Here is a 41,785-nt window from a genome sequence, read left to right on the forward strand (position 1 = left end):
AAAGCCTAGGGGTAGTTGCGTTCAAGCGAATGATTTGATCAACAACGCCGCTTCAAAGTGCAATCCTTGTGGCGTGTTATGCCGTTCATTGTCGCCAAAGGGTAATAGTTCAGGTGTTTTTATCCAGTATCCCTGCCCGTATCTGCCGTTGAATACTGCTATAGTCTGAGTCCTCCAGGATTTTGGTTATTCCAGCGCGAATAGGGTTCAGGTCAACATAAACCATGCAGGCTAATAGGTTACATTACCCAGCATTAAAAAGGTGATTGAAGAACAATTGTTGTGGTGGTTGACTGGTGGGTTATGAGCTGGTAATGGTGGTGCTAACAAGGAGGTGTAAAGTGAAAAAAATATTTCTCTTACTGGTGGGGATTCTACCATTTTCATCAATGGCTACTCAGAACTATTTGTGCTCAAGTTGTACAAATGATGCTAGTGCACGACAGTTTGCTGTTAAAAATTTTACGCCACGTCTAAATTGTTACCCGGAAGACAGAACTCAACCCATGACACCAGATAATATGATTTGTGGCTCAACGAGAAATAACATAGTCCTGGTCAACCCCAATTCCGGTGTTGTTTATAGTTTCAGTGTAGGGCATGGGTTTGATGGGACAGCTTATAAAGCGACGACTTGGTCTTTTTCTATAACATCAGAAAAAAAGTCTCTTTTGTCAGATGCCGGGCTAGCCTATGGAGCCTTAAAAAAATCAGTTGTAGAACAAAATAAAATTCGTCGAGACGAGATTGGTATTATCTCAGCTGGAATTAATCAAGTTGGATTATATGATAGTAAGCAGGATAGCAGTTCTGGTGTTTCAAGCGAGTGCTCCATAGACACAGCACTCGCTGTTATAGTTGACCCAAATAAATTAACGGATATAGAAAATAAATTAAAGTCAGATATAGTTAGCGGTACTCGTCTTTTGGAGGATATTCATGCTGTATTGAGTAAGAATGGTTCGTCAATCGATATAAATGATGTACAAGTAACTCTAAGTAATCGGCTGGGAACAGTAGGTCTTAACTATACAAGTAAAGATCCATCCTTATCACTTCAGTTCGGTTTTAGGCAGTCTGAGGGCGGTGGGCTTATGACAGATTATCTTCTATTTGACTTAAGTGTTACTAAAAATGACAACATCGCAGCTACACCAATAATTGATTTAACATTGAATGATCTTTCAGTCGTCGCTGGAGGCTATACTTTAGCACAGTTGAAGGGGAAAAATGGCCCTCTCGTTTTTACTGAACCCTGCATTCTTAGCAAGTTAAAAACACTAGGTGAAAGCGGTGACTTTAAAAACTCATCAGGTGGTCCCTCCAACTTCAGCAATGTTGGTGAAAATACCGGCGAATCTAGTGACGGCGGGTACCAAACTTGTACGGTTTATTTCTATCAGGTAGGTGCTCTAAAATACGTATTTAGAGTTCCAGTTAATGAATGTTAAATCTGATTTTTTATTTAGGCTGGCTTTTATTGCTCATAAGAGCCAGCTATCCCTATCATATTGCTTTAAAAGCTTGGGCTGCTTCTTGTCCATTGAAATAGATGATTTTTACGGAAACTCTCGTTTTCTCCATAACCGCTCCCAGCGTACCATCCGACCCTTTGAACAACCGACTAAGGCCCTTGGTTAAGCTCGCCATTGATGGAGTGTTTAAGCAGTTCAATATGGCCGCGCTTGTCATCGCAGGCACCCGGTAGAATCTGTAGAACGCAGGGGCAGGATTGATGATGTTGTTAGAGTTCAAATTTCCGCTAAGAAAGCATTGCAGAAGGCTGCTTGTAACATTTATCCTGAACCTTACTCAAATGATATCAATGCTTTACATAGCTAAGTATTGAGCAAGGTTTTATACAAGGAACAAGATAAATGGAAACAGATGTGCTGGAGATTTTGCAGAACTTCCACTCTGATGGGCTTTTTGTTGCTCCCAACATACCCAGTAAGAAAGCTAAAAATGCCAGTGCATGTTATGGCATGCCTGCGTCAGTCAATATTTATGCCATAGTCGATTCTACGGTTTTTGGTTCTGCAAAAAATGGTCTGGCATTTACATCTGAAGGATTGTTTTGGAAAAATGACTGGACTACAACTTCTGCAAAAAACCAAATGTCGTGGGAAGAGTTGATAAACACCAGTCAAGAGCATGCCGTTGACGGTTCCGAGCTGTTGTTGGGGCAAGGCTGTGCTTTTGGTATGGCGGGTTCCGGGATGAAGCCCGCAGTTTTATTGACACTATTGGAAAGACTGACCCAAAAGATACAAGGCAATACAGGGACGACAGAAACTGCTGAAGTTTCGAATGTGGCACAAGCCAAGGTTACTCCGGCAGCAGATGCAAATAGTGACGCTTCTGTCTGCAATACAGCTTCGGCGAGCGCTACTACTGAAAATCTTTCCTCTGAAGGCGTTACAACCGAGAGTGTTACTCCGGCAGCAGATGCAAATGGTGGCGCTTCTATCACTAATACAGCGCCGGCGAGCGTCAGTGCTGAAAGCGCTGCACCGGCAAGCCTTACGCCTGAAAAGCCGCAGCAGGAATCCAGTTCCAAGCCTGCTTTTGAAGGTAGCTATCAGCGGGAATACTTGGATATAGTTAACGCTGTGGCCAAGAGGCATCGTCTATCCCAGCAAATCCAAATCGCGCCGGCTATCAAAGTCCACAAAGTCAGAAAAGTCATTGAGATATCAGAGGGTAAAATTGAACCTTACGATATCCTGATGATTGTGGATAACACCTTTATGCAAACAACCAAAGATTTTCTGGTTGTGACTCCTCACGCCATTTGGGCTAAAGGTACGCTAAGAAAGGTAGAGAGCTTTTCCTTAAGTGAAATTCGTAGTATTCGCTGTGATAAAAAAACTCTGTTTATCAATGATTATGACTTCCAGTACTTGGATCAGTTTTCTGAAAACGAAGTTTTGATATTGACGAATATGCTCGAAGAGCTAGTGGTCGCATTGCGTAAGTCTGACTCCGTATCGGATACTGACGAGCAGCTTGAATTACCTGCTGCTTTGGATACTTTGTTATCCAACATATACGAAGTGGTATTGGATGATGTTGTTTCCGGCTTGAGGGACAAGGGATACCCCGAAAACAAACAGTTGGTTACTTCGATGGCGGAATGTTGTTTTAGTACCTTTTTCATTGTTGACTCCCACTTAAAATATCGGCATCAAGATACAGCTGAATTGGTGGGGCAATACTTACTCGCTCAAACATTGTCTGGCTTATTTGCGTTAATGAGCGTAGAGCGGTTATGGCGCCGTACAGAAGTGAAATCCACCTATGTGATGATGCAATGTTCTGTGATCATTCGAACATGCCAGTACTTTGAAAGACAAGGAATAGCGTTACGGCCGAACCAAAACTGGTATTTGCAGCTTTTTCAAACTGTGATGGACGCCAATACCCTGGAACAAGGTGCAGAGTTAATTGACCAGGAGATGGGTAACCTCAGTGCCGATAGACAATTAGCCATTGATTGTGCCTTCAAGAGTGGTAAGGGGGTTAGGGAAATGTTGTGTGATGCTCTTTGACCGGTTTCAGCTGTTCTCAATAGGTGTGAGTCAAGCCTATATTAAAGTATGAAGCAGTGCATTTCAGTTTTATCCTAATGCGAAAAAGTGGTTACCAGTTAGGCGGTGGATTATTCGCCTCTTAACTGGTAGCACAGTATAAATAGACATGCCTATGTATAGCGTCGAGTTAAAGGTGGCGTCACTGCCAACAATAAAATGACGCATCCATTACTGAATGAGTCAAGACTCTAGCTGCCAGGGTACTCAATGCTAGATGCTTTTAATGATGAGTCATTGGCATCTAAGTCGATTTGGGCTCGTTCAGGTGATAAATGAATACAAAATTTAAAATTTCAGGCAGGGTAGGGCTATAAAAATGATAGTTGCCTATGTGGTATTTCTATTTGCCTGTTTTTCAAAAGTTTTTATGCTTTATTTTCCCCATTCCAAGGATTTAGCCAGCTAGGCCTCCTTCTGGAAATATTTGCCATTTCTCTCACAACAACTTGAATCCAATGCCAAAGCTGACTAGCTTTGTGTGATGCAATGGAAGGCGGGATAGTCTGGCTCGCCGGTATGCGGTAACAGATAGGGAGAGGCTGTTTATGTTCAATCGAGTGTTGAGTAGGGTGGGCTTGGAAGCGAGTTACTTTGGCGATAAGGCGGCCGTTAGTGCCAAGGGGGGTTGGGCTTATCTGCCTATCTACGCGTCTATCTTGGTCTCTGTGAGTGTGCTTAGCGCCTGCAATTCGGATTCGCAAGAGGTGGTGCTCAATCCTGTCGACACGGCCAAGATGCAGCAGACGGTGGAACAACTGGCCAAGGAGATGCTGGTGCCTGGCGCTGTGGTCATTCTGCGAACGCCCAGGGGCGATTTTAAAACCGCCTATGGGGTAACCCGTTATGGCGGCGGTGAAGCGACCGACTTTGATCAGCATGTCAGGGTGGGCTCCAATACCAAGACATGGGTCGGTACCGTGATTTTGCAGATGGTGCAACAAGGGCGATTGCAACTGAATGACACTGTCTCTATGTTTCTCAACAATGTGCCAAACGGTGAGTCGATCACTATAGAGCATTTGCTTACGATGCGCAGCGGCCTGTTCAATTACACCACAACGCTCGAGTTGAATCAGACGCTTGATGAGCAGCCAACCAAGGTGTGGACTCAGAATGAGCTACTGGCAATGAGTTTTGCCCATAGGCCAGGTTTTGCCCCCGGCAGCGCATTTGAATACTCCAATACCAATACCGTCTTGCTGGGACTGATTGCCGAGCAAATCGATGCCAAGCCGCTGGCGGCTGTGATGCAGCAGAGGTTGTTTGCTCCCTTGGGGCTTGAGCGGACTCTGTTTCCCGATATCCATTCGAATACTCTTCCCACGCCCTTGGCGCGGGGCTATATGTATGGCACCAATGTGTTGACTATGGATCCACCCTATATGCTGCCGGAAAAGATGCAACAAGAAGCCCGAGAGGGCATTCTGGCACCCATAGATCAAACCGAGGCCAATCCTTCCTGGGGCTGGGCGGCCGGCGCCGGGATCTCCACTGCCAATGAGTTGGCAACCTGGGTAGAGGCTTTGGTTGCCGGAGAACTGCTGAATGCCGATTGGCAGCGAAGGCGTCTGGATAGTGTCAGGCCGATAGATCCCGAGAATCCCAACACTGCCTATTACGGCTTGGGGATCGCCAAGTTTGGCAACCTCTATGGGCATACAGGTGAGCTGCCCGGCTATAACTCTTTTATGGGGCATGATCCTGTTAACAAGGTGACTCTGGTGGTTTGGACTAACCTGGCACCGGCTGTGGATGGCAAAGATCCGGCTACCACCATAGCGGCGGCCCTAATTAACATGCTCTATATTCCCTGAATATTGCTTATCTGCATAATGCACTGATAAGCAACCTGTAGCAGCATAGTGGTTATGATTACCTATCTGTCGGCATTGACTGAGGAAACTCTTATATCTTTTAAGGGAAATAGAGTCTGGCAAGATATTTCAAAAGGATTCGAAAATGTCCCTTGTGTATTCTTCTTTTTATTTTTCGGTGACTAATATCGTTCCTGGTAAATTGTGTTGAGCTTTTAAAAATATGCGCGAAGTCAGCATTGGCTGTAATTATCCGCCGAAGCTGGATGTTTTTTGCTGATTTTAACTTTATGTCTTATCAATATTTTGAATTTAAAGATATTTTTCGTAAGGATACTGTGTTGTTGTTTTTCGCCAACTCAAGCGTATTATGGTTTTTAAATAATTAAATCAGTATTTTAAGTGTTTTTGTGTGCAGGGCTTATGTGCCGTGCATAGGTTGTTCATTCAATGGGAACGTTGAACTTTCTGGTTGAAGCATGCTGAACTATTGTTTGCTTTTCAAACTTAAGTTTCATTTTTCTCGTTAAATCTTTATTTGGTTAATAAATATTTAGTTTAAAATTAAGTTTCAATTAATGTTCGTGTGTTGGTGGGTTGTTTTTAATGTTGATTGTATTTACTTTATTTGTCTAAATTGTGATCTTATTTACAAAGTAAATTTTTTATTTTCCTATTCTAATATTTGGTACTCATTTCGTAGTACCTCTTACGCATTAGGGGAAAATAATGAGAAAAATAAAGAAATACCAGATGGTGATGATAATTGCTGCAGCATTAGGCGTGTCGGCCTGTGGCAGTGACGGTAAGGATGGAAAACCGGGTGAGCCCGGAACCCCAGGTATTCCCGGTACGCCTGGAGAGCCGCCAGTAGTGACTACATCTGCGGTTGCCAAGGTGCTGGACTGGCACTTTGGTGATGGTCTGGTCAATGTCGAGTTTACCGTTGAAAATCAAGATGGTGTACCCGTTGAAGATTTAGACAAGGTCGAATTGTTGTCTACTGTAACCAATGCGCAGGGCTTCCTTGCCGATACAGTAACAATGACTTATTTTGCCGGAGAGTCTAATTCCAAGGGGACTTTGACTCACGAAGGTGACGGGGTTTATACCTTGTCTATGCCCCGTGAAGGCGTGACATCTGAATCAGTGGGTATAGGTTATATTCGTCCGGGTAATGGTAATAATGGTATGCCGCGTACTAAGCGGGTAATGCTGACTCAAACAGATCAATATGCCCAGGTCAGCACTACAGAAGATGCCAAATGTGTGGCGTGTCATGGTGAGTTTACTGCAGCGACAGGCAATTCCACTTGGGGATGGCACCAACACCATCACGCCTTAAATAATGATCAAGAAGTAGTAATTGTTGAAGCTTGTTTGAGTTGCCATACCCAGACAGAGAAAAAAGATGGTGGCTATGCGTTAAATACCTTGGCAATGATAGGTCACGGGAAAATGTCTGATGGCGAGGGAGGTAAGGTTTCCAAAGGTCATGCGGCTTTATGGGGGAATTACTCCATGAACATGAAGCGTTGTTCTACCTGTCATGCCGATGATGTTCAGTTCACAGCCTCCATTAATGGCTGCGTGACTTGTCACACCGGCCTGTTTGATGCCGATCGAGTTGGTAATGTTAATCATACCGGCTTTACCGATGCTTCATGCCAGACCTGTCATGGACCCGATGGTTACATGTATGCTCATAATAATGGTGCGGCGCGGGATGAAGCCCTTAACCGTTACCAATTTGAGCTAATCTCAGTACAGCGTTCTGCCGATAAGAGTCAAATTGAAGTCACGGTAAAAGCGACTGATGCCGATGGTAAATCCGTGGATATTGCTGCTATCAGCGATGCGACTCCCCGTGGTTGGGCAACTATTGTCAAACATGGTGAAGCTGTACTGCCTGGTCGTGATGAAGGCCATGTGGCACGTTCTACAGCAGGGGTAACCAACGAGGATGGTTCGTATACCTATACTATTGAACATGCCGCACCATACGAAGAGGGTGAAGTTCTGGTGGGCGGTGTCGACGGTCGAATCGCCTATGCCGATGGTAATGCACCTATTACTGTGTCCAATATCAAAGAGGTGCGTCGTACCAGCTCTGATGGCATGAAGTGCCTTAACTGCCATACCGAAGGTTTGCAGGGGCATGGTGGGCAGCGGGGGGGCTTTGATCTCGGCGGCGATGCCTGTACCCAGTGCCACAGCGCTTACAACTGGGCTCCGGGTAAACAGGGTGAAGACTATCCTATGGCTTGGGGACCTTTGGTGCACAACATGCACTTTGGTGATTACAAGGTTAAACGTGGCGTGAATGATATGCCTACTACAGACAAGAACAAGAAGGTGGAATGTGTGGCTTGTCATACCGGTGAGATCAATCTGGAAAAGGTTGCGCCGGCAGTCGTGCTCAACGGGCTTGATGAAAACAGTGTCTATGGTATTACCGCCATTTCTGCGAACTGCGCGGCATGTCATAGCACTCCGGCCGCCAAGGCTCATATGAGTACCCAAGGTGGTGACTTTAATGTAGCCGTCACGCCATCAGCCGTTCATCAAGGCGAAAGCGCCGAATTCAATGTATTCGATCCGGCTCCGATCGTTGAATCTTGCTCCGTGTGTCATACCCCTGCGAGGATGGCTGAGGCCCATCAGTATTAACTGGTAGGATAGAGGCTAATAGGCCCGGGACAGCATCCGGAATTTTCAACTTTCCGATGACGCTGAACCGGGCCTTTTATTACTGTGACTTTTTGATCGATGTTTGAACTGTTGAAGTAATCTTGACCGTTAGAGTCAGCTACAGGTGTTTGCAGCATATGCTGAAAAAAGATAACACCGGATTTGAGCATCTTGGCGGCGTTTTCCAAACAGTTTTTTACCTTAAAGTATTGGCCGGGATTACTGTGTCGGCAATCATCTGCCTGAGCCATTTGTGGGCCGAATCCTGGTTGAAATGTTTGTGCCACAACAACACGTATGCGCCTGGCACCAGATCTATCGGCACTTCCAGCGTCGCCAGCTCAACATGTTGCAGCGCCTGGGCCGCATATTTGGCAGGTGCGCATAGTAGCAATTCGCTGTGACGGCACAGCTCAATTGCAGTAGGAAAGTCAGTGATGTTAGCGCGGATCCGTCGGGTCTTGTGATTGAGTGCCAGTACATCATCCAGCAGCCAATGTTCGATACCGCCAAAGGCTACCTGCAGATGCTCGAAGCTGAGAAAACGCTCCAGGTTCCAGTCGCCCTCAAGCGCAGGATGATCCGGCGGCAGCAGACAGATGGGCTTGTCGCGGGTCAGCTCCAGATACTCGAGTTCATCCGGTAGGCTATTGATATGCATTAGCGAGCGCGGATCCCACTCGCGGCAGCCTATGGCAAAGTCCAGCTCGCAGCGCAGCAGCTGCTCCATGGTGCCCGGGTGCCAGGTCTTGCAGTTGATATCCAGCCCGGGAGCCTGGCGCAGCAAGGAAGGCATAAAATGCGGCAGGGTGAGGGAGTAGGCGGTTTCCACCAAGTGCATACGAAACTGACGTTCACTGGCGGCGGGGTCAAACTTGTCCGGTAGCGTCAACCGCTCGGCCAACCTGAGCCATTGCTGCAGCTCTGGCCCCAGAGCCAGCGCTCTGGGAGTGGGCTTGAGACCAAAGGCGCTACGTTCAAACAGCGGGTCATTGAACAACTCCCGCAGGCGGTTGAGCTGCTTACTGACGGCCGATTGACTCAGGTGCAACCGCCTGGCCGCGCCGGTAACGCTTTGTTCTTCCAGCAGGACTTCCAATACCGGAAGCAGGTTGAGATCGACTTTCATTATTATCCTGGCCGCAGGGTAGAAGCTTAAGGGAAGGCGCTAATAGGTCCTGGTAACGCTCTGGCTTGCACTATAGGACTTGTTTGCACCTTCTCAAGTCTAACAGTTTGATCTGCCTGTCCAAAGAACAAAAGGCTGCTATTCTGGCCAGGGAGAGAGTCATCAAAGGAGTGGGATTATGCTGAGTAAATGGGGCTGGCGACTGTTGCTATTGAGCCGCAAACTCTGGATGCGCACTGTGCTGTTTGCGATTCTGGCGGTGGTTACCGCATTGCTGGCGATAGTGGTGCAGGGGGTTATTCCCCCTTCGCTGTCGGGCATGATAGGTGCAGATGCGGTGGATAAGCTGCTCAATATCCTCGCCTCCAGCATGTTGGCCGTGACCACCTTTTCCCTGAGTGTGATGATTTCAGCCTATGGCGCAGCCACCAGCAATATTTCCCCCAGAGCCACCAAACTGTTGATGGAAGACTCCACTGCCCAGCAGGCGCTGGCCACCTTTGTCGGCTCCTTTGTTTTCAGCATAGTGGGCATTATCGCCCTCAGTACCGGTGTTTATGGCGAAGAGGGGCGGGTGGTACTGTTTCTGGTGACTGTGGCAGTGGTGGTATTGATAGTGGCCACTATTCTGGTTTGGATCAATCATCTGTCCAAGCTAGGCCGGGTAGGGGAAACCACAGACAGAATTGAAAAGGCGGCCGGAGCGGCTATCCAGCGGCGCTGTGAGCATCCTTGGCTGGACGGGCAGCGCCTGGCATCAGAGGAGGAGATTCCCAAAGGGGCTTTAGCTCTCTATCCGGCCGACACAGGCTATGTGCAGCATGTGGATCTCGGCAGCATCAATCAATGGGCCGAAGATTACGGCGCCGAAGCCTATATCACGTCATTGCCAGGTGCCTTTGTCCATCAGGGACGGCCACTGCTGTGGTTGAGTTTTCAGGCCGAGGATGGCGGTGTCGATGACGCTCAGTTGCAGCCACTGCACAAGGCTTTTACCGTGGCTAATGAACGTTCTTTCGATCAAGACCCTCGCTTTGGGTTATCGGTATTGGCCGAAGTGGCATCGAGGGCCTTGTCGGCGGCGGTGAATGATCCTGGCACAGCGATAGATGTGATTGGCCGCGGAGTTAGATTGATAGCCAAATGGCAGGTGACCGATGAGCAGAATCTGCCGGCGCCGGAGGCTATTCCCTATCCCAGAGTTTGGATGCTGCCGATACGTCTTGAAGAACTGTTCGATGACTTCTTTATGCCGATCGCCCGGGATGGTGCGGCGCTGGTGGAAATTCATATTCGGCTGCAAAAAGCCTTTCAAGCCTTGTCCAACCGGGCAGAGTTTGCCGAGGTGTGTCGTAAACACTCTGAGCTGGCGCTGGCAAGAGCCGAGCAGGCACTGACGTTTGAGCCAGATGTTACACTGCTTCGGAAGCTTGCCGCCGAGCTACAGCAAAGGCCCGGTAACGGATAGCTGGCGTAGGGCTCAGCTTGCGGCTATGCTAATCGCGGACTTTTTATCAGGGAAAGATAATGAAACCTTCAAATCTATTACTTGTTGCCTCATTGGCATTGGCGGCGCCGCTGCAGGCCGCTGAAGATCCTGCCGTAGCCGAAGCTATTGAGGCCGGGTTACAGCATTACCGTAAGGGTGAATTGAGCCAGGCCAGTTCCCAGCTGGATTATGCTTCAGCCCTTATCCGGCAGCAGCGGGCCGGGGAAGTGGTGGGGGTATTTCCAGAGCCATTACCTGGCTGGCAAGCAGATGAACCTGCAAGTGAAAGTGGTGGCATGATGTTGGGGGGCGGCATCAATGCCAGCCGCCATTATTATAAAGAAGACAGTGCGCGGTTGGAGATAGAGTTGGTGCTTGATTCTCCCTTGTTGCAGTCTGTGATGGCCATGCTGACCAATCCTTCAATGATTGCCATGAGCGGCGGCAAGCTGGTCAAGGTTCAGGGGCATAACGCCATGCTGAGCACAGAGTCCGGTGAGCCTGAGTTGACTGTGATAGTCAATGGCAATGCCATGTTTACCCTCTCGGGTGAAGGGGTTAAGATCAGTGAATTACAGGCGTTTGCCAATGCTCTGCAACTGGATAAGCTCTAAGCTTTGGTGTTTTTGAATGCTGAAGTATCGGCTTGATAGGGCTCCGGCGCTTTAAGCAACACGGAGCTCTTGTTTTACAGGGAGATATCCGGGGGTGTTTGGGAGCGAGTGTTCCTCAGCGCAGTAACTGCTGGTAGAGCCAGGACTTGAGTTCGGCGCGGCGCAATGTCAGTTGGCTGAAACGTTCTTCTGCCGTGGGCACACAGTTTTCTTCCAGACCGCGGATCTCAAGGTCGAGAGCCTGATACTCTGCCGCCAATTCACTAAAGTGCGGATCGTTTTCCTTGAGTTGATGGATTTTCTGTTTGTACTCCGGAAACTCCAGGATCAGCGCATGATTTTCGCCCAACATAAGCTATCTCCTTCAAATAGTGTCTGGTCGACGCAGGCTTAAGCCTTGATTCCTACTCTACCCAGTGACGCCTTGTCTGTCATCCAGAGAAAGCCGACAACTGACGCTAATCCCTGTCTTGGCTATACCGATTAACCACAATGCCGGACACGGCAAAACTGAGCTGACAGAGCTGTAGTTGGATTGCATCCCTGTATAACTGCCGCTTTAGCTTCCTTGGCTTGTAGCGGAAAGTGTGTTGTTGACTAAAAGCATTACTAACTATGGCCTCTTTTTTGAAGTCGAAGGAATTTAAGTTTCCTGCATACATATGGCATCTATCGATACAAATGGCATAATATTCAATAAGTTAAGGCGTAAACTTCAGTGGGAAAGATGTTTGGTCAACAATATCTAATTAACGGAGGCAGAGCTTGCCAGGGTGCTGCAATGGGCAGATGAATTTTGCGGACGTTAATCAAGGTATTAAGGAGTCAGTTATGGGTAATGCCGTTAAGTTGGGCGATATAGGGACAGATCATGATGGGTTTCCACCCACGCCGGTGATTTCGGCCTTTTCCACGGCCAAGGTGGATGGTATTCCGCTGGCGCGTCAGGGCGATTCATTGACCCCCCACGACAAGCCCAAGCATCCGCCGCACCCTCGTACCATTGCCGCGGGTTCGGGCAGTGTTTTTATCGATGGGAAACCCGCCGCCAGAACCGGCGATGCGGTTGACTGCGGCGGTATTCTGGTGGGCGGTGGTACTGTGAATATCGGTTGAGAACAGAGGAGAAAAGCCCTTTTGGCTAGCTCGTTGCATTGCCCTTCTGTATGATGTCGACCTTAAAAACCCATTCAGTTTCATAGAGGTATTGAAATGGAAGTCAATCAAGAGTCAAGTCAGCGCCGGGGCGCCAAAAAGATCAGATTCGATAATCAGGAGTTGGTGAAAACCAGTTTTTGGGTCAGCCAGATTTTTATGATTATCGCCACGGTTGCCGGGGTTTATTTGGCGGCGCAGGAAGGTCTGTCACAGGCGATTAAGTTTGATAGCCTGACCAATATGCAGAACAATTATCACCTGCAGCACTCTCTCTATGAGGAGCTGAAAGACAATGTCAAAGTCATGACAGAGTACACTGAGCTTATCGAGAAAGAAAAACCTTATAATATCAAAGAATATCATCCAGTTATGGCAGACTTCATCTGGGAAAATATGAAGTACTCGGCCTATACCCTGGAAACCCCCAGTGATATTCTCTCCGGTGCCCGCCGTTTCTATATGGGTTCTGCTGATATTGTCGGCAAGATAGAACGTAAGTTTTATGGACCCAGCTTTGGCTCCAAACAGCTGCGAACCCTGATTGAAGAGGTGGAAACCCACACCTTACCTAAGTTAGAGCAGAGCTATAAAAAGATGGCTGATGAGCTCAAGCGCGCCGGGATCGACGTTAACTGACAACTCAGGTTGTTACTTGGGAATTGGCCGACGGATAACCAGGTTTTTCTGACTCACAATGACAGGTTAAATACCATCATCGGGAGTTGCTATGGAAAGGAAATCTGAGTCGGTATCAAACGGTCGTAAAATTCATTTTGACAATAGTGAGCTGGTTAAAACCAGCTTCTGGGTGAGCCAACTGTTTATGGTGCTGGCAACGGTTCTGGGCGTTTATTTGGCGGCGCAGCAAGGGCTGTCACAGGCGATTAAGTTTGACTCTCTGGTTAATACCCAGAATAACTATCATCTGCAGCGAGCCTTGTATGATGAAGTGCGGGATAACTTGCAGACGCTGGAAGCCTATATGGCGGACATAGATAAACAGAGACCGCTGGACTTGAAGTCATTGCATCCCCAGCTCAGTGATTTTGTTTGGCAAAACATGTATTACTCGGCCAATGCGCTGGAAACACCGGCTGAGATCCTGACCGCTATCCGCAGGTTCAGAATTGAATCTGCCCAGCTGATTGAAAAAATGGAAAAGCAAGAGTTGAGCCGTGGTGTCGGTACAACCAGGTTAAGAGCCTTGGTAGGGAAGATTTCGGCCGACACTTTGCCTAAGCTGCAACTGAATTTTCAGCGTATGGAGCTTGAGTTGCAACGTAGTGGCGTGGATGTGAATATCACAGAGGAATAATCCATGAATTTAAAATGTCCCGGGTGTTACAGCGAATCGATGCGCACCTTCGAACTATACGGTGAGCAGGTGGACAGCTGCAATCACTGTGAAGGCATTTGGTTTGATAATGGCGAGCTTAACGGCGCGCTGTCAACTGCTGACAATGGCAATGATCATGTACGCATTGAAGAGTCGCTCGGGCCTCATCTTGGGCTTTCCAAGCGGCACTGCATGCACTGTGAAGAACAGATGCACAGATACCATCTGATGGACGGCTATCAGATAGAGCTGGATGTCTGCCACAGTTGCAATGGCGTCTGGGTCGATAAAGACGAAAGGAATAAAGTGGTGCAGTCCCCAAGGTTGCAGGGACTGTTGGCGGAGTTGAATGGCAAGATCAGTGTCAAAACCTGGCTGTTTCAGTTTCTGTCGCAAATGCCGGTGGAGTTTAATCTCAAGACTCGCTCACAACCCGCCATCACCTATCTGCTGCTGGCGCTCAACATCATGATTTTTGCCGCTTATGGCACAGACTTGGATATAACTGATACCGTATTTGCCAACTTTGCCCTGCGGGCCGATGAGGTGTTGCACGGCAGTCATGTTTGGACCCTGTTCAGCCATATGTTCCTTCACGGTGATTTGATCCACCTGGCGGGCAATATGTACTTCCTTTATGTGGTTGGCGACAACCTAGAAGACGCCTTGGGGCGCATAAGATTCCTTGGGCTTTATCTGCTTTGTGGCCTGGCGGCTGCGGCGGTGCAGATTATTGCCGATCCCGGCTCCAATATCCCTATGGTGGGGGCCAGTGGCGCCATTGCCGGTCTGTTCGGTATGTATCTATTGTGGTTCCGCCATGCCAGCTTGACCTTTATGTTTGTTATCTACCAGAAGAAGTTGTCGCCTATGGCTTTCTTTGCCATCTGGCTGGTATTCAACCTGGTTGGTTTGATGATGGCCGGTGAAGGCGTGGCCTATTGGGCTCATATAGGTGGCTTTATTATGGGACTTATCCTGGGATTTGGCCTCAAATCCAGAGTGATGCAGCAAAACCCCTTGCTGGCGATGCTTAATGAGCCAGAGGTGAAGATCCGTCGCTGAGTGTCAGTTAGGTTGGCTGGTAAGGTGCGAACAAGTCACATGTGTGCTCTGCGTCGACTTATAGGCCTGGATGCAAGGCGTGGTTTGCAGCAAATGGCCAATTCCTTTGCAAGAAGCACTTCCCCTAAACCCCGGTCAGTTTTCTGAGCGGGGTTTATTTTTTACCGCTGAAAAATATTGTGCTTTTTTCCAAGGCGGTGTTATTGTCGGCAAATGGGCGTTTTGAGACTTGGATCACAGATGAGTCGAATCGAGAGATGGTTTGCATTATTGCTGGTCAGTATTTTGCTGACAGGCACTCTTGCTGCTATCCCCAAGGCCCATTCTCAGCAGGTTTCTCTGGTACCGGTTTCAGCCTCAATACCTCTGGCAGTGCAGGGGGATAATTCCCAAGACCTGTTCCTCAAGACGCTGACAGACTCTCAGGAGCCGCCGCTTCTGAAACAGAAATCTACTCATCTGGCGCCTTCGGCCGAGTTGGTACTGCGTCTGCCGTCGCTGGAGTCATTGCAATCCCATGCACTGCATGTATTTCCTCAGGCACAGACCCGCGCACCGCCATTTGCCCTCATTTGAAAACCGTCTTTCGGGTTCGCACTAATGTGAAGCCCGGCAACCCAGTTTCCAAGTGAGGTAACAACATGAAAACACTTCATCCTTTTGCGATTGCCAGCAACGACAGGCTGCAAGCCTCTGCTTTAGCCAATCAACTCAACCCTTATGACAATGCCTTAGAGGCCATGATGGACTTCAGCCATAGTGCGCGTATGGTCATCAGTGCCGATATGCCGGCGCCTGATGCCTCAGCCCTGATGCAGAGTGAACACAGCGCATTGCATTTTGTTATTAACGCCCGTCATCAAATGCTGGGCATCATCACCCAGGAGTTGTTGGCACCGGACAATCTGCTCAAGCTTGTCGACAAGGCCCATCAACCTTCCTCCTGGACGGTATTTGATTTGATGCTGCCAAGGGAGCAACTGCAGGCGCTGGCCTATGATGAGGTTGCCAGCGCCAGTGTCGCCGATGTACTGCAGAGCCTGCGTCATAGCCGCGATAACTATTTTGCTGTGGTCGATACCCAAACCCATCAGATCCGCGGGTTGTTGAGCCTGGCCGATATTAGTCACCGTTTGAATGTCGGCCAGTTGAGGGAAGACAAGGGCGGCAATCTGTTGAATATTCTGCGGCAGATAAACACCAGTCATGGCCTGGTTCAGCAGATGGCCTGATTTCGGTCCTGTTGCCAATATTGTGATTGATAAAGGCTCGGCAGATTGAGCGCGCCGGGCCTGTTACTGCAGTTCCCACCACTCCCAGCTTTCCAGTTGATAGGCTTCGGCCAGTTCCAGCGCCTTGGCATGAGCTGCTTTTGCCCCAAGGCTGTCGCCTTCAGCAGCCAGTGCCAGGCTTAGTTGTTGCTGCCAATCGGCTTGGGTAGTACCCACTTTTGAGGTCATCAGCAAGAGTTCCTTGGCCAGCTTAAACTCGCCCCGGTTGTTGAGCACTTTGGCAAAGCCGGCACTCAGCTCTGCAAGATCCTCTGGAAACTGCTTTTTGGCCAGGGCGAGCACTTCGGCCATCTTTGATTTCTGCTCACTGTAATAGAGGTACTTTCCCAAGGTGTAGGCCTGCAGCCAGTCGAAATGAAAGCCGCTCCAAAGTGTTTTCTTGGCCTCAAAGTGTGCCAGTACCGCTTCGTAATCCCCAAGCTGCAGCAAGGGGCCAACATCGGTAAAGTAACCTGGCGTCAGGCTTTCCAGCCCGGCAAGCAGCGCCGGCATAGCGGTGCTGTAGTGTGTTTCTGAGGGAAAGAAGCGGTAGTCGAAATGCCATTCGGGCGCCTGCTCATGAAGCAGCTTTCTGAATTCATCCACCCCCATGCCTTGTTCGTTGGCCAGAGAGAGAAAAAGCCTGGGGTAGGCCGATGTCTGCCTAGGCTGTTTCAGCCAAGGAGCGGTCCGCTCAAGCAGCGCCATGTTGTCGTACCAGATGCTGGGACTCATGGCGAGAAAGGCACTGAAAGGACTCTTGGATTGCAGCATCATCTGCAGGCTCAGCAAGCCACCCAGAGAATAACCGGCAAGGGCGTTGTGGCCCGAGGTGCGGTAATGTTTGTCGATATAGGGCACGAGTTCCTGTTGCAGGTGGGCGAGCATTTTGTCGCTGCCGCCAAAGTCTGCGCCCTCAGCCGATGGCCAGGTGGTGGAGTAGAGGTAGTCTTTCTGCCCCTGCATGGCGATACCCACTACTATCATGGGCGGTATCTTGCCCATTCTGGCGAGGTTGTTGACCGCAGCAGAGACATGGCGGAACTGGAAGTCGGCATCGACGATATAGAGCACGGGATAACGGCGATCACTGTCTTGGGTGGCATGGTAGCGTTCCGGCAAGGACAGCATCCAGCGCCGCTCACTTTGGTAGACCTTGGATGCCAGGGTATCACTGTAGCCATAGAGCAAAGGCTCTGGCTTGGCCTGGGCGACTGAACTTAAAAGAAGTACCGGCATTAAAACCAGCAGCGGCAGCCTGAGTTTCATGGTTCATCCTTGTTTGTTTTTTAATCTTGTACCTGAATAAACTCCTGGAGGAAAGCGGTTATAGGCACGACCACTGGCAAAGGCAAGCACAAGATGAAAGAAGAGGGAGCCATCAGGCTCCCTCTGTTACACAAGTTGTTGCTGCCATAGGTGACTTAGAGTGATTTCAAAACCTTCTCGGTAGTTTTCATAAATCTGTGTTAACTCAATCATATACGCCAGGAAGGATATTCAAATGACAAACCTACTTTTGACATGGGAGTGGCGACTTTGCAGCACAAGCGAGCAAATTTTGCTTTATACACATCTTGCGCTGGTTCATTTGCAAGCCGTTATCACTTTGGGGGCAATATCCACAATTTGCATCAGATAGGCGGTTTTACTTGGGTATAAAGTCTCCCTAACTCATTGGATATACAGATTTTTTTGATATGTTAAAGGCCACCCTGGGGTGGCCTTTAAATTGTTGGCGAATAGAGTGTTTTGTCGCTATAGCGTCTGATTTCAGCGGCGGCGTCTGCTGACTGCAGCGACACCGGCAAAGGCCAGGAACAACCAACCCAGGCTGCCGCCTTCATCTTGCTTGGCATCTTTTTCGGTAGCCAGGAAATTGATCAGATCGGTCAGTTCGCCCAGAGTGCGAATTTCTCCCAGGTTAACCATATATTTGTCGTTTACCACGAAGCTTGGCACGCTCTGAATGGCAAATTCATTCTGCTGTTTACGCCACAGGGCGATGACATCATTGATTTTCTTGCTGTCGGCCAAGGCATCATACTGGCTGACATCGACGCCGTTGGCGGCAAACAATTGCTTGATATCGTCGCGGCTATTGATGGCAGAGGTGTGCTTGTGTCCAGGGGCGGAATGGTCATGGCCATGGGCCCCTTCCTCGCCCTGAATGGCGGCAAACATGGGGTGAGTCAACTTCTCTGTCGCACCCAGCTCCTGCATGATGGCCAGAGACTTCATCACCTCAGTGCCCAGATCGCTGTTCATAAAGTCGACATGCTTGTTGTCAAAGCTGACTTCTTTATTGAGACCGGCCTTGATGTCCGGCAGATACTGGGTTTCCATGCTGAAGCAGTTATGACAGTAGAAAGAGAAGAACTCGGTGAGCTTGGGTTCTTCACTGCCTTTCTTGGCTATCTGGGTATAGTGTTTACCTTCGATAAAGTCGGCGGCGTTGGCGGCCAGCGGGATTAGGGTAAGTGCCATTGCGGCAACCAGTGGCTTGAGCAAAATAATCTCCTCAGAATTGACCGGGCGCAGCGCCCTTTGCTGTCAGGTTAGTGTGACTGGCTTAATTATGACTTAAGCGTCGGTGCCTTTGGCGGTCATTTCTGTGAGCGAGGCTAAGCTTTGGCGCTTTGCCTGGTTATTCAACCTCGCAGGGCTTGCCAGGCTTCGCAGATCTGTCTGAACTTGGCGGCATCACCGCCTTGCCTGTCCGGGTGCCACTTTAGCGCCAGTTTACGCCACTGGCGACGGATCTCCTTGTCACTGGCGTCGGCTTCCAGTTCCAATACCCGCAGCGCCTCTCGCTGGGCAAAACGGCCGCGTCGTACGCCAATATAATCCTGATAACTGTTCCAGAAGGACTCCAGCATCTCACGAACGACATTGACGCAGGTGTCATAGTTGTTCCAGTCGAGGTAGTAGTCTCTAAGCGCTGAGTCATCCTGTTGTAGTTGCAGCACATTGGCCGGTGGGATCCGCAGCAATATGATATCCATGGCTTCTACCTGCAGCCATTGGCCCGGCAGCAGTATGTGTTGCAGTTCATAGAGGGCATTCATCAGCAGAAAATTGCGTTTGAACAGATCTTTCTCGGGCAGAGGATCCAAGTCGTGCATCAGTCCCTGCTGCTGTAATTCGGTGGCGAGGTGATGCACCTTCCAGGAGCGGTTGCTGCGTTTGAGCAAACCGAGAATTGGCCAGATAAGCGGGTTATCGCCCTTGAGTCGGGTCGGCTTGACTTCAGTAACGTCGGCCTGGTTCAGCGCGGGTTTGGCAAGCAGCATGGTAGCAATCATTCATCCTGAACTGACGATAAAATCTACTATGCCACAGGTGTCCGTGGGTGCAAGGTGAAAATAATGGAACCCGGCGTGGAGCCGGGTTCTGAAAGAAAAGCAGGGAAGGAGACCTCGCTTAAATTTTGGTAAACAGCTCTTCCTGAGGCAGGCGAGACTTGGGCAGCTTGGCGTTGAAGTCTGACTCGTCATGGTAGCCAAGGGCCACAACCACGCTGGCCGTCAGGCCTTGTTCTCTCAAACCCAGAACCTGATTGAGTTTGCTGGCATCGAAGCCTTCAATAGGAGTGGCATCTATGTCCAATACGCTGGCGCCCAGCAGCAGAGTACCCAGCGCCAGATAGGTTTGTTTTTCCATCCAGTGCTGCAGGTCCTTAAGTTCGAACTTGTGCATATTGGTGAAGAAAGAGCGGCCGTTGTGTTGGCCTTGTTTGGCGTTTTCGTCGGCGAAGCGGCCATCGGCCTCTTCCTGCTCAAGCAGACGCAGCAGATGGGCTTCGTCCATGTTGTTGCGGGTACAGAGCACAATCACGTGGGAAGCGTTGAGGATCTTTGGCGTGTTGAAGCCATAGTCTGCGGTAGACTCGGCAATTTTGGCTTTGCCTTCATCTGTCGCGGCCAGTACAAAGTGCCATGGCTGGGAGTTCACCGAGGAGGGGCTGAACTGCAGCAGACTCTGCAGATCTTCAATTTTATCCTGGGGGATCTTCTTGTTGGGATCAAAAGCCTTGGTGGTATAGCGCTTTTTGGCAAGGTATGTCAGATCTGTCATGTCACTGCTCCGGACAAATGAGGCTGAAATTGTTTTGGCATTCTACGATCTCTGTTGCGCTTTACAACAGTGTTTCTGCTGCAAGCTATATCAAAAATAAATTGAAAGTACGCTGGTGGGAACCACCAATTGGTGTCAGTGGGGTTGCTTTTGCATTTATATTAAGTCTTAAATTGCGTTTGCCGTGCTAGCTGGCTAATATATGGACAGGTTTATGGCGGAGCAGCAAAGATGAATACCCTAGAGAAAGCCAATGCAGCCGAGGTATTGTTCAAGGCGTTTTCCAATGCTTGCAGCGAGTTACAACTTACCCAGGCCGAGGCCAGCCGTATCATAGGCGTAAATCCCAGCACCTTGAGCCGTAACAGCGGCAAGGGGTTTAAACCCGATTCCAAGCAGGGGGAGTTGCAGTTGCAACTTATCCGTCTATATCGCTCGCTGTATGCCATAGCGGGTGGTGAAAAAGCCTTTATGCGTCACTGGCTCAACAGTCCCAACAAGGCGCTGAATGGAACCCCCAAGACTTTATTGCAAACCGTGGTTGGTCTGGTGAGTGTTAACCAATATCTGGATGCTATGAGAGGCAAGGTCTGACAGCCATAACCGGTGACAGGAGACAAACAACTGAAAATGGATTTTAGTGCGTTAGAGCCGCAGGACTTTTTTCCTCGCCACTACTTTGGCCGCGGTTATCGCCTGGTCGAGTCCCAGGAAGAAGCCGCCACCCTGAGTCTGGTGGATGATTTTGACGAACAGATGCTGCTTGAATCCCTGCTCGATGAGGTTAAACCGCCTTACCGAAGCGGGACTGAGCACTTGCATTATCTGCTCAAGACCCCGTTTCGTTATCCGCCGCTGCGCCATGGTTCGCGCTTTGGCAGTATCACAATGGAAAGCTTCTTTTATGCCAGTGAATCCTGGCAGACCTGTTTGGCCGAAGTCGCCTATTATCGTTTTGTCTTTATGGCCGATATGTTGGAGCCTTATCTGGAGCCGCTGCGCTCTGAGCATATGTTGTACTCTGTGGATATCAATGCCCGCGATTGTGCTGACTTGACGCTATTGCAGGGGCCGGAATTGCAGCAGCAATTGACTCACAAATCGAGCTATGCCTATACCCAGGCTTTGGGGGCCTGGTTGCTGCAACAGCAGGCACAGATGATCCGCTACACGTCGGCCAGAGCTGAAAAGGGCGTCAATTTGGCGCTGCACGATCCTTTGGTGTTGCTATCAACCGAGCCGCAGGAGTGTGAATATTGGCTCTGTCAAAGCTCCGCAGACAAGGTTGCTTTCAGTCGTCGTAATAGCCGCAGCATGCCATTGACCTGGTTTTTAAAAGACTTTTTGCGGGACGGGCAGTTGCCGCGTCCCGCCTGAGAACAGAAATTACTTCAGGATTGGGTGGTGATAAACAGCGGGTTGGAATAGAACCAGAGATCGCCGTAGTTACGCTCATTGATGTCGTTGTACCATTGCTGCACCTGCTCCCCTTCAGCCTGAGGCAGTACCTTTGAACGCAGAGGTGTGCCCTTGTTGGTCAAGCCGTTGACGTTGTAATCCAGGTTAGTACCACGCAGGCGGAAATACTGCTTACCATCGGCGATAAAGCTGAAGCTCATGTTGTAGAAACCATCGCTGTCTTTTTGCCAGTCAGCCTGGGTGAATGACTTAATCACCCGGGTGCTGTCGTTGGTTTCCTTTTGCCAGGCAGCCGTTCCCGGCTTGGCTCGCTCACCGATATCACCGGCAATCAAATCGATATGATGTACTCCAGGATTAATGCCAGCGTAGTGTTCATTGCCGATATCGCTTTCCTTGTTATTTAGCTCAGGGCTGCGGAACCTGATATTGATAGTGACCTTGTCGCCGGCCTTGGCGCTCAAGGTTTGTCCCATAGTGATGGTTTGCTCACCGCTATTCATCTGGAAATCCAGCCCGTCGATGAGATCGCCAAATACCGCAAAGCTGTTCCCCGAGCGTAGCCCTTCAAGCAGTGCCTGGGTACCTTCACCCTCAACCCAGGTGTAATTCTTGGCATATTCGCCGGGATAATAACTGCTGGCGTAGGGTGGCCTGGTCTTGAAGTGAATATCCGAGTTACCCATGTTCCAAATTCTGCGCCCTTCTCCCAGTAGCGCATCCCACCAACCGCCGACTTCGGCAACGACGGGATCGACACCGCCGTAAACACCGCTCGAGCTGTCACCATAGTCACCGCGGTTGCCACTGAACTGGCCGCCAACCATACCTTCCACCAGGAAGAAGACCTCAGGCGCGGCATCATGAAGCTCCCTGACTTCGGCTATGGTGTAGCTGTCGAGATAGCGTCTGGGATGATTGAGCATGCCGTAGCTCTGTTTGGGAAAATGTTGCTGTAGCCAGGCAAGCGCCGCTACGGCATCTGCATGGGTTTGATTCTGACGCTTGACGCCGGCGGCCTCCCAGGCGGCGAGATCTTCGGCTGCGAAATCCTCCGGCTCATTCTTGGCGCTGAAGCTGTACTCGAAGGTTTTAATCGCATCCAGAGTCTGCTGTTCATCGGCCAGGATGACGATATTGAAGTGCTCGTGAGTCGGCATATCCCACTCAAAGCCGGAGTAAACCAACTTGCCCGGGTAGTTGGGCATCAGGCTGGCGAGTCCGGGTTTTTCGTAGCGGGTGAGGGCATCATAGAAGAGAATGCCGCCTAGGTCGTTATCGTCATTGTCCTGGCTGTTGTTGCGCATATGGTTGGTCAGGCTCATATAATCCAGGCCAAAGTCCTCGAAGCCCCACTTGAGAATATCGGCCTGGGTCTCTCTGGCATCCTGGGAAACCGCGGTGTGAACATGAAGATCGCCTTTGAGCCAGCGACCCGTTACCGGCTCCGGAGTTTGAGTGTCGTTATCTGAGTTACAGCCGGCCAGCAGGGCCAGAGACAGCAGTGACAATGCTGCGACTTGATGGGATTGACGCAAGAATAACCTCTCTATATTGGGCGTTTGGGAAAGCACCCAACATAGAGAGAAACGATGGCAGATTTATGGCACTTTTGTACTAAAAAGTTACCTTGTGATCAGCGCAGCACCTTGGCAAGGAAACCTTGAGTTCGGGGATTTTGCGGCGCGTTAAAAATCTGCTCCGGTGTGCCCGCTTCCTGGATCACTCCTTCATCCATGAAGATCACCCTGTCAGACACCTCGCGGGCAAACCCCATTTCGTGAGTGACTATCACCATGGTCATGCCGTCGCGAGCCAGAGATTGCATTACGTCCAGCACATCGCCGACCATTTCCGGATCCAGCGCCGAGGTAGGTTCGTCAAATAGCATCAGCTCCGGAGACATGGTTAGGGCTCTGGCAATGGCCACCCTCTGCTTCTGGCCGCCGGACAGGCTGGATGGATAGGCATCTTTCTTATCTGCCAGACCAACCTTAGCCAGCAATCCCAAAGCCTTGGCTTCGGCCTCGGCCAAACTCATCAATCCCAGCTTGACCGGTGCCAGCGTTAGGTTGGCCAATACCGTCTTGTGGGGAAACAGGTTAAAGTGCTGAAATACCATGCCCACTTTCTGCCTGAGCTTGTCGACACAGGCGCCAGGCGCCGTTATCGATTCACCGGCTATCCGTATTTCGCCTTCAGTCGGTTGCTCCAACAGGTTGATACAACGCAGAAAAGTGCTCTTGCCACTACCACTTGGGCCTATGATGCTGACCACTTCTCCCTTGGCGATATGCTGATCTATGCCTTTGAGTACTTCCAGTTTGCCGTAGGACTTATGCAGGTTGGTTATCTCAATCACTTTGTTTCAGCCTCGCTTCAAACTTACCCAACAGCCAGGTGAAGCTGTAGGTCAATAACAAATAGATAAGGGCACAAGTCAGCAGCGGCACCACATCTTCGAAGGTTCGGCTGCGGATGATTTCACCGGCGCGCATCAGATCCACGCCACCGATAAAGCCGATGACGGCGGTTTCTTTCAAGAGCACGATAAATTCATTGCCGAGCGCCGGCAGAATATTCTTGATTGCCTGCGGTAACACGACTTCACGCATGGTCAGTGAATGGCTCATCCCTAAAGAGCGGGCGGCCTCGGCCTGGCCCTTGTCGACCGCCTGGATACCGGCGCGGATGATCTCACTGATGTAGGCGCCGCTGTTGAGGCCAAAGGCGATGATGGCGGCGGTCACCTTGTCGACATCCATGGCGGCCAACACAATAAAGTAGAGGATCACCAGTTGCACTACTACAGGAGTACCGCGGATCACCCCGACATACAGCTTGGCCGGCCAGCGCAGATACCAGCGCTCGGACATGCCCATCAAGGTGGTGAGCACCCCGAGAATGGCGCCGAGGATCATGGCGAAGAAGGTCACAGTCAAGGTGACCTTGAGGCCGTTTAGGATCAGCAAAATACCGATCATGCCGTCTTCCCCTATGGGGGTAAACAGCGAAGAGATTATTGCATCCATCTAAGACTACTTCTGATATTTTTCAAGGAGTTGTTGGTATTCGCCTGAGCTTTGTAGCCGTACCAGTGTGGCATTGATCTGGCTGAGCAGTTCGGGTTGATTTTTGGCAACTGCAATACCGTAAAATTCGGGTGAGAAGTCGATATCCAACTGTTTGAGAGTGGGGTTCTTGGCCAGATAAGTGGCTGCCGGTTGGCTGTCGAACAGTACCAGGTCTACCTTGTGGTTTTTCAGCTCCATAAAGGCTTCAAAACCCGTATTGAAAGCTACGACTTCGGCCTTGAGTTCCTTGGCCATGATGTCGCCGGTAGAGCCCAACTGCACCGCAATCTTCTTGCCGGCAAGATCAGCCGGAGTGTTGAATACCTGGCTGTCCTGATTGACTATCACCACTTGGGTGGCTTCATAGTATGGCGTAGAGAAGTTGACACTCTTTTGCCGCTCATCCGTGATTGTCATACCAGAGGCGATAAAATCGATTTTGCCTGAGTTCAGCGCCACTATCAGAGAGTCGAACTTGAGGTTTTCTACCTTGAGGGTTTTACCTGCATCGGCGGCAATCGCCTTGGCAATGTCGATATCCAGCCCTTTTACCTCATCACCATTGGCGCCCCCCATGTATTCAAATGGTGGGAAAGCGGCATTGGTGCCGACGACCAGTACATCTTGATCTTTACCGCAGCCGGTCAACAGCAAGGCCGTGATAGTGGCCATAAGCAGGGATTTTTTCATCTTGGAGATACTCTTGAGGAACCGTATGACTGGCACTATAGCCAGTTCCCATATCTCAATCAATAACTAATCATAAAAAATGCTTAAGTATTCATTTGTGATTCGTTTGGTGTTAAAAAAACATTGTTAATTAGTTTGTTATTTATTAATTGAACATGCTTGAATGAATAAAGTAGAGATTGCTCAATTAGGGCTGAGCAACTAGAGAAGATTTTTTGTCGCCTGAGACACAAGAATGTGCATTTGGCACAGCACCGAGGAAAAATTTGTTATAAAATGCGCGCCCAAAATCCTCTGCCTGCCTACAATGGTGGAAGCCCACTCCGGATTTTGGAACAGGCCTCCAATTCAGTACCTGCCAAAGCAGACAGCGAAGCACACAAAATAGAACAAGATGGGGTCGTATACCTATGATAGAAAAACGCTTTATTACCGCTCAGGAATTGCTGGAGGATTCATTTCGTCTGGCTGCACAGGTCTATGACAGTGGTTTTCGGCCGCAGTTTATTGTTGGGATCTGGCGTGGCGGCGCTCCAATAGGGATCGCGGTACAGGAGTTTTTCGACTTCAAAAAGGTGGAAACCGACCATATAGCGGTGCGCACTTCATCCTATTACGGCATAGGTACAGACAAGCAGAGCAAGGAGATCAAGGTTCATGGTCTGCATTACATTGTTGAAAATGCCAATGCCGATGATGGTTTGTTGATTGTTGATGATGTCTTCGATTCCGGGCGCAGCGTTTTTGCTCTCAAGGAAAAGCTCAGTCAATCCATGCGTCTGAATATGCCCAAGGATATCCGTATCGCTTGTCCTTACTACAAGCCACAGAATACTGCGGTGCCACTGAAGCCCGACTACTATATCCACGCCTCGGATGAATGGCTGGTATTCCCCCATGAAGTTTCTGGCCTGAGTGCACAAGAGCTGGCCGAAGGTAAGGGCGATCTCAAAAATATCAAAGAGCTGTTTCTCTGATAAAAAATCCAATACAAAGAGGGTGCCGATGGGCGCCCTCTTTGTTGTCAGCAATGGCTAGATATCCATGCAGTTGGCATAGTAAGTTACGGTCGCCGGCCAATCGGAGAAGACCCCCAGTACTCCTATTTCTTTGGCCAGTACATCCAGTAGTTGATAAACATCGCCATCGTTATTAATGTTGCCGCTGATGCTTTGGTAGTACCAACCACCGCCTTGTGCCAGGGGGCCGGATCGCTCCAGTGACCAAGTGATTATTTTAAGCCCGGCTTCCTTGGCCGCCAGAGCATAGGCCGAGGGAACTATTTTGCCGCTGTCATCCAGAACGACTAATACCCACAAGGGCGGCGCAATGATTTCGACTCCCAGCGCCTTGAGCCTTTGCATATCGGCCTGCCAATGGCCCATATCATTGGGGTTAAAGCTGCTGTCCGAGTCATACCTGCCATCCAGATAGACGGCCTGCCTGGCAAAATCGGTATTATTGGCCAACCAGTACTGCACATCTTCCAGATTAAATGACTGGGGATAGACGTCTTTTGCCGGCACCCCGGCGGCCTGATATTCGTCGATCATCTTCTGAGCATAGTCCTGTTGGCTGAAGCCATCGAAGGGCATGGGCACGCTGGCAGCCTTAAGTTCAGGCGTCATCTTGACCTTGGCTTCTTTAAACAGAGCTATGCTCTCGGCATGGGTCATCAATGTGCCGCAACTGGCGTAAAGATCCGTGCGCCAGGCAGGAGTGCCCTCCATAAATGCTTGCGCCGTGGTGGCCTTGGGATTAAAACCATCCATCTTGCCGCAAAGCTGTTTGAATTCATCCAGGGTGATATCGCTGGTACAGCACTCGGCGCTGGCGTTAATACCATTGGCAGCATCGGCGGGAGAGAAAGGCTGACGGCATTTGGCTGCCAACTCAGGGATGCCGAGGATATTGGTGGTTGTGGCCAGATCGCATTGGGAGTGCCGACAAACCAGCTGTTTATCGGCGGTGAAGGTGACATCACATTCCACTATCCCGGCGCCGGCATCTATAGCCGCCAAATAGGCTTCTTTGGTGTGCTCTGGAAACTGCATGGAGGCGCCGCGGTGGCCTATGCTGAAGTCGGTGCGATAAAAGGGCCCCTTGCTGCATTGTGCCAGTTTATCTTTGAGCGGCCCTTCATCCATGTCATTTACCAGAAACAGGGGACGGGGGCCCAGGTTGGCGCCAACTTTCTCCTGCTGATCCTGAGCCGGAGTTGAAGTATTGGCGTTGTTGTCATTGCTGTTGCAGCCACCGAGCAACAGACCAAGCAGTACAGAGCCAAGTAATGCCGACGTTGTTTGGGAGTGAAAAACCTTCATTAAGCAGATCCTTTTGCTATTTCGCACAGGAGTTTACTCGCCTGACGAGCATGGTATTTCTTAAGCTAAGGATGCTAAATGACAGCCGGATAGTAAAATTATGACAACTAACTTAATTAATACAGTATCTTGTTCCGGATATACTGAAGAGGAACCATTGCGTTAGTCTTAGAGTCGATTGATCTTGTCCTTCAGATCGTAGCTCTTGTCTGTAACTATGGTTTCCAGGTTGGCAATCCGCTGCTTCAGTTCGTCCACTTCCCGTTGCAGTTTTTCTATCTCACGGCTTTGACCGTCTTGCTGCTTACTGTTGTAATCCTTGATGAGTACCATGGCAAAAAAGCCTATGGCTATGACGGCTACCAGACTCATTAATCCCATAATGACTCCTTGGGTGTTAAGCATATTGAATATTTTGGCACATTATTCTCGCACATTACGGCACTATTGTGTGGCTCGGTTGGACCAATAATACGCCAAGGGCCTCATTGAGGCCCTTGAACTTACTTTGCCAATTAAGGCTTAAGGGTTTCTTTTATCAACACGCAGTGCCGCTCCCTTTCTATTGCTTGCTTGAGATTGCGCTGGGTCTGGGCCGATAGCTCTGGGTTGGCCTGCAAGGCTTTTTCGAGCCGCAGCACTGAGGCGTGACTGCATTGACGCGGTAATAATGCCGGCGCGTAACTGCGCATAAATACCGGGTCTTTTTCGGCGTCCAGAGTGGCTAACTGATTCAAGCGCTGCTCTGCGGTGCTGGCCTGCAGTTGCCCTTGGCTGCTGGGATAGAGGTTTTCCATCGCCACCCTCAGCTTGGCAAACGGCAGCGCCGAATGGTTGATTTTTTCCAGCCAGCGGCGTTTACCGGCGGTGTCCGGACGCACTACTTCGGCGGCGATGGCCGCCTTTTGCCCTGAATCGCTGATATCAAGTTTGGCTTCTTGCTGCAGCAGAAGTTTGCTGGTGGGGTAATCGTAACGGTTCAACTGATAGATAAGCTGCCAGCGGGTATCTTGATCCAGCTCTATTCCCTTTATCTTACTGTAGCCCTGCAGCAGTGACAGCAGGTGATCCAGCGAGTCCCCGTCGCGGGCAAAGTCCACATAGGCATCGAACCAGCGCCGCTGCAGATCTTTATTATCCGCGTTTTGCATGGTCAGACGCAGGCTCATCTGCGCCAGCGCTCTGATGGCGCGCTCGGCATAGGCCGAGTGAATCGGAGCCATCGACTCGAGCAAGGCCTTGCTGTAGCGCATATTGCCGAGAATTTGCCCCAGCAGGGTGTAATCGCTCTCTTTGGGAGCATTGATAAGCACGGTTTCCAGATACTTGTTCAAAGGCAACTTACCGCTCTGGACACTGTCCCACAGGCTTTGCCAGAGCATGGCGCGCAGCAGGGGATCTTCTACCCTGGCCAGGTGATTGAAGGCGGTATCGAACGAGCGAGGGTCGAGCTCGACTTTGACATAGCCCCAGTCCTGATAGTTGGGATAAACCAAATCAGGACAGGATGCTCCTGTAAGTTGCGGCACCAAGGTTTTTTCACCTTGGTAGCTAACGGCCAGAGTTTGCAGCAGGTGCATCTCATGGCGGCCATTGCTCAGTAAGGCTAGCTGAACTTTTTGCTCTCTGAGAGTCGGGTAGGCGGGATCGCTTGTTGACTGCAACAGGGCAAATTCACTGATGCGGCCATCTTGGCACTGGAACTCGGCCTTGAGGCTGTTGACACCGGCGCTGTAGAGCCAATCCCGGGTCCACTGGCTCAGATCCCGCTTGGCGGCCTGGCCGAGACTGCTAATGAAGTCTTCCAGTGTGGCGTTTTGCCAGGAGTAGCGTTTAAGGTATTCACTGACGCCACGGCGGAAGGTTTGCTCCCCAAGCAGGTGACGCAGTTGAATCAGAACCGCGGCCCCTTTCTGATAAGTGATGGCATCGATATTATCGAAGGCGTTGGCACTACTGGCCACTGGCACTTCTATGGGGTGGGTGGTAACGCCTGAGTCCTGTTGATAGGCACTCTGTTTGCCCCTGGCGTAAAAACTGCGCCAGGTATTGTCAAACTCAGTGGCCTCGGCGCTCGCCAGCATGCCCATAAAGGAGGCGAAGCTTTCATTGAGCCACAGACCGTTCCACCATTTCATGGTCACCAGATCGCCAAACCACTGGTGCGCCATTTCATGCATGATCACAGACGCCAAGCGCTGGCGCTGATTGGCTGTCATCTCACCACTGCCAAGAAAACGCCCTTCGGCAAAGGTGACGGCAGCAGCATTTTCCATGGCACCATAGAGGAAGTCAGGCACCAGCAGCTGATCGTATTTTTTAAAGGGGTAGTCGATACCGAAATAGTCGTCAAAAAACTTAAGCCCGGCGCCTGTGTATCTGAACCAGTCGGCGGCATTGACCTGGGCCGCCACAGATTGGCGGGCAAACAGGCGCATGGGGTATTTGCCGCTGTTGTCTTGCCAGACGTGGTAAGGGCCGGCATGCATGGAAAAGTTGTAGGGGCTCAACTTGGGCGTTGCCGGAAACTGCCACAGCTGGCTGTTACCCTCCGGGGTCACACTCAATTCTTGGGTGGCGCTGATCACCTGCCAGTCTTTGGGGGCTCTGACGGTTAACTTGTAGCTGGCCTTGAGATCCGGTTGATCGAATACGGCAAACATCTGCTGCGCGGCGGCGGGCTCAAAGTGAGAGTAGAGATAGACCTTGCCATCGACGGGATCCACAAAGCGATGCAGTCCTTCACCATTGGTGGAGTGCTGGCGTGTGAAGCTGACTTCTATCTCATTGTCGCCTTTGAGCAGCAACTTGGCACTGATCTCCAGGTAGGCGCCATTGTATTTGGGATAGAGCCTGTGGCCGTTGATCTTAAGGCTGGTGATCTGCGCCTTGCTCAAGTCCAGTGTCAAGGGCTGTTGGGTATCGCTGAGACTGAAACGTACCAGGGTGCGGTTGGCAAATCGCTCGCTACCATCCAAGGTAAAGTCCAGTTCATAGCTGACATTGCTGACTCTGGCAGAGCGGGCCATCGCCTGTTGCTCGCTGATATAACTGCTGCCATCACGCACACCGGCAGAGGATTGAGTGCTGCTGCAGCCGCTGAGTGTCAGTAGTCCGGCAGCCAACAGGCTGAGACCAAACAACCGGGGAAGAGATTTCACAAACAGATTCCTTGCTTTTTATTGTTTTACCATTGGGTGTCGGTGTTTTCCCTCACAACAGGAATGAAAGGGGAGGAATACACTTAGGATTAATACCCTCTCAGGCTTGGTGCCCGCGGCATAAATTACGCTATTTGCCGCCAAAGAACAAAGGAGAAATGTTACAAAAAAGCCGCTGTGACAGCGGCTTTTGGGAAGGAGCGTTAGACTTGGTTAGAGCCCGAGGAAGGACTTGGACTTCACTTTGCGGATCTCTTTTTCATCGGACCATTCGATTAAGCCGGTTTCCAGATCCATCAGGCGCATAGTCATCTTGTAGTAGACATCACGGGTGCTGCCATTTTGTTTAACTATGCTGGAAAGGTTGCCGTAGAGCATGTATTGAGCGCCTATCTGACGACCGAACTTGATGGCGGTGGATGGGTCAACCATGCCGGCGTTGTTCTGGTAGTCCAGTTGCTTGCGCACTGAATCCACCTTGGTCATATCGATAAAACGGAACTTGCCTGAGCGCAGCAGCTTGTTGCTGATGGAGTCGGTCACTGACTCAGTATCTATATGCTCAGAGGTCTTGTTCTTGATCTTGTCGACAAAGATGATAGGTCTGTCGTTGGCTGTCATGGCCACCACAGGCGGGAAAGTCAGCATGCTGTCGACCATTTTGGCGGCAATGGCTTGCAGATCTGTCGAACCGAAGTTTTCATTCACTGTCTCTACCTCAGTGGCATCACCGTATTCCACTTTGGATTGACAGGCTGCCATGCCCATAGCCATTGCCAGTATCAGTATCAGCTTCAAGTGTTTCATAGTCAGTTCCATTTCAAGGTTATCAAATCAATTTTGTATAAAAACGTGTGACATTGCCAGTGTCTATTGCCCAGACCAGAGTGGTCTTGCCACTCTGAACCTGAATTTCCGTGCCCTGATTATCCAGGGTCAGTTGATAGCTGCCGGCATCGACAAACTGCCTTGCTATCTGTGCTTGGCGCGGTAACGTGAGCCAACTGCGGCGATCGGCCTGCTCTGTAACCACGTTGAATATCTGCATGGCGATCACCCCAAGGTCCGAGCCGTCTTTGCGCTCTGCCTTGCGGGCCATTTCCGACTTGGCATAGACCCTGGCGGCCTGACGCACCAGCAGATAGGGCAGTTCCTCCTTGAGCGCCGTGATGGCTAAGGCATCTATATTGGCTATCGGGGCTGCAGTCATAGGTTTTGACAAGCCACGGATATTGGCACTGTTGACCGGTACTCTGGAGGGCATATAGGTGGGCAGAGAGACAGTTTGCCAATTGCCGTGAATGGTGAAGGGAACCGTTAGGCTCTCTTTGGCGGGCACAAAGCCGCGCTCCAACAGCAAGATGACCTGGCCTTGTCCCTTGGCAGGCGAGGGCGCTTCTCCCCAACGGCGTTTGAACTCATCATACTGAGGCATGGCAAGCTCTTTGGCCAAGCGCACCAGATCCTGCTGCAGATAAGGGTTGTCCGGCATAATCTGCGCCGCCTTGCGATAGTCGATAAAGGCATCGTTGCGCTCACCAAGGATTTCGTGCAGTACCCCTGTGGTGTAGTAACTGTAGGCGTTCAAAAACGAGCTGGTGACATTGCCGGCGGCCTTGCCCAGTTTATCCATTTCGGCGCTGATGGTGCCGTTGGCCATCTGTTGCACCGCACTGCTGGATTTCTCATACCTTTGCTGCTCCAGCGATTGCAGTTCATTGCTGCGACGTACCTCAACCAACGCGCCTTCGGCATCGCCGGCAAACAGATAATTGAGAGCCTGATACTGGTGCAGCATGATGCGCTCATACCCGGGACCGCGATAGGGAATGATATTGTCGTTCAGCAGCAGGCTGCCGCCTTGGGAACCCAGTCCGGATAAACTGAGCTTGGCCTTATCGTCAAAGGCTTGGTAGGCGGCTATGGCGCTTTGGTAATAGTCTTTGCTGGCGGCGAAATTGCCGCTTATCTGGGCGGCGCGCCCCGCTTCCTGGGCATAGAGCAGGCCATCGCGGCCGTTTATGCCATTTGCCAGTTCTTTGGCTGCATTGCCCGGCTTTGATGAGTTGAGCTCGGCGCGAACGCCTGCCAACTGGGATGGATAGTTGACTAATACACTGTTGAAGGCGCAGCCAGTGAGGCTCAATGACAACAGCAGTGGCAGCAGTAACTTGCCTGACTTCAAGAGCCGGCTCCTTGGTTTTGGATCTCCAGTCGTTCTCTCAAGGTGAGCCCTTCCAGATGATCATATTCATGCTGAAAAATGCGCGCGATAAAGCCCTGTAACCATTCCTGCTGCCACTCGCCACTGAGATCCTGATAACGTACCTCTATGCTTTCATGACGCAGAATCTGTACTCTTTCGCCGGGCAGAGACAGGCAACCCTCTTCCCCGGCCAGTATCTTGCTTGAGCGTTTGAGTATCTGTGGGTTGATCACCACCTGGGGCGCCATCAAAGGCGCATCCGGGTATCTGTCGTTGGGATGGGGTGCCATAATAAACAAGCGGATACCTTGGCCTACCTGAGGCGCAGCTATGCCAACGCCCTGTGCCAGTTTCATGGTCTCGAGCATTTTCTCGGTCAGGGCTGCCAAAGGTTCATCGAATCGCTGAACCGGCTGGGCAGTCTGCCCCAGAATACGTTCTCCGTGGGTTGCTATGGCTAACATCCTTATCCCCCTTTATTCGACTCAGTAGTGAGGCGGCGGCGTTTCTTCCGATTGAGACGCTATATTGCTTGGCTCTACCGCCTTGAGTTTACTGATTAACAACTGGATCTGAAACTGCTGTTCAGCTACGACTTTATTGAGTTCGAAAATCTCCTGACTCAATTCTTCCAGTGTGGCTTCCTGAAATGACAGCTTGGTTTCGAGTTCTTCGATCCTGTCCGGGATTGCTTGCATTACTTACCTCTGTGTTGGCGCCGACCAGCGTTCCAGCAAGCTGGCACTACTGATACTTTGAAGTTGGCCGTTGTCGGATTCAGACACTGAGTATACTACGGCGCTTTGGGGCAAAGGCTTTTTTGGCAGTGAAACTTGCCAGTCGGCGACTCTTTTCCCCGAATCGACCTGCCACAGACTCAATTCTCTGGCTGGTGTGCCGGTTAACAAGGCCTGCTCCTGTTGGATAAAGCGCGCCGCCGAAAAGTTCATTTGCCGCCGTACTATCGCCAGCGAGCTGACCAGTTTCCCTGAGTCATTGTGCCAAATGTCGGCATTGCCGGTACTGTCGGACACTAAGCTGAGGTTACCGCTGCGGCTGAGGGCAACCTTCAGTACCCTGGAGTCCATCTGCCAGCGCCTCAGTACCTGAGCATCCTGGGTGCGCCATAGCAGGGCGGTGGCATCGTTGGCGCCGGTCAATGCCAGGCGGCCATCGGCAGAGAGGGCAACGCTGTTAACCTTTTCGCTGTGGCCAAGAAATTTCACCAGCACACCTGTGGTCGGGGTCAGCGACATTACCGCGCCATCGGCCAACCCCACCAGCAACTGGCCGTTGTCGGCCACGGCCACAGCCTGGGCTACTGCCGGCAGTGACCACCAACCCGCCGCCCGGCCGTCGGCGATTTTCCACAGTGCAACTGAATCGCGGCTTAACGTCACCGCATATTCTCCATTTACCGAAATATCAGTGGCGATCACATCGTTGGCTGCACTGCCTTGAGCCCACTGATACTTGACAGCGCCTTGTTTGAGATCCCAAAGCCTGATCCCCTCTTTGCTGCTTATCAAAGCGTAGCGGCCATCGGCAGAGAGGCTGGCGCTGTAGCTGGGATCGGCCGCCAAGGATTGGCTGCTATCCGGGCCTGGATGGCAGGCACCAAGGCCCAGCAGAGTAAAACTGAGCGTGCAAATAAGTAGCAATCTGTTTATTGCCATGAACTTATACCGCCTCGACTTGTCATTTTGAGTAAGGGTAAAACGCTGTCACTTCCATACAAGGGGCTCGGCTTGTTGACCGCTTTCCCTTGTTAACCAGTATGGATAATCTGCTTTGTATCTCAAAGTTAACTGGTATAAAGTGAGTCGTCTTACATATTTTGGGTTAATTGTAACCATTTGAAGATCCTGAGGATGCCTTTAATGAAACCGATTTACAAAATTTCACTGGTCGCGCTGGCTCTATTCGGCCTTTCCGCTTGTAACCAAGAACAAAAAACAGCGAGTGCCGACAAGGTGGAACTGAGCTCTGTCGAGCAGAAAGAAGCCTATAGCGTGGGCGCCTCTATCGGCCGCTATATGGCCGGTCATATCAAAGAACAGGAAGAGCTGGGTTTCTCAGTCGATCGTGCTTTGATTGTGACAGGTTTTCAACAGGGTCTGAAAGACGAGCTGCAACTGACAGAAGATGAGATGCAGAAAGTGCTTGAAGGTTTGGATCAAAAGCTGAATGAAAAACGTATGGCCAAGGTTCAGGAAATGGCGGCCAAGTCGATGCAGGAAAGCAAAGCCTATCTGGAACAGAACAAGGCCAAAGAAGGTGTGATCACCACTGAATCCGGTCTGCAATATGAAGTATTGACTCCAGGCGAGGGTGAGAAGCCGGCCGCCGAAGACGTAGTGACAGTTCACTACCGTGGTACTCTGATCGACGGCACTGAGTTTGACAGCTCCTACTCCCGCGGTGAACCGGCAGAATTTGCCCTGAACCGGGTGATCCCGGGCTGGACCGAAGGTGTACAGTTGATGCCGGTCGGCGCCAAGTATCGTTTCGTAATCCCATCAGAGCTGGCCTATGGCGAGCGTGACATGGGCACTATTCCAGCCAACTCAACACTCATCTTTGAAGTCGAGTTGCTCAAGGTCAAGAAGGCCGATGCCCCTGTAGAACCGACCGAAGCCGAGGCTTCTGCCAAGTAATCCCTTCTTTTATACGAAAAGTGGATACCCGATATTGAAAAGGACGCCGCCGGCGTCCTTTCTTCTTTACGACCACTGCTTGCGTCATTGATTCTAAAGCCACTTATAGCGATAGAACAGCCACAACTGTCCTCCCACCAATATCAGCAGAAATAGGCAAAAGGCTCCGAAGGCCCAGCCGACATCGGCGCCCGGGATCCCGGCGATATTGACCCCGAGCAGACCTGTGAGAAACCCCAGTGGCAGGAAGACGGCGCTGATCAGCGACAGGAAATAGAGGCGGCGATTGACGGCCTCGGCCTGACGGTTTTGCAACTCCTCCTGGGTGACGCTGGCTCTGTCTCTTATTGCGTCCAGATCTTCGATGCTGCGAATGAGTTGATCGTTGATTTCGTTGAATTTAAGCCGCTGCTGTTCATCAAATATCTTGGCCGAGTCTGCCAGCAGGCGGCTAAAGGCTTCCCGCTGCGGCGCCAGGTAGCGCCGGACCACCACTATCTGGCGCCTGAGCTCGGCGATGTCGCTGCGCAGATCCTTGTCGTTACCGGCCATGACCTTGTCTTCCAGGTCGTCGACGGTTTCCTCCAGCCGGTCGATAAACTCCGTCTTCCGCTGGGTGAGCCGCTGCGTCAACGTCAACAAGTATTCTCCTGTGTTGCCGGGGCCAGCGCCTTGGCCGACGCTTTGGATGATGTCATTGACCGATAATAGCTCGCGACTGCTGGTGCTGATTATTCTGTGATTGTCCAGGTAGAGGCGTATCGACACCATGTCTTCCGGGTCAGCCCCGGGGTTGTGATTGACCCCCCGGAGTGCCAGCAGTAGCCCGTGGCCGGATTGTACCACCCTGGGGCGAGTGTCCTGTGCCAACAGGGCAGCCACTTCCAGCGCTTCCAGGCCGCTGTGTTGTTGCAACCACTGACGGTTGGATTTCTTCTTATAGTCCAGATGTAGCCAGAGTATGCCCTGCTCCGGTTGCCAGTCGCTGACCTGTTGCAGCGTCAATTCCTTGCTTGCCATCTCTCCACTGAGCAGCAAGGCACAAAACTGTTTTTCGGCCATAGATTCACTCTCATAGATTTGCTTTAGTTCAAGCTAACCTAGTTATACCATTGGGCATAGGAATTTACTCATTCAGTGGCAATGAAAAGCTCGGCAGGCAAGTAAGGTCATGGGGGGGATCGGGATAAAGCGACATTGGCTTGCGCCGCATGCGCGCTTTTTCGACTCGCGCTTTGGGAATTTGTCAGCCATTCGATGATTACACCAACTTGTCTCGCTGTAGCATCACTATGCCATTGCCAATCTTCAATGGCTTAAATGGCTCAGAGCAGAGCTAACTGAGGAATACGGCTATAGAAAGTAAAGCATGGGCATAACTATGGGCAATCCCCGGGGCTCTGGGTTAAAATTAGTATAGGTTTGGTTACAGCAAAAGAAGTGGCACCATGGAATACGAATTTCGGCGCAATTCACTGACGGGAACCGCAATGGCCCGCTTCAGTATGGAGCATCATGTACTGGGGCAATGGTTCTCTGAAGAGTTGGCGGATGACGTCGAGATCTGCACTCGGGTCAAACAGGCATTGGCAGACTTACAGTCAGGACGCATTCGCGAATGGCAGTTGATTGGCCGGGATCTGACGCTGCAACTGGATCAGGAGCAGGTGCGTGTTTACGCCAATGTGCTCGAATTCGGCGAGAGTCAGGAGTTGGATGAGTCCCTCTCCCTCTATGATGCCGAGTCAGAAGCCTGGTGCGGCCTGGAAGACTTTCAGGATGTGCTTGAAAGTTGGTGTGACTTTCTGCACCAGAGTCGCTGATTAAGCGGCGTTGGCAACTATGAGAAGGGACGCGGGAGCGTCCCTTTTTTGTGGCTTAACGGTTGAGGTAACGCACAGCCATCTCGGTGCGGGACTTGGCATTGGCCTTGCGAAGCAGGTTTTTGACATGCACCTTGACCGTGCCTTCGCTGATATGTAGTTCTTCGGAGATTACCCTGTTGCTCTGGCCTTCAGCCAGATGCTGCAGTATCTGCAATTCTCTCGGTGTCAGGCTGTCGAGCCAGGCTTCCTCGTCGGCGGCATTTTTCAATTCAAACAGATAGTCTTCCACTTCGGCGCTGATCACTCGGTGGCCGGACATGGCTTCTTTTAGTTGCCCGAGCAGCAGATCGGGTTCAGTATCCTTGAGCAGGTAACCATCGGCGCCGGCTCGCAGTAAACGGATAACATCCTGTTTGGCATCGGAAACCGTCAGGATAACGATTCTGGAGGTCACTCCCTCCTGACGCAGGGCGTTCAGGGTATCTAGGCCTGTCATACCTTTCATATTCAGATCCAGCAGGATAATGTCCGGCTCGTTTTCGGCGGTAGCCGCCAGGGCGTCGAGCCCGGTACCGGCTTCACCGAAGAGACTAAAGTCAGGATCGGATGCCAGTAACTGACAGATACCGCGACGCAGTAAGGGATGGTCATCGACTACCAGAACTGAATAAGGTTTACCCATGATGTGGCTCCTGCTGAGGTGGGAAAGTCAGGACAACACTGGTGCCTCCCGACGCATTGCTGGAAAATTCAACCATACCCGAGAGACGGCTGGCTCGTTCGTGCATTATCCCTATGCCGAAATGTTGATCCCTTTCCTTGATATGCGCCAGGCCTATGCCGTTGTCTTCGACACTGATAACCACCATGTTATCAGAGTTCTTTTCGCAGCTGATACAAATACGACTCGCATTTGCATGTTTAATGGCATTGAGGGTGGCTTCTCGGGTGAGCTGCAGAATGTGAATGTGTTGGTGCGCCGCCAGTAACTGTGGCGGCAGGCGATAGCTGAGTTCCAGCTCTGTATCTGTTTGGCCGCGCAGTTGCTCCAGCATGGCTTCGAGGGCGTTGCGCAGATTGGGTTCTTTAACGGTCAGGCGGAAGGTCGACAGCAGTTCTCTGAGTTGGGCGTAGGCTGTGGTCACCCCCTCATTGAGTTCTTCGAGCTGTTGGGTCACTGCCGGGCTTTTGCAGCTCTGGTCGAGGCCTTTTCGCAACAAGCTTATTTGGATTTTCAGGAACGACAAGAGTTGCCCAAGAGAATCGTGCAGCTCTCTGGCGATAACTGCCCGCTCTTCCAGCAGAGCCAGCTGTTGGCGCTGCTCGGAGGCGTTGTGAATCACTATCGAGCGAGCCAGCATGATGGCGAAGTTTTCAAACAGGGGCACATTGATATCGTGCTTGCCTATCACTTCCAGAAAGCCGAGTTCCTGCTGTTCAAATTTGAGCGGAAACTGCATGGTCTGTCCGGATTGCGGCCAGATATCCTCGTCGGTAGCTATCACCTCCATGGCATCTTCATCCTGCTGAATAATCAGCCGCAGATGTTGCAGGTGCTCATACTCCTTGAGTTGCAGCAGCGACTGCCGCATCACCTCGAAATTGAGTTTGCCCGAGTGCAGCAACACCAGATTGTCATAAAGAAACTTGAGCTCACGGTTGGCACGGGTCAACGCCAGGGTCTTCTCCTTTACCTGAGTTTCCAGGTTGCCGTAGAGAGTTGCCAGCTCCTGAGCCGTACTGTCGAGGGCATCGGAAAGAGCGCTGAGCTCAATATATTCCGTCTTCGGCATTTCGACGGCAAAGTTACCTTTGGATATAGTGTTGGCCGATTCCATCATCTGTTGCAGCGGCACCACCACCTTGCGTTTGGTAAAGCGCACGGCGATAAAGGCAATCAGCAGCATCAAACCCAGACCTACTATCTGGCTGATGGCCAGCAATCTTAGTTTGAAGGCGGCATGGTGCTCCATCTCCAATACCAGCAAATCTATGGTATCGACAAAGTCTTTCAGCGAGGAGGCATAGTTGCGTGAGTCTTCCTGCTCTATGTAGTACTTCATGACCTTCCACTTGCTGATCACCAGTTGGTACTGCTGCCCGAGCCTGGCAGGTGATGACCAGTCCATCGAGCGCACCAAGGCATCTGAGTAGAGGGTATTTTCAAATTCGCGAATTTTTTGCAGCGCTTCTTCACTGCCGGAGTTGGCATAAAACATCAGCCGGTAGCTCTGCATCCGCAATGAACCGGAAGCGTTGATCGCCCTGGCATCCCCCAGGCTGTAAGACAGATTGATAATGGCAAAAGTGGCCAAACCGCTTGAAAGCAGGATAAGGGTCAGCATTAAGCCTAAAATGGTAGAGGTCAAACTGCCTCGTTTCATGAAATATTCACTCACTTTTGCTAAGGTTTCCTCAGTCCCTGCAGTGTTGCTCTCGATGACCGGAAAGGAAACGCGCCGATAAGATTGTCGAGAATAAAAAAGGACTTGGGTCTCAGAGTTCTACATTAGCCAGCACTTGAATACATTAACAAGAGTACAAAAATGTGAACAACATCGCCTTCACATTTTGATCTGGCGCAAACTTCGCCCCGGATACCCCCTAAGAGGTATATTTTTGGTGTATTCAAGCGGCTACTTTTGACCTTGGAGATGTCGTGGTTATTGCAAATAACGATAAAGTAACACGGAGATGAGATGGTGAAAAAATTAAACCAAAAATCCTTTGCACTCAGTGCATTGGTCGCCGCAAGCCTAATGGCTGCCGGTGCGTTTGCGAGTGACAAGACCGAGCCTCGCAACGAAGTCTACAAAGACAAGTACAAAAATCAATATGCCAGTTGGCATGACACTGCAAAGAGTTCTGAAATTGTTGATGTATTGGCAGAAGATCCCAACCTGGTCATCATGTGGGCCGGTTATGGTTTCGCCAAGGACTACAATGCCCCTCGTGGCCACATTTATGCCGTGACAGATGTGCGCAATACCCTGCGTACCGGTGCGCCAAAGAGTGCCGAAGATGGCCCAATGCCAATGGCTTGCTGGAGCTGTAAGAGCCCGGATGTACCTCGCCTGATTGAAGAGCAGGGTGAAGATGGTTACTTCACCGGCAAGTGGGCCAAAGGTGGCCCTGAAGTGGTTAACGCCATAGGTTGTGGTGACTGTCACGAGAAAGGCTCGCCTAAGCTGCGCTTGGGCCGTCCTTTTGCCGAGCGCGCCATGGATACCCTGGGTACACCATTTGATAAGGCCTCCCGTAAAGACAAGCAATCCATGGTTTGTGGTCAGTGTCACGTAGAATACTACTTTGAGAAAGTGGAAGGCCGTAAGGGCTTTGTTAAGTTCCCATGGGATCAAGGTACTACAGTGGAATCCATGGAAGCCTACTACGATGCCATTGAGTTTGCCGACTGGACTCACGCCTTGTCCAAGACACCTATGTTGAAGGCACAGCACCCAGGCTATGAAACTTGGCAGTTGGGGGTACACGGTAAGAACAACGTGACTTGTGTTGACTGTCACATGCCGAAAGTAACCAACGACAAGGGGCGTAAGTTCACCGATCACAAAGTGGGTAATCCTTTCGACCGCTTCGAAGAAACCTGTGCTCAGTGTCACACTCAGAGCAAAGAGTTTATGGAGAATCTGACTGCCGAGCGTAAAGCCAAGGTTAATGAGCTGAAGTTGAAGGCTGAAGATCAAATCGTCAAGGCGCACTTCGAAGCTGCTGCCGCCTGGAAAGCCGGTGCGACTGAAGTCGAAATGAAGCCAATCCTGACTGATATCCGTCATGCTCAATGGCGCTGGGATTATGCTATCGCCTCTCACGGTGTCGCGGCTCACGCTCCTGATGAAGCGCTGCGGGTACTGGGTACTGCGGTTGACAAGGCTGCCAACGCCCGGGTGAAACTGGCGCAGTTGCTGGCCAAGAAAGGTATCGTTGATCCTGTCGCTCTGCCTGATATCTCCACCAAGGCCAAGGCTCAGGCCGCTCTGGGTATGGACATGAAGAAGATGGTTTCCGACAAGGAAGACTTCAAGAAAAATGTTCTGCCCAAGTGGGATGCTGAAGCCAAGAAGCGTGAAGCGACCTACAAGTAACAGTCGTTAACACTCGTAAATGAAAAATCCCCGCACCGCGGGTAATGCCGATCAGTTAAGACAGATCGCTTGACGATCTCACTGAAAG

General features: G+C 50.8%; 39 protein-coding genes. 18 read left to right on the forward strand and 21 right to left on the reverse strand.

Translation table 11 applies throughout. The annotated features are described in order from the left end of the window. Positions 1-341: 341 nt before the first annotated feature. The 4 genes from RC73_RS17050 to RC73_RS17070 all read left to right on the forward strand — a co-directional run bounded on the left by RC73_RS17050 (position 342) and on the right by RC73_RS17070 (position 8,077). Complete coding sequence (locus RC73_RS17050) at positions 342-1,451, forward strand: hypothetical protein (RefSeq protein WP_152608460.1); 1,110 nt, start codon at positions 342-344, stop codon at positions 1,449-1,451. 426 nt (positions 1,452-1,877) lie between these two features. Further along, the gene (locus RC73_RS21020) at positions 1,878-3,551 is read left to right on the forward strand and encodes a hypothetical protein (protein ID WP_039035785.1); all 1,674 of its coding nucleotides are present in this window, start codon (positions 1,878-1,880) and stop codon (positions 3,549-3,551) included. A 587-nt stretch (positions 3,552-4,138) separates the two neighbouring features. After that, positions 4,139-5,407: a serine hydrolase domain-containing protein gene (locus RC73_RS17065; protein WP_082014363.1), complete on the forward strand. Its 1,269-nt coding sequence runs from the start codon at positions 4,139-4,141 to the stop codon at positions 5,405-5,407. Between the two features lie 729 nt (positions 5,408-6,136). Beyond that, positions 6,137-8,077, forward strand: a complete 1,941-nt coding sequence (locus RC73_RS17070; protein ID WP_039035786.1) for a multiheme c-type cytochrome — start codon at positions 6,137-6,139, stop codon at positions 8,075-8,077. Between the two features lie 217 nt (positions 8,078-8,294). Here the strand turns inward: RC73_RS17070 and RC73_RS17080 are convergent, their stop codons facing one another. Beyond that, on the reverse strand, positions 8,295-9,233 hold the full coding sequence (locus RC73_RS17080) for a LysR family transcriptional regulator (RefSeq protein WP_039035788.1): 939 nt from the start codon (positions 9,231-9,233) through the stop codon (positions 8,295-8,297). Between the two features lie 172 nt (positions 9,234-9,405). On the opposite strand from RC73_RS17080, the gene RC73_RS17085 reads away from it, so the two are divergent. Both RC73_RS17085 and RC73_RS17090 read left to right on the forward strand, forming a co-directional pair. After that, positions 9,406-10,695 (forward strand): DUF2254 domain-containing protein, encoded by a 1,290-nt coding sequence (locus tag RC73_RS17085; RefSeq protein WP_039035789.1) that lies wholly within the window; start codon positions 9,406-9,408, stop codon positions 10,693-10,695. 59 nt (positions 10,696-10,754) lie between these two features. Continuing rightward, positions 10,755-11,330 carry a hypothetical protein gene (locus RC73_RS17090; RefSeq protein WP_039035790.1) on the forward strand — a complete coding sequence of 192 codons (576 nt, stop codon included), beginning with the start codon at positions 10,755-10,757 and terminating at the stop codon, positions 11,328-11,330. Positions 11,331-11,445: 115 nt separating this feature from the next. On the opposite strand, the gene RC73_RS17095 is transcribed toward RC73_RS17090, so the two are convergent. After that, complete coding sequence (locus RC73_RS17095) at positions 11,446-11,682, reverse strand: YdcH family protein (protein WP_039035791.1); 237 nt, start codon at positions 11,680-11,682, stop codon at positions 11,446-11,448. Between the two features lie 479 nt (positions 11,683-12,161). Between RC73_RS17095 and RC73_RS17105 the strand changes: the two genes are divergently transcribed. The 6 genes from RC73_RS17105 (at position 12,162) to RC73_RS17130 (ending at position 16,121) form a co-directional block, all read left to right on the forward strand. After that, positions 12,162-12,446 carry a type VI secretion system PAAR protein gene (locus RC73_RS17105; protein WP_039035793.1) on the forward strand — a complete coding sequence of 95 codons (285 nt, stop codon included), beginning with the start codon at positions 12,162-12,164 and terminating at the stop codon, positions 12,444-12,446. Between the two features lie 96 nt (positions 12,447-12,542). Then, on the forward strand, positions 12,543-13,124 hold the full coding sequence (locus tag RC73_RS17110) for a hypothetical protein (protein ID WP_039035794.1): 582 nt from the start codon (positions 12,543-12,545) through the stop codon (positions 13,122-13,124). A gap of 91 nt (positions 13,125-13,215) precedes the next feature. Next, positions 13,216-13,803 (forward strand): hypothetical protein, encoded by a 588-nt coding sequence (locus RC73_RS17115; protein ID WP_039035795.1) that lies wholly within the window; start codon positions 13,216-13,218, stop codon positions 13,801-13,803. Positions 13,804-13,806: 3 nt separating this feature from the next. Further along, a complete protein-coding gene (locus RC73_RS17120; RefSeq protein WP_039035796.1) occupies positions 13,807-14,889 on the forward strand; it encodes a rhomboid family intramembrane serine protease in 1,083 nt (360 codons plus the stop codon). A gap of 240 nt (positions 14,890-15,129) precedes the next feature. Further along, entirely contained in the window at positions 15,130-15,465 is a 336-nt protein-coding gene (locus RC73_RS17125; RefSeq protein WP_071477149.1) for a hypothetical protein, read from the forward strand. A gap of 65 nt (positions 15,466-15,530) precedes the next feature. Next, the gene (locus RC73_RS17130) at positions 15,531-16,121 is read left to right on the forward strand and encodes a CBS domain-containing protein (protein WP_039035798.1); all 591 of its coding nucleotides are present in this window, start codon (positions 15,531-15,533) and stop codon (positions 16,119-16,121) included. A 63-nt stretch (positions 16,122-16,184) separates the two neighbouring features. On the opposite strand, the gene RC73_RS17135 is transcribed toward RC73_RS17130, so the two are convergent. The 4 genes from RC73_RS17135 to RC73_RS17150 all read right to left on the reverse strand — a co-directional run bounded on the left by RC73_RS17135 (position 16,185) and on the right by RC73_RS17150 (position 20,237). Beyond that, positions 16,185-17,429 (reverse strand): alpha/beta hydrolase, encoded by a 1,245-nt coding sequence (locus RC73_RS17135; protein WP_039035799.1) that lies wholly within the window; start codon positions 17,427-17,429, stop codon positions 16,185-16,187. Positions 17,430-17,933: 504 nt separating this feature from the next. Further along, complete coding sequence (locus RC73_RS17140; RefSeq protein WP_039035800.1) at positions 17,934-18,671, reverse strand: DsbA family protein; 738 nt, start codon at positions 18,669-18,671, stop codon at positions 17,934-17,936. Between the two features lie 140 nt (positions 18,672-18,811). Beyond that, positions 18,812-19,453, reverse strand: coding sequence for a DNA-J related domain-containing protein (locus RC73_RS17145; protein WP_039035818.1), 642 nt, complete (start codon positions 19,451-19,453; stop codon positions 18,812-18,814). Between the two features lie 130 nt (positions 19,454-19,583). Next, positions 19,584-20,237: an oxygen-insensitive NAD(P)H-dependent nitroreductase NfsB gene (locus tag RC73_RS17150; RefSeq protein WP_039035801.1), complete on the reverse strand. Its 654-nt coding sequence runs from the start codon at positions 20,235-20,237 to the stop codon at positions 19,584-19,586. 231 nt (positions 20,238-20,468) lie between these two features. Between RC73_RS17150 and RC73_RS17155 the strand changes: the two genes are divergently transcribed. Together RC73_RS17155 and RC73_RS17160 are read left to right on the forward strand one after the other, a co-directional pair. Further along, entirely contained in the window at positions 20,469-20,831 is a 363-nt protein-coding gene (locus RC73_RS17155) for an MbcA/ParS/Xre antitoxin family protein (protein ID WP_025011540.1), read from the forward strand. 36 nt (positions 20,832-20,867) lie between these two features. Beyond that, entirely contained in the window at positions 20,868-21,614 is a 747-nt protein-coding gene (locus tag RC73_RS17160; RefSeq protein ID WP_052248263.1) for an RES family NAD+ phosphorylase, read from the forward strand. Positions 21,615-21,628: 14 nt separating this feature from the next. On the opposite strand, the gene RC73_RS17165 is transcribed toward RC73_RS17160, so the two are convergent. The 4 genes from RC73_RS17165 to RC73_RS17180 all read right to left on the reverse strand — a co-directional run bounded on the left by RC73_RS17165 (position 21,629) and on the right by RC73_RS17180 (position 25,420). After that, positions 21,629-23,194: a hypothetical protein gene (locus RC73_RS17165; RefSeq protein ID WP_039035802.1), complete on the reverse strand. Its 1,566-nt coding sequence runs from the start codon at positions 23,192-23,194 to the stop codon at positions 21,629-21,631. Positions 23,195-23,292: 98 nt separating this feature from the next. Further along, positions 23,293-24,018, reverse strand: a complete 726-nt coding sequence (locus tag RC73_RS17170) for an amino acid ABC transporter ATP-binding protein (protein ID WP_039035803.1) — start codon at positions 24,016-24,018, stop codon at positions 23,293-23,295. Further along, positions 24,011-24,688: an amino acid ABC transporter permease gene (locus RC73_RS17175; protein ID WP_025011537.1), complete on the reverse strand. Its 678-nt coding sequence runs from the start codon at positions 24,686-24,688 to the stop codon at positions 24,011-24,013. Before RC73_RS17175 ends, RC73_RS17170 begins: the two co-directional genes overlap by 8 nt. A 6-nt stretch (positions 24,689-24,694) precedes the next feature. After that, on the reverse strand, positions 24,695-25,420 hold the full coding sequence (locus tag RC73_RS17180; protein WP_039035804.1) for a basic amino acid ABC transporter substrate-binding protein: 726 nt from the start codon (positions 25,418-25,420) through the stop codon (positions 24,695-24,697). Positions 25,421-25,830: 410 nt separating this feature from the next. On the opposite strand from RC73_RS17180, the gene RC73_RS17185 reads away from it, so the two are divergent. Next, the gene (locus tag RC73_RS17185) at positions 25,831-26,397 is read left to right on the forward strand and encodes a phosphoribosyltransferase (protein ID WP_039035805.1); all 567 of its coding nucleotides are present in this window, start codon (positions 25,831-25,833) and stop codon (positions 26,395-26,397) included. 57 nt (positions 26,398-26,454) lie between these two features. Here the strand turns inward: RC73_RS17185 and RC73_RS17190 are convergent, their stop codons facing one another. The 8 genes from RC73_RS17190 to RC73_RS17225 all read right to left on the reverse strand — a co-directional run bounded on the left by RC73_RS17190 (position 26,455) and on the right by RC73_RS17225 (position 34,787). Further along, the gene (locus RC73_RS17190) at positions 26,455-27,744 is read right to left on the reverse strand and encodes a glycerophosphodiester phosphodiesterase family protein (protein WP_039035806.1); all 1,290 of its coding nucleotides are present in this window, start codon (positions 27,742-27,744) and stop codon (positions 26,455-26,457) included. Positions 27,745-27,912: 168 nt separating this feature from the next. Further along, complete coding sequence (locus RC73_RS17195) at positions 27,913-28,125, reverse strand: hypothetical protein (RefSeq protein WP_039035807.1); 213 nt, start codon at positions 28,123-28,125, stop codon at positions 27,913-27,915. A gap of 134 nt (positions 28,126-28,259) precedes the next feature. Beyond that, complete coding sequence (gene pepN, locus RC73_RS17200; protein WP_152608461.1) at positions 28,260-30,905, reverse strand: aminopeptidase N; 2,646 nt, start codon at positions 30,903-30,905, stop codon at positions 28,260-28,262. Positions 30,906-31,118: 213 nt separating this feature from the next. Continuing rightward, entirely contained in the window at positions 31,119-31,712 is a 594-nt protein-coding gene (gene lpoB, locus RC73_RS17205; RefSeq protein WP_177192617.1) for a penicillin-binding protein activator LpoB, read from the reverse strand. 22 nt (positions 31,713-31,734) lie between these two features. Then, positions 31,735-33,090, reverse strand: a complete 1,356-nt coding sequence (locus RC73_RS17210) for a COG3014 family protein (RefSeq protein WP_039035809.1) — start codon at positions 33,088-33,090, stop codon at positions 31,735-31,737. Then, the gene (gene def / locus RC73_RS17215; protein WP_052248265.1) at positions 33,087-33,575 is read right to left on the reverse strand and encodes a peptide deformylase; all 489 of its coding nucleotides are present in this window, start codon (positions 33,573-33,575) and stop codon (positions 33,087-33,089) included. The genes RC73_RS17210 and def overlap by 4 nt, the downstream gene beginning before the upstream one ends. Before the next feature lie 21 nt (positions 33,576-33,596). After that, positions 33,597-33,809 carry a SlyX family protein gene (locus RC73_RS17220; RefSeq protein ID WP_025011529.1) on the reverse strand — a complete coding sequence of 71 codons (213 nt, stop codon included), beginning with the start codon at positions 33,807-33,809 and terminating at the stop codon, positions 33,597-33,599. Positions 33,810-33,812: 3 nt separating this feature from the next. Continuing rightward, positions 33,813-34,787 (reverse strand): WD40 repeat domain-containing protein, encoded by a 975-nt coding sequence (locus RC73_RS17225; protein WP_039035811.1) that lies wholly within the window; start codon positions 34,785-34,787, stop codon positions 33,813-33,815. Between the two features lie 204 nt (positions 34,788-34,991). Here RC73_RS17225 and fkpA point away from each other — a divergent pair, with 204 nt between their 5' ends. Further along, the gene (fkpA, locus tag RC73_RS17230; protein ID WP_039035812.1) at positions 34,992-35,768 is read left to right on the forward strand and encodes an FKBP-type peptidyl-prolyl cis-trans isomerase; all 777 of its coding nucleotides are present in this window, start codon (positions 34,992-34,994) and stop codon (positions 35,766-35,768) included. Between the two features lie 93 nt (positions 35,769-35,861). Here the strand turns inward: fkpA and zntB are convergent, their stop codons facing one another. Continuing rightward, the gene (zntB, locus tag RC73_RS17235) at positions 35,862-36,830 is read right to left on the reverse strand and encodes a zinc transporter ZntB (protein WP_039035813.1); all 969 of its coding nucleotides are present in this window, start codon (positions 36,828-36,830) and stop codon (positions 35,862-35,864) included. Positions 36,831-37,216: 386 nt separating this feature from the next. Between zntB and RC73_RS17240 the strand changes: the two genes are divergently transcribed. After that, positions 37,217-37,591, forward strand: coding sequence for a YacL family protein (locus RC73_RS17240; RefSeq protein WP_039035814.1), 375 nt, complete (start codon positions 37,217-37,219; stop codon positions 37,589-37,591). 55 nt (positions 37,592-37,646) lie between these two features. On the opposite strand, the gene RC73_RS17245 is transcribed toward RC73_RS17240, so the two are convergent. Both RC73_RS17245 and narQ read right to left on the reverse strand, forming a co-directional pair. Further along, a complete protein-coding gene (locus RC73_RS17245; RefSeq protein WP_025011524.1) occupies positions 37,647-38,276 on the reverse strand; it encodes a response regulator in 630 nt (209 codons plus the stop codon). Beyond that, positions 38,269-39,978: a nitrate/nitrite two-component system sensor histidine kinase NarQ gene (narQ, locus tag RC73_RS17250; protein WP_039035815.1), complete on the reverse strand. Its 1,710-nt coding sequence runs from the start codon at positions 39,976-39,978 to the stop codon at positions 38,269-38,271. Before narQ ends, RC73_RS17245 begins: the two co-directional genes overlap by 8 nt. Positions 39,979-40,293: 315 nt before the next feature. Here narQ and nrfA point away from each other — a divergent pair, with 315 nt between their 5' ends. Then, on the forward strand, positions 40,294-41,697 hold the full coding sequence (gene nrfA, locus RC73_RS17255) for an ammonia-forming nitrite reductase cytochrome c552 subunit (protein ID WP_039035816.1): 1,404 nt from the start codon (positions 40,294-40,296) through the stop codon (positions 41,695-41,697). Positions 41,698-41,785 lie beyond the last annotated feature (88 nt).

The sequence above is a fragment of the Shewanella sp. ECSMB14102 genome, from assembly GCF_000813075.1.
In the GTDB taxonomy this organism is placed as follows: Bacteria; Pseudomonadota; Gammaproteobacteria; order Enterobacterales; family Shewanellaceae; genus Shewanella; species Shewanella indica.

Coding starts and splice junctions, on each gene's coding strand:
- RC73_RS17185 (WP_039035805.1), top strand. CDS start 25,831: ATGATAGAAAAACGCTTTATTACCGCTCAGGAATTGCTGGAGGATTCA.
- RC73_RS17095 (WP_039035791.1), bottom strand. CDS start 11,682: ATGTTGGGCGAAAATCATGCGCTGATCCTGGAGTTTCCGGAGTACAAA.
- RC73_RS17225 (WP_039035811.1), bottom strand. CDS start 34,787: ATGGCAATAAACAGATTGCTACTTATTTGCACGCTCAGTTTTACTCTG.
- RC73_RS17110 (WP_039035794.1), top strand. CDS start 12,543: ATGGAAGTCAATCAAGAGTCAAGTCAGCGCCGGGGCGCCAAAAAGATC.
- RC73_RS17190 (WP_039035806.1), bottom strand. CDS start 27,744: ATGAAGGTTTTTCACTCCCAAACAACGTCGGCATTACTTGGCTCTGTA.
- zntB (WP_039035813.1), bottom strand. CDS start 36,830: ATGGCCGAAAAACAGTTTTGTGCCTTGCTGCTCAGTGGAGAGATGGCA.
- RC73_RS17115 (WP_039035795.1), top strand. CDS start 13,216: ATGGAAAGGAAATCTGAGTCGGTATCAAACGGTCGTAAAATTCATTTT.
- RC73_RS17125 (WP_071477149.1), top strand. CDS start 15,130: ATGAGTCGAATCGAGAGATGGTTTGCATTATTGCTGGTCAGTATTTTG.
- RC73_RS17120 (WP_039035796.1), top strand. CDS start 13,807: ATGAATTTAAAATGTCCCGGGTGTTACAGCGAATCGATGCGCACCTTC.
- RC73_RS17070 (WP_039035786.1), top strand. CDS start 6,137: ATGAGAAAAATAAAGAAATACCAGATGGTGATGATAATTGCTGCAGCA.
- RC73_RS17180 (WP_039035804.1), bottom strand. CDS start 25,420: ATGAAAAAATCCCTGCTTATGGCCACTATCACGGCCTTGCTGTTGACC.
- RC73_RS17150 (WP_039035801.1), bottom strand. CDS start 20,237: ATGACAGATCTGACATACCTTGCCAAAAAGCGCTATACCACCAAGGCT.
- RC73_RS17155 (WP_025011540.1), top strand. CDS start 20,469: ATGAATACCCTAGAGAAAGCCAATGCAGCCGAGGTATTGTTCAAGGCG.
- RC73_RS17085 (WP_039035789.1), top strand. CDS start 9,406: ATGCTGAGTAAATGGGGCTGGCGACTGTTGCTATTGAGCCGCAAACTC.
- RC73_RS17245 (WP_025011524.1), bottom strand. CDS start 38,276: ATGGGTAAACCTTATTCAGTTCTGGTAGTCGATGACCATCCCTTACTG.
- RC73_RS17175 (WP_025011537.1), bottom strand. CDS start 24,688: ATGGATGCAATAATCTCTTCGCTGTTTACCCCCATAGGGGAAGACGGC.
- RC73_RS17090 (WP_039035790.1), top strand. CDS start 10,755: ATGAAACCTTCAAATCTATTACTTGTTGCCTCATTGGCATTGGCGGCG.
- RC73_RS21020 (WP_039035785.1), top strand. CDS start 1,878: ATGGAAACAGATGTGCTGGAGATTTTGCAGAACTTCCACTCTGATGGG.
- lpoB (WP_177192617.1), bottom strand. CDS start 31,712: ATGAAACACTTGAAGCTGATACTGATACTGGCAATGGCTATGGGCATG.
- nrfA (WP_039035816.1), top strand. CDS start 40,294: ATGGTGAAAAAATTAAACCAAAAATCCTTTGCACTCAGTGCATTGGTC.
- RC73_RS17130 (WP_039035798.1), top strand. CDS start 15,531: ATGAAAACACTTCATCCTTTTGCGATTGCCAGCAACGACAGGCTGCAA.
- RC73_RS17220 (WP_025011529.1), bottom strand. CDS start 33,809: ATGCAAGCAATCCCGGACAGGATCGAAGAACTCGAAACCAAGCTGTCA.
- RC73_RS17065 (WP_082014363.1), top strand. CDS start 4,139: ATGTTCAATCGAGTGTTGAGTAGGGTGGGCTTGGAAGCGAGTTACTTT.
- fkpA (WP_039035812.1), top strand. CDS start 34,992: ATGAAACCGATTTACAAAATTTCACTGGTCGCGCTGGCTCTATTCGGC.
- RC73_RS17160 (WP_052248263.1), top strand. CDS start 20,868: ATGGATTTTAGTGCGTTAGAGCCGCAGGACTTTTTTCCTCGCCACTAC.
- narQ (WP_039035815.1), bottom strand. CDS start 39,978: ATGAAACGAGGCAGTTTGACCTCTACCATTTTAGGCTTAATGCTGACC.
- def (WP_052248265.1), bottom strand. CDS start 33,575: ATGTTAGCCATAGCAACCCACGGAGAACGTATTCTGGGGCAGACTGCC.
- RC73_RS17240 (WP_039035814.1), top strand. CDS start 37,217: ATGGAATACGAATTTCGGCGCAATTCACTGACGGGAACCGCAATGGCC.
- RC73_RS17145 (WP_039035818.1), bottom strand. CDS start 19,453: ATGCTGCTTGCCAAACCCGCGCTGAACCAGGCCGACGTTACTGAAGTC.
- RC73_RS17135 (WP_039035799.1), bottom strand. CDS start 17,429: ATGAAACTCAGGCTGCCGCTGCTGGTTTTAATGCCGGTACTTCTTTTA.
- RC73_RS17105 (WP_039035793.1), top strand. CDS start 12,162: ATGGGTAATGCCGTTAAGTTGGGCGATATAGGGACAGATCATGATGGG.
- RC73_RS17195 (WP_039035807.1), bottom strand. CDS start 28,125: ATGGGATTAATGAGTCTGGTAGCCGTCATAGCCATAGGCTTTTTTGCC.